This is a genomic window from Streptomyces africanus, assembly GCF_002150735.1.
In the GTDB taxonomy this organism is placed as follows: domain Bacteria; phylum Actinomycetota; class Actinomycetes; order Streptomycetales; family Streptomycetaceae; genus Streptomyces; species Streptomyces africanus.
In genome coordinates this window covers 1-41,863 of record NZ_MUKA01000046.1, presented here as the reverse complement: position 1 = coordinate 41,863, position 41,863 = coordinate 1, and the positions used below count along the sequence as shown (strand labels likewise).

Sequence of the window (41,863 nt, the reverse complement as noted above, 5' to 3'; positions counted from 1 at the left end):
CGTGCCGCCCGGGCGGGTCGTCGACCTGCCGGTGCCCCGGTGGCGGCACGTCCGGCACTGGTGGACGGACGGCCGGGCCCGCACCGAGCCGGTGCCGGAACGGGCGGAAGCTCCCGCCGAGGTGGCGGAGCCCAAGTCGGTCCTGGCCCGGCTGACCCACCACATCGCCGCCGTCACCGGCCATCCGCCGGTCCGCGTCACCCCGGGCACCGCCCTGGCGGACCTCGGCCTGGACTCGCTGATGGCCGTCCGCATCCGCACCGCCGTGGAGCGCGAGTTCGGTGTCGAACTGGCCCTGCGCGACCTGTTCGCCGCCGCCACGGTCGAGGAGGCCGCCGCCCGGATCCGCAACGCCCTCCCCCGCGAGGACACGCCGCTGCGCCCGCTGCGCGCCACCGGTTCCCGGCCCCCGCTGTTCCTCGTCCACGCGGCCGGCGGCCCGGTGACCGTCTACCGGACGCTCGCCGAGCGGCTCGGCGAGGACCGGCCGGTGTACGGGCTGGAGCGGATCGAGGAGGCCCGGACCGTGCCGGAGAAGGCCCGGCGCTACGCCGAGGCGATCGCCGCCGCCCACCCCGACGGGCCCTGTCTGCTGGGTGGTTGGTCCTTCGGCGGGTTCGTCGCCCAGGAGACCGCGCGGCAGCTGAAAGCCGCCGGACGGGACATACCGCTGGTCGTGCTCCTCGACTCCGTACGCCCCCTCCCCCGGCCCGGCGTGACGCGCGCCGACCGGATCCGGACGCATTTCGAGGGCTTCGCCGGCCATGTCGCCGACGCCTACGGGGTGCGGCTGGAGCTGCCGTACGACGAGCTCGTGGCCATGGACGACGACCGGGACCGCATCGACACCGTGCTGCGGGCGCTGCGCGAGGCCGCCGACGTGCCGCCCGCGGCGCTGGAGCACCAGCGCGCCTCCTACCTGGACCTGGGCATCGGGGAGGCGCACCGGCCCGGCGGGTACGACGGGCCGGTCCTCCTCTACCGCGCCACCGAGCCCGCGCCCCACACCGTGCGCGACCCGGCCTACGAGCGGGACGACGAGGCGCTGGGCTGGGACGAGGTGTGCCCGCGCCTGGAGGTCGTGCCGGTGCCCGGTCACCATCTGTCGCTGCTCGATCCGCCGCACGTCGACGAGATCGCCGCCCACCTGAGCCGGGTGCTCGCCGAACGGGCCCCCTGAATCACCGACCGAGGAGCCGCCATGCCCGACCTGCCGCCGAAGCCCGCTGCCGGAGTGTCCCGGCGCACTGTCGCCAGAGCGACGGCCGCCGCCGGCCTCGCCGCCTTGTTCGGGGCCGCGGGCGGCACGGCCCGTGCCGCGGCCGCCACCCGGCTCGGGCCGCGCACGCTGGACGTGTCCGTGCCCTCCGCCGCGCTCGGCCGCAGCGCGCCGGTCCGGCTGATCCTGCCGTCGGACTTCGGTGCGCGGCCCGAGAAGAAGTACCCCGTGCTGTACCTGCTGCACGGCGCCCACGACGACTACACGTCCTGGACCCGGGAGACCGGCATCGAGGCCTTCACCGAGGGCCGCGACCTGATCGTGGCGATGCCGGACGCCGGCCCCACGGGCATCCCCAGCGTCTGGCGCGGCGGCCCCGACTACGAGACGTTCCAGGTCAAGGAGGTGCCGGCGCTGCTCGCCCGGGACTACCGGGCCTCCGGCGTACGCGCGGTGGCCGGGGTCTCCACCGGAGGTTACGGCGCGATGGCCCACGCGGCCCGCCACCCGGGGGCGTTCACGGCCGCTGCGTCCTACAGCGGCATCCTCGACACCACGGCCCCCGGCGTGCCCCCCATCATGGACGCCATCGTGGCCCGCGAGAACCTGCCGGCCGCGTCCCTGTGGGGCCATCCGCTGCTGAACCTCCTGACCTGGCGCGACTTCAACCCGCGGGCCCGCGCCACGGGGCTGCGCGGCACCGCCCTGTACGTCTCGCAGGGCAGCGGAGTGGGCGGCGGCAGCGGCGGCGATCCGCTGCCCGGCGTGCTGGAGAGCGCCCTGTGGCCCTCGGCGCAGGGCTTCGCCGGCACCCTCGTCCGCCTCGGCATCCGGGCCACCACGCACCTCTACTCGGGAGGAGGGCACGACTGGCCCTACTGGAAGCGGGAGTTCACCGCCTCGTGGCCGATGCTCGCCCAAGCGCTGGGCGTGCCGGAGTGACGGGGGTGCCGTCGGGGCACGGAACGGAGCGCAGGGGTCGTCCGTCCAACACAGGACTTCCCACGCGTCACAGCGGCAACAGCCCGCGGGTGAGCCGCTTCCGGCCGAAAGGAGTGCCCGTGATGGCTGTGCCCACCCCACAGGGCGTACCGGATCGCCCCGGTATGCCACCGATGCCGCCCGAGCTGGCGGAGCTGCTGCGCGCCCAGCTCGCGGCCGTCGCCGACCAGGTGGAGGAGGAGGTCCGCCGTCAGGTTCCCGAGTACGCGCGGCCCGTCGACGGGACGTACGGCAGGAACCTGCGGGCCGGGGTGGTGCAGGCGCTGACCTTGTTCGTCGACCACATCGCCGACCCGCGCGACGACGGGGGCGCGATCGCGGCGACGTACTACGAACTGGGGCGCGGCGAGGCCCTGGAGGGCCGCAGCCTGGACGCGTTGCAGTCCGCGCTGCGGGTCGGGGGGCTGCACGCCTGGCGGCTGATGGGGCAGACGGCGGAGGAACTCGGCCTGGACTCCACGGTCGTCGCGGCGCTCGGCGAGCTGGCGTTCCGGACCGTGCACGAGGTCGCCGAGGCGGCCGCGGCCGGCTACGCGGAGGCGCAGCTGCGCAACTCGGACGAGCTGGAGCGGCGCCGCAGACGGCTGCTCGACCTGCTGCTGGAGGACGGGCCGGTGGCGCTGGAGGCCGTGCAGGACCTGGCGCACAGCGCGCGCTGGCCGGTGCCCCGGACGGTCGCCGTGGTGGCGCTCGCGGCGGCTCCGGACCGGCGGGAGGAGGACCGGCCGCTGGCCGCGGCGGGCGCGCTGGTGGACATGGAGTCCCGGCCGCCGCGCATGCTGGTGCCCGACCCGGACAGCTCCGGCCGCTTCGGCGGCCGGGCGTTCGCGCTCGCGCTGCGCGGCCGGCCCGCCGCGATCGGCCCGACCGTCGCGGTCACCGACGCCGCGCAGTCGCTGCGCCTCGCCACCCGGGCGCTCGGGCTGATGGGCCGCGGGATCCTCCCCCGCCAGGGCGTGGTGCGGTGCGCCGACCATCTGTCGACGCTGGTGCTGTACGGCGACGAGCCGCTGCTGGAACGGCTCCAGGCGCGGGTTCTCGCGCCGCTCGACACGGTCTCGGCCGGGCAGCGCGAGCGGCTCGCCGAGACCCTCCTGGCGTGGCTGCTCAGCGGCAGCAACGTGCCGGACGTCGCCACCCGGCTGCACATCCACCCGCAGACGGTCCGCTACCGCCTGCGCCAGCTGGAGAAGCTCTTCGGCGACGCCCTGCACGACCCGGAAACCCGCCTCGACCTGATTCTCGCGCTGCGCGCGGAGTCACTGCGCACAGCACAGAACTGAATGCCGCTGCTCGATCGCGGCGTACTCAATCGGTGATAAAAAACTGCGGCGATTCCATAATCCCGTCCATAACACTCCGGCAGACACAGCGAATACGTTCGGGCCGTCCTTTTTCGCAGGCGCTCCACGCGCCTCACCCGCGGAGGATTCCCCATGCGTATCCGTTTGTGTCTCGCCGCGCTCTCGCTGGTCGGCGGGGCCGGTCTGGCCACCCTCTCGGCTCCCTCGGCCACGGCCGCTGCCTGCTCCGACGTGGAAGTCGTCTCGGCGCGCGGCACCTTCGAGCCGGGCACGCTCGGCTTCATCGTCGGCGACCCGGTGTATTCCGCGCTGCAGAAGAAAGCGGCGGGCAAAAACCTGTCGAGCTACGCGGTGAACTATCCGGCGGACCTTTCCCTGACGTCCGCCGCGCAGGGCAACAGGGACCTGGTGGACCATGTGAAGAGCCAGGCCGCCGCCTGCCCGAATCAGCGGTTCGTGCTCGTCGGCTATTCGCAGGGCGCGAACGTCGTCGACAACTCGATCGGCATCAGCAGCGCGGGCGCGGTGGTCGGCAGCCCCATCGTGGCCACGCTGCCCGCCGCGGTCGAGCCGAAGGTCGCCGCGGTGCTGCTGTTCGGCAACCCGATCCGCGCCCTCGGCAAGAGCGTCACCGGCACGTACCAGAGCCGCACCCTGGACATCTGCGCCAAGGGTGACCCCGTCTGCGAGAGCGGTGGCGGCAACGTCGGGGCGCACCTCGGCTACCGCGACAACGCCGACCAGGCGGCCACGTTCGCCGCGGGCAGGCTCTGACCCCGCCAGCACAGAAGGGCCCGGGAGGATCTCCTCCCGGGCCCCTTGTGTGCGTACGCGGAAGGTCAGCGCGGCGACCGCGCGAACCCGGCGAGACTCGTGGAGACGATCTCGGGCCGGCCGTTGTTCTGGACGGGCGCGGCGGTCAGGACGTCGAGGTGCTGGTAGCCGTCGGCGACCACGGGGTGGAGCTCGGCCGGGACCCGGCCGGCCAGGAGTCCCTCACCGGCGAGGACGGTGAGCACCGGGTTGGCGGTGAGCCCGCCGGGATGCACGACGAGCTTCTTCACCTGGGGCGAGCCGGCCAGCTGGATGTCCGTCACCAGCTTGGTCGGAAAGTACTGCTCGGTGAAGTCCAGCGGCTGCTCGGCCAGGCTGCGGGCCAGTTGCCGCACATCGGTGACCTCCTCGCCGGCGCCGGTGAACGGGGTGCCGTCGGCCGACCGGTGGCCGGGGTCGTCGGGGTCGCCGACGCGGTCGTAGTTGCGCCAGGTGTAGAGCGGGCCCTGCGGCCGGTCCGGGATGGCCTTGTACGCGGTGCCGTACAGCCCCGGCTGCTGCGCACCGCCGTTGGCCACGGGGAAGCTCTTGTCGGCGATCGGCCCGCCGTCGAAGAAGCCGACACTGGTCTGGAGGAACGCCAGTGGTACGGAGTTGTCGTCCAGCAGCGCCCCGAGCACCGCCCCGTTGGTGAGGCGGAAGTCCTTCACGGCGGGCTTGCCGGTGAGGAAGGCGGCGGTGTCCTTGGAGAACAGGAAGCGGTGGGTCGCCTCGATGTTGAGGTTGGCGGGCAGGTACCGGGGCAGGTCGGCCTCGGCGTCCGGGTCCTTCAGGGCGCCCATCCCGGCGATGTCGAGCAGGGTCATGGTCTCGGGGTTGAGCAGCACCGGCGCGGACAGCGTGCGCGGCAGCACCCCGGTGTCGAGGCCGGCCTGCACCACGCCGTAACCGAGGCCGATGTCGGGCAGGTTGGTGTCGTCCGGCAGGCTGCCGCTGAGGTCGGCGAGCGAGGTGGAGACGGTCGTGTCGAGGGCGAAGTAGCCGGCGCACTGGTTGTAGCCGGCGTCCGCCGTGGTGGCCCGGTCGCCGTCGAAGTCGGCGGCGGCGAAGTACCCGGTGATCACACCGCCCAGCGAGTGCCCGCCGCACAGCACCTTCCGCTTGCGCTGCGTGCGGTCGGGCAACTCGGCGGTGAGCAGGTCGTACTGGTCGCGTACGGTCTGCTCGATGCCGAGCTTCGCCATCCATCCCAGTTCCGCGTTGCGGGCGTAACCGCCGAAGGTCCGGCCGTCGACCTGCTTGCCGCGGTAGTAGTAGTCGACTGCGGTGTGCTGGTCGCCGGAGGCGATGCCGGTGCGGTCCTCCAGGCAGTTGGAGCGCCGGTCCAGCGCCCAGAACTCGATGTGCAGGCCCTGTTCGGCGGCCCGCGCCACGGTGTTGCGGGCCACGCTGTCGAACGCCCCGGCCCCTTCCAGGATGCCGGGCTGGGCGACGAGGATCCGGTCCGCGTCGGCCGAGGCGGCCGGACCGCCCGCGGAGCGGTAGCGCAGGTACGACAGCCAGTCGCAGGCGGCCGGACGCGGCCCGGCCGACTCCGGCAGCGGCGCCTTCACCCGCACCACCGACTCCGTCACCCCGGTCACCGGCGACGTCGACGCGACCGGCGTCTCGGTCCGCGCGCCGTCGGCCCGGGCACCCGGAGCGGCGGCCGTGAGCGTTCCGGCGGTGAGCAGCACCGCCAGTGCGGCGCCGCGCCACTTCCCTCTTCTCGAAAGGTTCATGTCCATGCCACGGACGCTAGGGCCGCGGCACGTGGTCCCTCAGGGGGTGCTGATGAGAACTCAGTTTCCGGATCGTGCCTTGTCACCGGCGCACAGGGCCCCCGACGCCCGGCCACGGACCCCTGATGGGCCCGGCCGAGCTGCGAACCTGCGGTTTCGGGAGCATGGTGGGGCTATGGACGGTCAACCCCCCGTGGTCGTGCAGCCGCCCGCGTCGGACGGCGGACGGCTGGTGACCATCCACGGCGAGCGCATGGGCGTCGCCTACAGCCTCTTCGACGTACTGGACCTGCTGCACCGCGAGGGCCTGCCCACCACCGACACGGCCGTCGACGACACCGAGCTGATCGAGTGGCGCGGCGGCGGCCCGTACGACTGGAACAACGGGTCGTCCGAGGAGGCGTGAGCCTTCGTGGGGCCCCTGCCGTGTGCCCCCCTTCCGTCCCGCCCTCTTGGGGGCAAGGCCCCCGCCTCAGCCCTCTCCCGATGCGGTGCCCGCCCCCTCGGCCAGCCGGTCGAGGCGGTCGCGGTGGGCGGGTGTGAGGTCGAGGTCCGCAGCGGCGAGGTTCTCCTCCAGGTGCTCGACGCGGGCTGTGCCGGGGATCGGCAGGACGACCGGCGAGCAGTGCAGGAGCCAGGCGAGCGCCACCTGGGTGGGCGTGACACCGAGGTCGGCCGCCACGGCCGCGATCTCCGCCTCGGCCCCTGCCTTCCCCCAGGCCACGGGCCGCCACGGCAGGAAGGCCATCCCCGCCGCCGCACAGGCGTCGAGTACCGGCTCGTGCTCACGGTCGAGCAGGTTGTAGCGGTTCTGCACGCTCGCGATGTCGACGATCTCCCGGGCCCGGGCCAGCTCGGTGACGGTGACCTCCGACAGCCCGATCCGGCCGACCAGGCCCTCGGCCTGGAGGTCCCGCAGCGTGCCGAGCTGGTCGGCGAGCGGTGTCCCGGGGTCGATGCGGTGCAGCTGGAGCAGCTCGATCCGCTCGACGCGCAGCCTGCGCAGGGCCTGCTCGACCTGGTCACGCAGGGTGCCTGGCCGCCCGTCGAGCCTCCACCCGCCCTCCCTCACGGTCGCCCGGCGGGCCGTGGAGCTGGGCGTCACACTGATCGACACGACGCACCTGTACGGCGGCGGAGCGAACGAGGAGCTCCTCGCCGAGGCCCTGCACCCCTACTCGGAAAGGCTGCTGATCACCACCAAGGTCGGTGTCGCGCGCATCGCGCTGTCCTCCCCCTCTGCCCAAGGGGTCACACCAACAGCGCGGTTGGCGGCGACGCCGGTCGCGGCACGCGCCGTTCCGCCTCCGCACGGTTCCGCTCGACGAGCCGATGCCGGTGCCCGGCGTTACGCTGCGCGCACATGGCCCTCGGCCCCGTCACGGAGGTTCTCATGGTCTCGCGTCTCAACCCGTACCTGTCCTTCAACGGTGACGCCCGGCAGGCGCTGGAGTTCTACCAGGAGGTCTTCGGCGGCACCCTGTCCCTCAACACCTACGGCGACTTCGGCCACGCGGACGCCCCGAACGCCGACAAGATCATGCACGGCCTGCTGGAGACCCCCGGCGGCTTCACCCTGATGGGCGCCGACAACCCGCCGGGCATGGAGTCCGCGCCGGGCCAGCCCTTCTCGGTGAGCCTGAGCGGCGACGACGACGCCGAGCTGCGCGGCTACTGGGAGAAACTGTCCGCGGGCGGCTCGGTGCCGGTGCCGCTGGAGAAGCAGATGTGGGGCGATGTCTTCGGCATGTGCACGGACCGCTTCGGCGTCCCGTGGATGGTCAACATCAGCGCATCGGAGAGCTGAGCAGGACCGAGCGGACGGTCAGGGACCGTACGCCGCGCGGGGCCGCCCGCACACACCGTGCACTGCCGGTGTGTGCGGGCGGCCCCGTTCTGTCGAACGTCCTGGTCGTCGGAACGTCACGTTTGTTGGTACGTCCTGACAAAGCTGTTGACATCCCCCGGGGGCGCCCGCATAGTACCTGCCACTAGAGCGCGCTAGTGACGCGCTCCAGTTGCCTCCCCGGACCGGGCACGGCCCGCTCTCCCCAGCACACCGAGGTGCACCCGACATGCGCAGACACCACAGATCCGCCGCCCTGACCACCGCCGTCCTCGTGGGCGCCCTGCTCGCCGCCGGCTGTTCCAGCGGCTCCGGCGGGAAGAAGTCCGAGACCGGCGGCGACGCCGCCGCCGCGGGCAAGGCCACCACCCCGCGGATGACCGTCGCCATGGTCACGCACGCGGCACCCGGCGACACCTTCTGGGACCTGATCCGCAAGGGCGCCCAGGCGGCGGCCGCGAAGGACAACATCAAGCTCGTCTACTCCAGCGACCCGGTCGCCGGGAACCAGGCCAACCTGGTGCAGAACGCCATCGACCAGAAGGTCGACGGCATCGCGCTCACCGCCGCCAAGCCCGACGCCATGAAGGCGGTCGTGGCCAAGGCCAAGGCGGCCGGCATCCCCGTCGTCGGCTTCAACTCCGGCCTGGACAACTGGCGGGAACTCGGCATGCTCGAGTACTTCGGCCAGGACGAGAACATCGCCGGCCAGGCCTTCGGCGCGCGCCTCAACCAGCAGGGCGCCAAGCACGCCGTCTGCGTGATCCAGGAACAGGGCCAGGTCGCACTGGAGGCACGCTGCGCCGGCCTGAAGAAGGGCTTCAAGGGCACGACGGAGAACCTGTACGTCAACGGCACCGACATGCCCTCCGTGAAGTCGACCCTGACGGCCAAGCTCCAGAAGGACTCCAGCATCGACCAGGTGGTCACGCTGGGCGCCCCGATCGCCATGACCGCCATACAGTCGGTCAAGGACGCCGGCAGCAAGGCCAAGGTCGCCACCTTCGACCTCAACAAGGATCTCGTCGCCGCCATCCAGGGCGGGGACATCGAGTTCGCCGTCGACCAGCAGCCCTACCTCCAGGGCTACCTCGCCGTCGACGGGCTGTGGCTCTACAAGACGAACGGCAACTTCAGCGGCGGCAGCGCCGCTCCCGTGCTCACCGGGCCGGCCTTCGTCACGAAGGACAACGTCGACAGCGTCGCGGAGTTCGCGAAGAAGGGCACGCGCTAGGCGGACACAGCGCGAGAATCGACCGCCTCGATGACCTGCCGCAACGGCTTGAACAGTGGGGCCCCGGGCCGTCCCGGCTCGCGCTTGCGCTTGCGCTTGCGGGCCGGAACCGCCCGGGCGGCGACGAGGTGCGGTCCGGCGGCGCGCTCAGGACCAGGCGCTGCCACGAGCCGACCAGCAGGGGGGCGTCGATTTCGCCGGGCCCGACCTTCTCGCGCCCCATCAGGTCCGGCAGCGATTTCAGCACCCTGAGGCCAGTTCGAACAGCGCGGCGATCTCCGCGGCCCCAGTCGTTCCGACTTCTGCGTCGCGACACCGCACGACGAGCCCGGGCGAGGAAGGGGAGCTACGCGGTGACTCTGTCCGGGGCCGCGGTGTCGTCGTCGAAGGTCATCTCCGGTGCGGGCCGACGGAATCCCTTGGTCAGGACGGCCAGGTAGACGACGCCGATCGCCAGCCAGACGCCGCCGATCTGGAGTGCGACGTCACCGAGCTTCGTGAGCAGATAGAGGGAAACGCCGGCGCCGATGGCCGGCATCACCAGGTACGGGAAGAGGTTGGGGGTGCGGCCATGTCTGCGCTCGCGGACCAGGTGGGCGATCACGCAGACGTTCACCAGGGTGAAGCCGAGGAAGGCCCCGAAGTTGATGAACGAGGTGGCTGTGGTCAGGTCGAGTTTCATGGCGATGACACCGGCGGCCGCGGTCAGCAGCAGGTTCAGGACGGGCGTGCCGGTCTTCTGTGACAGGTTACCGAAGACGGCCTTGGGCAGTGCGCCGTCGCGTCCCATGACGTACATGAGGCGGGCGGCGGAGGCTTGCAGGGCGATACAGGAGGCGATGGATCCGGCGATGGTGACGAAGTTGATGATCTCGGCGTACGTCTCGCCACCGACCTGGACCTTCAGGTGGTAGGCGGCCGCGTCGACGTCGGCGAACTTCGCGCCGGGGTGGACCAGTTGCATCACGAAGGACAGCACGATGAAGATCGCTCCGGCGGCGATGACGCAGCCGATGATGCCGCGGCCGATCGTCCTCGCCCCGCCCCTGGCCTCCTCGCCCAGCGTGGAGACGGCGTCGAAGCCGAGGAAGGAGTATGCGGCGATGGCGGCGGCCGCGGTGACCGCGCTGATCGACGTTCCGGAGTTCCACAGGGCGTCCGTGGCGGGGGCGGAGGAGCCGTGCTTGCCGAGGAAGACGACACACAGGGTGGCGAAGAGGACCAGCGACCCCAGAGCGATGAACATCAGGACCTTGTTGACGCGGTCCGCGAGCTTCATGCCGAAGACGTTGATAGCGGTGGTGATGCCCACCGAGACGATCAGCCAGACCCACTTGGGTATGTCAGGGAACTGGGCGTTGAAGTAGATCGCCGTGATCAGCCAGCCGACCATCGGGATGAAGAAGTAGTCGAGCAGCATCGCCCAGCCGGACAGGAAACCGATGCGGCTGTCGAGCATCTTGCGGGCGTAGGTGTAGACCGACCCCGCGCCGGGCACGGCGCGCGCCATCTTCGCGTAACTCAGCCCGGTGAGCAGCATCGCGAGGGTGGCGACGGCGAACGCGGTCGGGGCCACGCCGCCGCTGGTGGCGGCGACCACGCCGAAGATTGTGACGACGATGCCGGGAGAGATGTAGGCCAGGCCGAACAGGACGACGGAGAAGAGGCTCAGGTCGCCCTTCAGTCTCATGGTGCTCTCTGTGGTCTCGCTGCTCATCGTGGCGGCTCCTCGGCGGTGTGGGCGGGATTCCAGGTGGCGGGGTCGATGCGGCCCCCGTACAGCGGGAGCTCGAGGGCTGGGTCACCGGGGCGGAATTGGTCCCAGATCCGGTTGAGACCGGCGGTGCCGTAGCGGCGGACATTGCTGACCTCGTCGAGGTCGATCACGTCGGTGAGGGTGGAGTCGCCGGCATCGACGGTTTCGGCGCGCACCGTGCCCTGTGGATCGATGACGAGGCTGCGGCCGATCCCGGAGGGGGCGGCGGAGTTGACGCCGGCGACGAAGACCTGATTGGTGATGGCGTTGGCGCGGCTGAGAACGACTTCCTGCGCACGGTCGCTCGTCGGCGTGCGGACCACGTTGACGATCAACTCTGCGCCCATCCAGGCCAGATGGCGGGAGATCTCCGGGAACCAGGTGTCGTAGCAGATGGACAGTCCGATGCGGCCGATCCCGGCGAGGTCGACGACCTCGAACCGGTTGCCGGGTGTGGTCGTCTCGTACGGGCGCCATGGGAAGACTTTGCGGTACGCGGCGAGGCGCTCACCCCGGGGCGAATAGACCGGTGCCGTGTTGTGGACGCGGTCGTCGGTGCCTCGCTCGTAGACGCTGCCGGGTACCAGCCAGATGCCCAGGTCCCCCGCGAGCTCGGCGAAGGCCGCATCGCGTTTGCCGTCGAGCGGCTCGGCGGCCCTCTCCGGGGCGGCCGGGACGCCGGGGGCGCTCTCGCCGAGGTGCAGTTCGGGGTAGACGACGAGGGCGCCGGGTGCGCGCAGTTTCACGCGCCGCTCCACGTCGGCGGCAAAGCCTGCGAGGTCGTCGGCCGGGCGGCCGGGCGCCTGGGCGAGGATCAGGGGCAGGGGGCGGGCCATGCGGGAACACCAGCCAATCGAAAGAACTGTTCGAGGAGAAGTCGACGGAGATTCGGGCGCCGATAACCAGAAATTCCGGTGGGACAAGAATGCGGCTGGTCAGCCATAGCCTCAAATACTTGTGAGGGGTGATTACCATGCCTTTGAGGCATGCAGGTGTCATGCCTCCTCCGTCTCCCGAGGGGCCACCACCATGGAACTCCGAGTGCTGCGCTACTTCCTGACCATCGTGGAGACCGGTTCGGTCACCAAGGCTGCCGAGGTGGTCCGCGTCGCCCAGCCCTCACTGTCGCGCCAGCTGCGCGGCCTGGAAGGGGACTTGGGGATGACGCTCTTCGACCGCGGCGGCAAGCAGATGGTCCTGACGGCGGCCGGCCGGCGCTTCCTTCCCCTGGCCCGCGACCTGGTCGCCCGCGCGGACACCGCCGAGGCCGCGGTCGGTGCGCTGGCTGCCGGTCGTGCCATGCGGATCACCGTGGCGGCGCCGCCCACCACCATCACCGACGTGATCGCGCCGTTCCTGGCCACCTGGGGGCCGGAGGATCCGCTCGTCACCGTGCAGGCGGAGAGTCCGGCACGTGCGTACCAGGCCCTTGCGCGGGGCGCCGACGTAGCCATCTCCTCGGCTCCTCCGAGGCGCCGTTTCGCCGGGCTCCCGGTGGCCCGCCTGCCGCTGTGGGCCTACGTCCGTGCCGACCATGCCTGGGCGGACCGGGACCGCGTCACCATCAGGGAACTTGCCGCGGAGCCCCTCATCATCCTCACCCCGGCGCACGGCACCCGCCGCATCCTGGACCATGCCGTGCAGGATGCGGACGCCTCGTACGACATCGTGCTCGAATGCGACACCCCGCACGTCGCACAGGCCATGGCGGCTTCGGGCCATGGTGTCGCGGTGGTCTCCGACGATCCCCGCTTCGAACTGCACCCGCTGCTGATCCTCGACAGCACGGGCGAACCGCTGCAGATCCACCTGCACGCGGCGTGGGACGCGAGCCACTATGCGCTGCGCAGCCTCGAGGCATTCGCGGCCGGGTTGTCACGTTTTTGTGTCGAGCGGTACGGGCCACAGGTCGCCGCCCGCCTATGAACTGCAGCGACGACGACAGACCACGGCCCTCACCACGACGCGTGATCGCACGCCGACCCGACGGCCGGCAGGCCAAGGAGAGCTGGAGGTATGCCCGGCAGGCAGCCTGGCCAGATCGGGCAGGCATTGGACGGCGGCCCCGGCGCGCCCCACCATGCGGCGATATCCCGCGTCAGCTGCCAGCCCGAGAGGACCTCGGACCATGCCGAGACCGTTCCATGCCCGACGGCTACGCCGTGCCGCCGCCACTGCCACCGTGTTCGCGGGGCTGTTCGCCGTCCCGCTGCCGACGATGGCGGCGCCCGCCGCAACCGCACCCGTACCGGGTGATCCACTCACCGGAAGCGGTGCGGTGAACCGGACCGAACTCACCGCCGGCCAACTCGCCGGAGGCAGCGCTGAGGACACCGTGCCCGACAGCGCCTTCGCCCTGCCGGCGCAAGCGGCGCCACCCACCCACAGCTTCGAAGGCACCCTCGCCCTCAACGGCCTCTCCACCGCCGGCGGTTTCCGCGCACTGAAGGACCCGGACGGATACGGAGACACGGCGGCAACCCGGCACCTGCCACCGGTCGACATCGCGCTCGTGCAGAACGGCAGCCACCTCGTCCCGGCGAAGCGTGGGTTGCAGTACACGGGGAACCCGGCGTGGAACCTGGCGGTGGGACCCGGCCGCGCGTGGAACGAGGACGGCGACGGCCAACGCACCCGTGCCTCCCTGCCGTTCGCGCTCGTCGAGCGCAACGCCAACTGCGTGCACAACGGCGCCCTGACGTTCCTCTTCGACGACACATCGATCTCCGAAGTCCGCTACCAGATCACCACGGAGACCTGCGAGTACTTCCAGTTCGACATGTGGGGCCAGGTACCAGCCGACTACCGGCCCGGCCCCGTCGAGGGCGCCGAGGACCTGCGCCACGCGTACGCCTCCGAGGTCAAGGACCGGCTCCCGACCAAGCCCATCTCGGCGCTGGCCACCGACTACCCGGACAGTGGGGTGGACGTGGCGAAGCTCGGCTCCGGCATCACGCCGTCCGCGCTGAGCACCTTCGGCTTCTACTTCGGGGGAGTGCACTATGTGGGCAACTGTCGGACCCGGCAAGGGCAGTACCCGTTCTGCGGCCAGCTGCTGCTGCCTTCGTACTCGACCGCGAAGTCGGCGTTCGCGGGAACAGCCATGCTGCGTCTGGCCCAGCGATACGGCCCGGCCGTGGCCCAGGAGAAGCTCTCCGACCGAATCCCCGAGACCGCCGGCAAGACTGCCTGGAGCGGCGTCACCCTCGACCACACCCTCGACATGGCCACCGGGAACTACACTCGGCCCGGCTACGAGATCGACGAATCGGGCCGCATCATGGCGGACTTCTTCGCGGCCGAGCCCTACGCCGACAAGATGCGATTCGCCCTGTCCTTCCCGCGTAAGGCCCGTCCGGGCAGTAAGTGGGTCTACCACACCTCGGACACCTTCCTCGCCACCCGAGCGATGAACAACTACTTGGAGGACAAGGCCGGTTCGGGCGCCGATGTCTTCGACATGCTCCGTGGCGACGTGCTCGAACCCATCGGCGTCGGGCCCGACTCCCTCGTCTCCTCCCGCACCGACAACAGCCCCGGCGGGGCTCCCTTCGGCGGCTACGGCATGTTCTGGACGCAGGACTCCGTCGCCAAGTTCGCGAAGTTCCTCAACAACGACCATGGCACCGTCAACGGTTCGCAGATACTCGACCCGAAACTGCTCGCGGCCAGCATGCAACGCACACCGGAAGCCCGTGGCATGACCACCACCGGGACCAAGCCCATGAAGTACCAGAACGGTTTCTGGGGCCGCGAGTTCACCTCCGCCGACAACCCCGCCTACACCACCCCCTTCTACGTGCCATTCATGTCGGGATACGGCGGCATCACCGTCGCGATGATGCCGAACGGCGCCACCTACTATTACTTCAGCGACAACAACGAGTTCAGCTGGAACGCCGCCGTCGCCGAAGCCGACAAGCTAGTGCCGCATCAGGCAACGTTGGCCCCCGTCATGACGCATCGCCCCGGGCGATGATAGGGCTCGTTTGAAATCGACCAGTGATGCTGGTCGTGGTGCGTATGGGAGGCCGCCTGGTCAAGGGCGCCTGCGGCGGCCCTCCGTGCCGGGCCCCGCTTACCCGCAGACGAGGAGGATGGCGACGGCGGGCATGAGGAACGCCGAGGCGTGGTTGCTGATCAGCTTGTAGGCGGGGGCCTTCGTCCTGCCGCAGTTCGCACCGCTGATCGGGGGTGGTCATGGTGGCCCTCGGTGCGAACTGCACGATCGCTTTCAGATGGTGCTGGTCGGTGCCGGGTTCTCGGGGAGTTGCCAGTTGCCGCCGCGGTCTTCCTTCGCAAGGCGCGCGGCGAGGCCGGGGACGCGCAGGAAGCAGGCGACTGCGGCGGTAGCCCGGAAGGCATCGATCGCACGCTGGGTCATCGGCATGGCAAGGCGCAGCAGGCGCGGGTTGACTTCGCCCTGGATCTCGTTGACGAAGGGTCGCAGCACGCGGTCGTAGTTCGCCAGCGCGGTCGGCAGGTCGCCAGGGTGGCGGTTGATCTCGCCGGCCAGGACGTGGGCGCCGACCAGGCCGCCGGAGACTCCCATACCGCTGTAGGGGGAGGCGCAGTGGGCGGCGTCGCCGGCCAGGACCACGCGGCCCTTGGACCAGGTGTCGGTGCGGACCTGGACGACCTCCTGGGAGTAGAAGAACGGGCTGGTCTTCATGCCCTCGATGAAACGGTCGGTCTGCCATCCGGCGTCATGGAACCTGCTCGCCCAGAACTCCTGCTGGCGCTCGACGGGCGCCCGGTGGATCGCCGAGGCTTCCTCAGATTCTTCCCGTAGGACGAAGTACGCCTGGGTCTCGTTCGGCGCCCACTGCGTGCCCGGACGACTTCGGGGCCGTTGGCAGGGATTGACCCTCAACATGCCGCCGCAATCCTCTGACCTGATATGAAGCAGCTGTGCCGCGTCAGTGCTCCTCGGCCGCCGGCTCCAGAACGAAGACCGGGATCTCCCGGTCCGTCTTCTTCTGGTAGTCGGCATAGTCCGGGAACGCCTCGACGGCGCGAGCCCACCAGACGGCCTTCTCGTCCCCGGTCACCTCGCGTGCCACCATGTCCTGGCGCACCGGGCCGTCCTGAAGCTCCACCCGGGGGTCGGCCACCAGGTTGTGGTACCAGACCGGGTGCTTGGGGGCTCCTCCCATGGAGGCGACGGCGACGTAGCAGCCGTCGTGCTCCACCCGCATGACCGGGGACTTGCGGATCTTGCCGCTCTTCGCGCCCAGGGTGGTCAGGATGACGACAGGCAGGTCCCGCCCCGCATCCGGACCCATCAGCTCGTTCAGCGTCGTTCCTTCCGTACCACCGGAGCTTTCGTACAGCTCCACCTGGTCACGTACCAACTGCATCGCACTCGGCTCATACTCGCCTTTAAGTGGCATGTCGCCTATCTCCATACTGTCGAAGAGTCTTCGTTTGCGCTTCGGGTACCGAGCTCACGTCGCCGGGCAGCTAGCAGGCGGGACAGGAACCGAAAAGTCGAGCTGGACAGATGCAGCCCCGATGGGCAGGCAGGCACATGAAGCTCCGGGCGGACCGGTTGCTCTTGGTCGACAACCCATCTACCAGGAGCTTCACCTCTTCCCGCACTCGGCCCCCACACCAACTCACGCCACCGTCAGCCAGGTTGGCAAAGGCTCATTGGTGCGGAGTGATCCCTTATCCGTGTCACTAGCGTATCGAATATATCTAGTGTTGCAACATTAGAGAATCAGTTAATGAGGTACCCGTAGCGTTCACGTATCCTCTACAAGGGAGCCGGGTAGCGAACCAGACAGGAGACAGACATGGGCCGAGCACTGCGGGCAGATGCCGAGCGCAGTGTGCGCGCGATTCTGGAGGCGGCCGAGCGGGTCCTCGCCCAGGACGCCAGCGCTTCCATGGAGCAGATCGCCGAGGCGGCGGGGCTGACGAGGATCACCGTTCACCGCCGGTTCGCGAACCGGCAGGCGCTGCTGGAGGCGCTCGCCGTCTCCGCGAAGCAGCAGATCATCGACGCGATCGAGGAAGCCCGGCCCGACTCCGCACCCGCGCTCGTGGCGCTGTACCGAGTGACCGCGAACGTACTGCGGGTCAAGAACACCTGGCGCTTCACCCTCAGCCACGCCACTGCCCACACCCCCGCCGCGGTCGCCCTCTGGGCCGAGATCGACGCGCACACCGTGGAACTCCTGACCCGTGCGCAGGGAGAGGGACTGCTCGCGCCGGACGCGGACCTGGAGTGGACGCGGCAGGTGTACTACGCCCTCCTCAGCGAAGCCCTCGACAGGCCCGGCGCCGATCAGGATCCAGCAGCGCAGGACCCGGACGCGCTGGCCGCGCTCGTCATCGACACCCTGCTGCATGGCGCAGGACCGCGAGGCTGAGTCACGGCTGCTCGGCGCATGCCAGGTCCCCTGTCGGCCACCAGCTCACCCTGGTGGAGTGCGCCGTCGATCGAGTTCCTGTGCGCAGGCTCAGGGCCTGCGGCAACGGACGCGGAGGCTCCGCCCCGAGTGCCGGGGCGGAGCCTCTGGGCGTGGGAAGGTCACTGCTCCGCGCAGGCCGGGTTGTTGGTGTCCAACGGCCGATTCGGGACGCGTTCGGGACGCGAAGCGTGCCGCGCCAGCACCGCGCCGAGCGTCAGCTCCCCGCTGGTCATGCGGTGCGCCAGGCCGGCGCGGTCGCCCCGGTCAGCCGGCGCAGTATCACTGCGGTCATCGCCCAGTACACCCGCGACTCCGAACTGCGGGGCCGGTGTTCGTAGTCGCGCACCAGCCTGCGGGACAACACCAAGACTCCAAAGGCGCGCTCCCCGACCCACCGCTTGGCCTGGGGAACGAACCCGGTCTGCGCAGGGTTGCGCTCCACGACCTCCACCGCGATGCCCACCTTCTACCCGTGCGCGACAACCGCGTTCTTGAAGCCCTGGTCGACCAGGGCCTTCTGCACGGCGTCGGTGTCGGCGGCGACCTTGTCCAGCAGCGCGATCCCGACGGCGTTCTCGTGCGCCGACGCGGCCGCCACGACCACCGCGATCACCAGCCCCAGCACGTCAACGGCCAGGCCGCGCTTGCGGCCCGGTACTTTTTTGCCGCATCACGTCCCGTCGACTGCGCGGGCACTCCGGCCGCGGCGTGCACGCTCTGGGTGTCGAGCACCACCAGGCTCGGATCCGCCTTCCGGCCCATCTTCTCCCGCACCTGCCAGCGCAGCAGGTCGTGGATGGTCTGGTCGGTGCCGTCGTCGCGCCAGGTGTAGAAGTAGTACTTCACCGCGCCGGGCGGCGGGACGTCGTGTGGGAGCAGGTCCCACTGACAGCCTGAACGGCCCTGGTAGAGCAGCGCGTTGACGATCTCCCGCGTCGCGTACCGGCCCTGATGCTGACCGAGGGATGCGCGGCCGGCCTCTCCCATGAGGCCGACGACTGACAGCTTCGCCAAAGCCGGAGTGCATCGAAGCCGACATGGCCGAACGTCTGGGTGATGGGTCATGGCGCCCAGGGCGCGGGCGACGTCCAGCAGCCGGTGCGCCTGCGCGCGGGAGATCCCGAACTCCGCCGCGCCGTACGCCGCCGAGCGGTGTCCACACACGGGCGGCATGGGCGTCGCGGCAACGGTCCGATGGACACTCAGCAGGTCCGTTGGTAGGGAAAGCCCGGTATGTAGGCCCTCCAGTCTCGGCCGGACAATCCGCTTCCTGCCCGGGCGCACACGGCTTTGGCTACCAGGTCGGGCGCTACAGGGTAGGTGTGCGAGGGGGTGTGGGCGCCGCGGACTATGAGTGTGGCTCCGTTGCGGCTGAAAGCGAGGGAGCCTACCTGGTCCCCGGAAGTAAGCAGAGCGTCCCCGAGAGGCCTTGTCGTCGTCGGATCCCACAGCCGCACGGTGCTGCCGCCCGCAACGGCCAAGATACGGCCGTCGGATGAGTAGGCGAGTGCTGAGACCTCCTGGGGGGCTTCGTTCTTGCCTGCAGAGAGAGCATCGAACATGGCGAAGCGGTGCTTGAGCGCGCGGTCCCAGATGGTCACCCACCCGTACTCGTCACCGACCGCCATCCGATCGCCGTGCACCGGGTCAGCAGCGACGGAGGTCAGGCGGGTAGTGACTTGGCCTCCGGGTTCGACGGGTGACGATGCATCCTCCGAGGCGTGGGCTCTCCAACCAGGATCCACGGCGTTACCCAGGTACAGGGAGCGCACGACGGGCGTTGAGGCGGGCTGCTGCTCTATGTACCGGATCACTTTGTGGCGCGGTTCCAGCCGCACGTCCGAGACGATTCGGCCGTGCAGCGGGTAGCGGTAGACCGGCTTGCCGGGGTTGCTGAGCCGCCATACCAGGATGGCCCCGCTGTCTGCGTGGGTAAGGAAATCTCCATCGGCTGTCACGGTGACGGAAGAGTGTGGGGATGTGCGGACGGACGGCCCCTCTTTACCGGTTCGCACGTCCCAGGTACGTATCCGGGAGCCGGTGACGACGATCAGGCGTTCCTTGCCCGGATACAGGGGGTACGGCCAGACGACGTCGGGGGGACGCGGGCCACAGGACAGGCGAGCTGCGAGGGCCAAGGGGCCCGCGCTGTTGAACCGACGCGCAGTGCCGCCATCCCAGAGTTGGAGTTCACCGGAAGGCGTGCACTCTGCCTGATGCTTCCGGCCCCCGCGCGAGTTGCCCGAGGTCTGCGCGGATCCGTGCGGCGGCAGTCTGCGGTGACGTCGCAGATCCCACAACCCCGTCAAGCGGCCGTTGTCGTCATGCAGAAAGAGCATGTCGTCTGTGGGCCCGAAGCTCACCGTGCCGTCGGTCAACGTAAACGGAAGCTGGGTCGCCGCGCCGGACGTAGCGTCTCTCAGCTGCCATCTGCCCGCGGCGAGAAGCAGCAGCCGCCGCCCGTCGGGAGAGATGCGGAACAAGTCGTCGTCTTTCCCGACGTGCACCGAACGGGTTAGCCGGTGCGTGCTCAGGTTCCACAGCCGTACCCGTCCGGCGCCACCGGCGACCAGCCTGTCGCCGTCGCTGCTCAAGAAAGGGCCCAGGACAGGGTCATTGACCGCCGTGCCGGGCTCAGTGAAGGCGTCCTGCTCGGGCTGGGTCAAGGCGCTCATCAGGGCAGCCCGGGCTTCCAGGGTGGGGCTGATACGCCAGGCTGCGACGCTCAGCCGCAGCGCGGTCTGCGGGTCGGCATAGCGCAAGCTCTCCGCGACGGACGCGACCCGCCGGGATGTCGCCTCAGCCAGCCGCCGCTCGCCGAGGCGGTTCCACTGCCAGGCCACCAGACCTGCGATCAGCGCTAGTGCAGCAGCTATGCACAGGGCCGTCCTCAGTCGACGAAGCCGCCTCGCCGCCCGGCGAGTCGCCCACTGCTCGTGGTCGCGGGCGTCAAGGCCGGCTGTGAGAAAGGCGTGCTCCAGACCTGTCAGCTCCCGGCGCTCCAGATGCTCGTCGGCGGCGGTCAGACGGCTGCCCCGGTATAAAGCGCCTGGATCTCGGCCCAGTTCCTCCCAATTCTGGGCTGCTTCGGTCAGTCGCCGATGCAGACGCAGGCGTTCGCGGTTCTCGTCGATCCATCCGCGCAAGCGCGGCCAGGCCGCGATGAGGGCTTCGTGCGCGAGGCTGAGCGTCTGCCCGTCGAGTGTCACGAGGCGGGCCTTGACCAGCCGCTCCAGAACCTCACCAGTGGCGGCGAAGCCGTCTGCGTTGGCCAGGTCCAGTTCCTTGAGCGACACGGGCCGGCAGGTGTTCTGCGCGCCTTCTCCTGGAGTGACCAGCCGGAGAAGGATGCGCCGGGCTGATCGGGCCTCGTGGATGGACAGACGAGCGTAGAGCTGCTCCGCGGTCTGGGCGAGAGCGCCCGCGACGCCTCCGGCGGCGTCGTAGGCCGTCAGGGTGAGGGTGCGTCCTCTGCGTCGGCGCCAGGTCTCCAGCAGGGCGTGGGACATCAACGGCAGCCCGCCGGGTTTCTCGGTGACGTCCTTGATGATCTGTGCGGTCAGGTCCCGCTCGACGATCAGACCGGCGGCAGCTGCGGGCCTGACGATCGCCTGCCGTAGTTCGGTGGGACTCATGGGTCCGACGAGCAGAGTGGCGCGGCGCAGTACCGCTGCCCATGCATGGTGCTCGGCGCAGTGGCCGAAGAAGTCCGCACGTACCGCGATAACGGCCCGTACGTTGTTCTCCGGGTCCGTCGCGGTCAGCAGCAGGTCCAGGCAGGCCCGTCGTTCAGCGGGGTCGGCGCAGAGGGTGAACAGCTCTTCGAACTGGTCGACTACGACGACCGTGTCCCCGCGCTCATCGCTTGCCTTCATCACGGCGGCGAGGGCGGACAGGGGCCGGGGACCGGGAGTGAGGATGCGGATCGCCGCCGGCCGCCTGTCCGTGGCTGCCTCGCTCCGCAACAGAGGAATCAGTCCCGCACGCAGCAGAGAGGACTTGCCGCTCCCAGAAGCCCCGACGACAGCGACCAGACGATGGGCATGCACCCACTCGGCAAGCTGAGCCGAAAGCTGGTCCCGGCCGAAGAACATGTCAGCGTCGGCAGGTTCGAAGCGGGCCAACCCACGGTAGGGCGCAGCCTGTGCATCCTCCCCGTACTGCGGTTCGGCGGCCACCGCCCGGGCCGCCGCGTGCCAGCGTTCTTCCCACTCCGAGACATCCGCACCGCACGCTTGCACAAAGGCCAGTACCACCGCGAGGGACGGCAACCGCTCCCCCGATGCCGCCCGTGACAGCGTGGCCGCCGAATACGACGTGCGCTGCGCCAAAACCCGGTAGGTGAGAGCCCCGCCTTCCCGACGCAGTTTGCGCAACTCGAAAGCGAACGCCTGAACCGGGCCTGCCGCCGGGTCCAGCTCGCGTTCGCTACGGCCCATCCCCTCCCCCGCCCATCCGTCGGTACAACGTCGAGCCTCACGCCCGCGGGCGTCTCATCCCAGCACGCGCCCCACGACCGCGAAAGACACCATCTCGCCAACCCGGGCTTGTGACCTGCTTTGTTTCACGCCCGGGAGACGGCTGTGCAACAACCCTCAGTCCTATGAACTCGATGCCGAACCAACCGAACGGCACGCACCAGGATCCGACGGCGTGCCGCCTACCGTTGAAAGGTGATTTCCCATGCGGACATCGCACAAGTTCGGCCTGGCAGCGTCGGCCGTGGTGCTCGGCTTGGCCGGCACCCTCACCGCCACCGCCTCGGCGCAGCCTCAGGTGGCGGCGGCGCCGTCCGACTGCCCGAAGTACTACTTCTGTGGCTACAAGAAGGCGAACTTCAAGGAGCTGGCCTTCAAGTTCAAGGACTGCTACCTCCAGGAGATCCCCGACGGCCTGAACGGCGGCGGCTCCTGGTACAACAACCAGTCGGCCGGGACGAAGGCCCGCATGTACGACAAGAACAAGAGGCTCATCTACACGACCCCGGGCGCTCCTTCTTGGGATGCGCAAGCCGACTGGCGTCCCGTGTGGTACGTCGACGCTTGCTGAAGCGTCTCGTCCAGACCATCTGATGGTCTCATGGCAGGTGCCGGACCGGAGATCTGGGACCTCCATGACGACGGCCTGCGCGACCCCGTAGGGGTTGTGCAGGCCATCGTCGTCCGCGTGGCCCTCGACCAGCTCCATCGTGTACTCAGGCGCTGGTCCAGCGTTGCCGTACTCGGCATCTGGCCACAGATGGTGGGCATATGACGAGCCGCGACGCGGAGTCCACGAGAACCTCCAGACGGCGCGGGACGCTAGGCCGTCGGGGTGATGGCGCCGAACGGTTCATAAGCAAGAACGTCCGAGTGAGTCGAGTCGGACCATTCTTTGATGACGATGGCCTCGATCGGATTTCCGTCCTGGTCGCGGCCGATTCCGAGTGTGGCGCGGACCAGACCCGGCGTTTGTTCGCCGCGCAGCCGGGCTGTCTGCTGTTTCACCAGCGCTTGGACGCCCCCGCCGTCCGTGACGGGGAGCCGCCGTGTTGTCCACTTCTCGGCGACCGTGTCGACGTGCGCAACCACAGCGACAATCTCGGTCAGCGACCGGTCCCGCTCGACATCGGGGACCCGGCGGTCGATCGCCGCGCCAGGGATCGACGCGACGTGGTGGACGTAGTGGTCGCGTGCGGTTGCGCTGGTCCACAGCGACTGGAGGAACAGCGTCGGTTCTGCCGGCGAGCGCAGCACCGAGAACTGGATCAGCCCGTCGGACCAGGGCATCACCTCCAATGCGCCGCGAGCCGCTTTGTCCGCCTCGGCCGCCGTGGGCAACCGCCACCAGCTGTCAATTCGGGCCTTGGCATCGTCATGGTGAGTGGCAACGTGTGTTGGCCGCATCGCTCGGGTCTGGGACTGCTGATCGGTCATGCTGCCACTCTGGGTGTTGAACATTTGTTGAAGGCAAGGTCTCGGTGCTGGGAGAGTGATGTCATGGCAGACACCAGGAATCTGACTGATGCGCCGCCGACCGTGGGGCCACGCGATGCCGGCTTGACCGTTGGTGACGTCGCCCGGGCATCAGGGGTCGCCACTTCGGCCGTCCGCTTCTACGAGCGGTACGGCGTGATCGAGGCGGAACGAACCAGCGTGAACCACCGGGTTTTTGATCAGTCGACGACGTGTCGGATCAAGGTGGCCAAGTTGGCCCAGGGTGTCGGCTTGACCGTTCGCGAGATCGCGGAGCTGCTTGCGAACCTGCCCCCTGACCCCCAGCCTGACGACTGGGCCAAGATCGCTCGCCAGCTGATGGACGAGGCTGAGCGGCGAGTGGCCGCACTGAGTGGCTACCTGACGGAGATCGCCTCTGCCGGCGAACTCTGCGAGGTCGCCGACCGGATGAGGTAGTGTCCTGCGCCGGAAATTCGATCAAGATGTGAGGCGAGGCGTTCGAGGCAGACACCCCTACTTGTTGAACGAATTTCCGGCGCAGACCACTAGGAACCCACCGCCGGGGCAGGCCCGCTCGTCCCCCGTACCACCAGCTTGGGGTCCAGCACCGCCTCCCTCGGCGGCAGTTCACGGTTCTCCAGCCGTTCGACGGCGAAGCGGACCGCGTGCTCGGCCATGAGGGACGCGTCCTGGCGGACGGTGGTCAGGCCGATCGGCATCAGGTGGGAGAGGTGGCTGTCGTCGTAGCCGACGACGGACAGGTCGCGCGGGACCTCGACGCCCGCCCGGGTCAGGGCCATCAGCAGCCCCATGGCACAGCGGTCGTTGCCGGCGAGGACCGCCGTCGGCAGCGGCTGCCCGCTGTCGCGTTCGGCCAGCAGCAGCCGGCCGGTCTCGATACCGGACTCCTCGGTGTGCTCGCCGGGGATCACCCGCGCCCGGTCCGCCAGTCCGTGGCGCCGCATAGCGGCCCGGTAGGCACGCCGCCGCTCCGCCGAACCGGGACCGCGTCCGCCGTCGATGTGCACGATCCGGCGGTGCCCCAGCTCCACCAGGTGGTCCATGGCCTGCCGGACGCCCTTGCCCTCGGCGGAGTGCACGAAGTCGACATGGGCCTGGGGCACCCGGCGGCTGATCGAGACGGTGACCGTGCGCTGTCCGAGCTCGGCGAGGTAGGCGGGGTCGGCGTCCGGGCCGAGCAGGATCACCGCCTCGCAGCGGTGGCTGAGCAGCGCCTCGACCGCCTTGGCCTCGCTGCGGCCGTGGGTGGCGCCGGAGAGCAGGACGTCGTACCCGAGGCGCTCGGCCTCGGGGTAGATGCCGGTGATGAGGTCCGTGTGGAAGGTCTGGTGCACGGTGAACATCACGCCGAGCGTGCGACTGCGGCCACGGGCCAGCAGCCGGGCCGCGCTGTCGGGCCGGTAACCGATCTCGTCGGCGACGCGCAGGACCCGTTCCCGGGTCTCCTGGCTGGCCCCCGCCTGGTTGCGGAAGATGATCGAGACGAGGGCGCGGGACACGCCCGCCTTCTCGGCGACATCCGCCATCGTGGGCCGCTGCCTGCCCGATGCATCCACGTGTGAACCCACCCTCCGACGCCGACCACCTTACGGGGGTCCCGCCCGGGGCCCGCACCAGGACTCGGCAATCTCCCGGCAACAACCTATTGACATGACATTTGGACAGGGGTCATCGTACTCGAACTAGAGCGCGCTAGTAGAGCGCATCAGTTTTACGCTGCCCCCCTTCCTCTCCCCGAAGGACTCTCACCATGGCAACGGTGCCAGCCCCGCTGCGTACGACCGTCGGCAACCTGTGCCTCGGCTCCGCCCCCGACTCCTGGGGGGTCTGGTTCCCCGAGGACGAGCACCAGGTGTCGTACACCCGTTTCCTCGACGAGCTGGCCCGGGCCGGGTACGAGTGGCTGGAGCTCGGCCCGTACGGCTATCTCCCCACCGACCCGCGGCGGCTGAAGGCCGAACTGGACGCCCGGGGGCTGAAGGTCTCCGGCGGCACCGCGTTCGGCGCGCTGCACCGGCCCGGGGCCTGGGACGAGATGCTCGCCCATGTCCGGCAGGTCGCCGCGCTGACCGCCGCCGCAGGGGCGCACCATCTCGTCTTCATCCCGCCGATGTACCGGGACGAGAAGACGGGTGCGTTCACCGAGTCGCCCGAGCTGACCGCCGAGCAGTGGGCCGGATTCGGCCGGGCCGCCGACCGGCTGGGCAAACTGCTGCTGGAGGAGTACGACGTACGGCTCGTCGTCCATCCGCACGCCGACAGCCACATCCAGACCCAGGCCGAGATCGAACGGCTGCTCAACGAGTCCGACAGCCGTTACACCAACCTCTGCCTGGACACGGGCCATGTCGCCTACGGCGGCGGGGACAACCTCGATCTGATCCGCCGTTTCGGCGAGCGGATCGGTTACGTGCACATCAAGCAGATGGACCCGGAGATCCTGGCGCAGGTCGCGGCCGAGGACCTGTCGTTCGGCGAGGCCGTGAAGCGCGGGGTGTGCGTGTCACCGCCGGCCGGGGTGCCGAAGCCGGCCGAGGTGGTGGCCGAACTCGCGGGGCTCGACGCCGAGTTGTTCGTGATCGTCGAGCAGGACCTGTACCCGTGTGCTCCCGAGGTGCCGCTGCCGATCGCGGTCAGCACCCGTGAACACCTGGCCGGCTGCGGCCTGTCGGGTACCCGGCGCCCGAACATCGACAGGTAAGGAGCGGCCATGGACGTCAGGGACGACACGACACCGGCCCCCATCCCGCCCCCCGCCACCGCCGTCGCGGACGACGCTCCCCCGGCGGTCAGGCGGCGGCTGAGGCTGATCACGATCATCGCCACGTTCGGTGGTCTGCTCTTCGGCTACGACACCGGCGTCATCAACGGCGCCCTGCCCTACATGACCGAGGACCTCGGCCTGACCCCGGTCACCGAGGGCATGGTCACCAGCTCGCTGCTGCTGGGTGCCGCGCTGGGCGCGGTGACCGGCGGCCGGTTGTCGGACGCGCGCGGCAGGCGGCGCAACATCCTGCTGCTGGCCGTGCTGTTCTTCGTCGGCGCGCTCGGCTGCACGCTCGCGCCCACGACCGAGGTGATGATCGTGGCGCGGTTCGTGCTCGGTCTCGCGGTCGGCGGCGCGTCGGTGACGGTGCCGGTGTATCTCGCGGAGGTGTCGCCCGCCGAGCGGCGCGGTGCCCTCGTCACGCGCAACGAGCTGATGATCGTCAGCGGTCAGCTGCTGGCCTTCACGTCCAACGCGATCATCGCCCAGGTCGGCGGCGAGTCCGGTGGCGTGTGGCGCTGGATGCTGGTCATCGCGACGGTGCCGGCCGTGGTGCTCTGGTTCGGCATGCTCGTGATGCCGGAGAGCCCGCGCTGGCTGGCCTCCCGGAGCCGCTTCGGGGAGGCACTCGAGGTCCTCAAGCAGGTGCGCTCCCAGGCCCGGGCCGAGGCCGAGCTGAAGGAGGTGTCCGCGCTCGCCGTCAAGGACGAGCAGGCCAAGCTCGGCGGCTGGCAGGACATGAGGAGCACGCCGTGGGTGCGCAAGCTGATGTTCGTCGGGTTCGGCATCGCGATCGTGCAGCAGATCACCGGCGTCAACACGATCATGTACTACGGCACGCAGATCCTCACCGACGCCGGTTTCGCCGCCGACAGCGCGCTGACGGCGAACATCGCCAACGGTGTGATCTCGGTGCTGGCCACCTTCGTCGGCATCTGGCTGCTGGGCCGGGTACCGCGCCGCCCGATGCTGATGACCGGCCAGGCCGGCACGACCGCCGCGCTGTTGCTGATCGGCGTGTTCTCCCTGGCCCTGCCCTCGGGTGACGCGCGGGCGTTCGCGGTGCTCGCCATGACGGTCACGTTCCTCGCCTTCCAGCAGGGCGCGATCTCCCCGGTGACCTGGCTGATGCTGTCGGAGATCTTCCCGATGCGGATGCGCGGCTTCGGCATGGGCATCGCGGCCGTGGTGCTGTGGCTGACCAACTTCGTGATCGGGCTGGTCTTCCCGTCCCTGGTCTCCGGGATCGGGATCTCCAACACCTTCTTCCTGTTCGTGGCGGCGGGCCTGCTGTCGCTCGCCTTCGTCAAGCGCTACGTCCCCGAGACCAAGGGCCGCACCCTCGAAACCCTCGAAGCCGAACTCCGCACCCGCTTCTCCTGACCCTCCCTTCGAAGGAACGACCATGACCGTACGTGTAGGCGTCATCGGCGCCGGAATGATCGGCCAGGACCACATCCGGCGGCTCACCGAGGTCGTCACCGGGGCCGCCGTCACGGCCGTGACCGACATCGACGCCGAGCGCGCCGCCGAGGTGGCGGCCCGGGTGGGGGCCACCGCGCTGCCCACGGGCGCGGAGCTGATCGCCTCTCCCGACGTGGACGCCGTCCTCGTCACCTCCTGGGGACCCACCCACGCCGAGCACGTCCTGGACGCGATCGCGGCCGGCAAGCCGGTGTTCTGCGAGAAACCGCTGGCCACGACCGCCGAGGACTGTCTGCGGATCGTCGAGGCCGAGCGGGCGCACGGCCGCCGCCTGGTGCAGGTCGGCTTCATGCGCCGCTTCGACGCCGGCTACCGCCAGATGAAGGAGGTTTTGTCGACCGGCTCGCTCGGGGCCCCGCTGATCGTGCACTGCGCCCACCGCAACCCGACGGTGCCCGAGTCGTACCACTCCGCCATGGCCGCCCAGGACACGGCCGTGCACGAGATCGACGTGCTGCGCTGGCTGCTCGACGACGAGATCGTCTCCGCGCAGGTGGTCACCCCGCGTCCGACGAGCAAGCGGTTCGCGCACCTGAAGGACCCGCAGATCATGGTCTTCGAGACCGCCGAGGGCGTCCGTATCGACCTGGAGGTCTTCGTCAACTGCCAGTACGGCTACGACATCCAGTGCGAGGTCGTCGGCGAGGACGGCCTGGTCCGGCTGCCCGACCCGGCGGCCGTCGGGATCCGCACCGCGGCCCGGCACGGCACGGGTGTGCTCCAGGACTGGAAGGACCGGTTCGCGGAGGCCTTCGACACCGAGTTCCGCGAGTGGGTCGCCTCGGTGGCCGCCGGTACCGAGCCCACCGGCCCGTCCTCCTGGGACGGCTATGCCGCCACCGTCATCACCGACGCCGCCGTCCGGTCCCTGGAGACCGGCGGCGAGAGCGTCACCACCGACATGAAGCCCCGCCCCGCGTTCTACGGAGGGACCGCGTGAAGATCGCCCTCGACCCCTATATGTTCCGTGCGCTGCCGATCGACGACATGGTGCGCACGGTGGCCGAACTCGGCTACGAGTACATCGAGTTGTCGCCGCGCGCGGACTTCATGCCGTTCTTCCTGCACCCGCGTGCGGACGAGGCGCGGGTGGCGGAGCTGAAGCAGGCGCTGCGCCGGCACGGCGTGCGGCTGTCCTCGGTGCTGCCGCTGTACAAGTGGTCCTCGCCGGACGAGACCGAGCGGCAGGCGGCCGTCCGCTACTGGAAGCGGATGATCGAGATCACCGTCGAGCTCGAATGCCCGCTGATGAACTCGGAGTTCAACGGGCGCCCCGAGCGCGCCGCCGAGAGCGAGGCCGCCTTCTGGCGCTCGCTGGAGGAGCTGCTGCCGGTGTTCGAGCGCGAAGGCATCGCTCTGAACCTGGAGGCGCACCCGGACGACTTCTGCGAGGAGAACACACCCGCCGTCGATCTCGTCCGCGCGATCGACAAGCCGTGGGTGAACTACCTGTACTGCGCCCCGCACTCCTTCCACCTCTCCGGGCCTGACGAGGTCGGGGCGGACATCGCGGCGATGATGCGCTACGCCCGTGACAAGCTCCAGCACGTGCACATCGCGGACTCCTTCAACCACAAGGGCTCGTCCGGCCTGCGCTACATCCTCAACCCGCCGGGCACCCCGGCCCGTATCCACCAGCACCTGGACATCGGCCAGGGCGAGGTCGACTGGGACGCCTTCTTCGGCACGCTGCGCGAGGTGGGCTTCGACGGTGTCGCCACGTCCTGTGTCTTCGCCTGGGAGGAGCGGGCCCGGGAGTCGTCGGCGTTCATGCTGGACCGCATCCGCAAGGAGCTCGCCGCGTAGGCGGCGTCCTTGAACCTCCGGCCGGGGCCCCCACTGCGGGAGGGCCCCGGCCGGAGCCCGCGTCAGGAGCTCGTGAGGACGACGAGCTGCTGGGTCGCCCGGGTCATCGCCACATAGTGGTCGACCGCCCCTTCGATGCCCGTACCGAAGTCCTGCGGGTCGACGAGGACGACGAGGTCGAACTCCAGCCCCTTCGACAGCTCCGGGGTCAGCGAACGGACGCGGGAGGACGCCGGGCGGAACGCGGGATCGCCGATGACACAGGCGATCCCGTCGGCATGGGCGGCGAGCCAGGTGTCGAGGACCGAGCTCAGCTCCGAGACCGGCCCGTACTCGACCGGAACGCCGCCGCTGCGGATCGACGTCGGCACGTTGGCGTCCGGCAGCGCGGCCCGGATGACCGGCTCGGCCTCCGCCATGATCTCCGCCGGCGTCCGGTAGTTGATGCTCAGCGAGGCCAGGTCGACCCGGTCGAACCCGACCCGCTCCAGCCGTTCCCGCCACGACTCCGTGAACCCGTGCCGGGCCTGGGCACGGTCCCCGACGATGGTGAAGCTGCGGGACGGGCAGCGCTGCAGCAGCATCTGCCACTCCGCGTCGGTCAGTTCCTGCGCCTCGTCCACGACGATGTGCACGAACGGCCCGGCGAGCCGGTCCGGGTCGGCGGTGGGCAGGGCGCTCTCGTCGACCAGGGAGTTGCGCATGTCCTGCCCGTGCAGCATGACCAGCACGCCCTCGCCGTCGTCGTAGCTGTGCGCCTCCAGCAGGTCGTCGATGACGTCGGCCATCCGCTCGCGCTGGGCGGAGACGGCGGCCTCCCTCCGGCGCTCGCGCCGGGAGGCCTCCGGGTCGCCGAGCCGCTGCCGGGCCGCGTCCAGCAGCGGCAGGTCGGACACCGTCCAGGCCTGGGGCCGCGCGCGTTGCAGCGTGCGCACCTCGTCGCGGCTGAGCCAGGGAGCGCACATCCGAAGGTAGGCCGGCACCGACCAGAGGTCCCCGACGAGGTCGGTCGCCTCCAGGATGGGCCAGGCCCGGTTGAATGCCGTGAGCAACTCCCGGTCCTGTGCCAGCGACTTGCGCAGCAGGGCCTCCGGGACCTCGCCCTCGTGCTTGTCCACCAGGATCGTGAGCAGTTCCTCCCAGACCTGGTCGCGGGCCTCGTTGTGCGGCGTGCCGGGTTCCGCCGCCGAGAACGCCACGGCCCAGTCGGCGGCGCTCAGGCGGATGTCGGACCAGTGGGTCGTGACCGTCATGGCCTCGGTGGGCGGTTCCTCGTAGAACCGGACGGCCTTCTCGATCGCGCGCACCATGTCCGCGGACGACTTCAGCCGGGCCCCCTCCGGGTCGGTCTCTTCCCCGGCCGTGGCTCCCTCGTCGACGAGGTCCCGCAGGACGCAGGTCTGCACGCCCTCCTCGCCGAGGCTGGGCAGGACGTCGGAGACGTAGGACAGGTAGGGCCGGTGCGGGCCGACGAACAGCACGCCGCCCCGGCGGTGCTGCCCGAGGCGCGGGTCGGAGTAGAGGAGGTAGGCGGAGCGGTGCAGGGCGACGACGGTCTTGCCGGTGCCCGGGCCGCCGTCGACGACGAGGGCACCGCGCGAACCGGCGCGGATGATGGCGTCCTGGTCGGCCTGGATGGTGCCGAGCACGTCCCGCATCCGGGGCGAGCGGTTGGTGCCCAGGCTGGCGATGAAGGCGGACTGGTCGTCGAGCGCGGCGTGCCCGTCGAAGGCGTCGGCGGTGAACACCTCGTCCCAGTAGTCGCTGACCCGGCCGCCGGTCCAGCGGTACCGGCGACGGCTGGCGAGCCCCATCGGGTTGGCATGGGTGGCCCCGAAGAACGGCTCGGCCGCGGGGGATCGCCAGTCGACCAGCAGACGGCGTCCCTCACGGTCCGTGAGGCCGAGCCGTCCCACGTACACGGGCTCGGAGCCGTCGGTGGCGACCATGTGCCCGAGGCACAGGTCGAGTCCGAAGCGGCGCAGTGCGCGCAGGCGGGCGGTGAGCCGGTGGATCTCGGCGTCCCGGTCCATGGCCTGCCGCCCCTTGCCGCCGGGGGCCTTGCGCTCGGCTTCGAGACGCCCGGACAGTTCGGCGATCGACTGCTCCAGGCAGTCGGCGACGGCGGCGAAGTGCCGCTCGTCCCCGGCGATCAGCGCCGGGTCGGCTTTGTGCGAGAGGCGGTCGGGAAGGTCGAACGCGCTCGTGGTCAGGGGGGTCACGTCATGCTCCCGTTTCCGCAGGTCCTTGGCCTAGGCGGGACAGTGTGCGGGAGACATGGGGCCTTGCCGCAAGACCCCCCGTGTGTTATAGCTTGAGAGTGGCAAGGAGAGGACTCCTTGCCTTTCTTGTTGTGTCACACCGGTCCGGGTGCCGTCATCCAGCGCCACTGGGTGAACTCCTCCAGGCTGGCCGTGCCGCCGATGCGGGAGCCGTTGCCGGAGATGCCCATGCCTCCGAAGGGGGCGTTCGCGGCGTCCTTGGCGGAGACGTCGTTGATGTGGACCATGCCGGTGCGCAGTCGCTCGGCGACAGCGGTCGCCCTGGGTACGGAGCCGGAGTGCACCGCGGCCGTCAGGCCGTACGCGGTGTCGTTGGCGATCTCGACGGCCTCCGCCTCGCTGTGAAAGGGAACGACAGGGGCCACGGGACCGAAGATCTCCTCGGTGAACGCGGGCATGGCCCGGTCGACGCGGTCCAGGACGGTGGGCGGGTAGAAGAGTCCGTCGCGTCGCCCGCCCGTGAGCACTCGCGCCCCGCCGGCCACGCTCTCGTCGACGATGCGCTCGATCCTGGTGGCCAGCCGCTCGCTGATGATCGGGCCGAGGCTGACGCCCTCCACGCGGGGGTCACCGACGCGCAGGGCCCGCGCGTGCCCGATCAGGGCGTCGGTGTACGCCTCGACCAGATCGGCATGGACCAGGTGACGGCCGGCGGCGACGCACGCCTGGCCCTGGTATCCGAAGCTGCTCACGGCCCCGGCCAAGGCGGCCGCGTCCACATCGGCGTCCTCCAGCACGACGAGCGCGTTCTTGCCGCCGAGCTCCAGGACGACCCGTTTCAGCCCCTCCCCCGCCACGCGGGCCACGACGCGTCCGACCTCGGCGGAACCGGTGAACGCGACCATGGCGACATGAGGATCCGCCGCGACCGCCTGCCCGGTCTGCGCGCCGCCCGGCAGGACGTGCAGCACCCCGTCGGGCAGTCCGGCGTCCTCGAAGAGCCGCGCGACGAGGACTCCCCCGGACACCGGAGTCAGGGGGTCGGGCTTGAGCAGCACGGTGTTGCCCAGCGCCAGTGCGGGCGCCAGCGCGCGCACCGCGAACAGGAGCGGCGCGTTCCATGGGTTGATGACGCCGACGACGCCCAGGGGCACCCGCCACGCCAGACTCGTTCCACCGGGGGTCTGCGGGGCCAGGACCTCGCCCCTGGGCAGGGACGCGAGTCCCACGGCGTGCGTCAGCTGGGCGAGGGCGGCGGTGATCTCGTAGTCGCCCTTGGCGGGGACGCCGGCCGACTCGCGGACGATCCAGTCGCGGAACGTGGAGCTGTGTTCACGCAGCGCGGAGGATGCGCGCAGCAGGACCTCGACACGGTCGGACGGAGCTGCCGCAGCCCAGTCTCCGGCGGCCTCGGCGGCCCGTGCGCCGGCCCGGGCGACGTCCGCAGACGAGGCGACGCCGACCTCGGCCAGCGCATGCCCCGTGGCCGGCTCGATCACCTGGCGTGTGCCGCCCTCGGATGCGCGCCAGCCCGAGCTGTAGATCTTCCCGGACCACTCGGCCGGGTCCGGCCACCTCTTGCCGTTGCCCGTCATGGGTGCCGCCCTCCGTCCGGGGGCGGTGCCGCCGCCCTGACATGAGGACCGATACACGCCCGTCTGTCACTCTTGTTGTCTAGTGTCGTAATAGTGAAGGTGCGACGCACCTCGGGTTCAGGGCGCTCCTGGGCAGAAGGCCACCAAGGCGGGATCGAGGGCAGATGACGTCATGATCGGATCCGCGTCCGCCTCGGACGACGGCCCGAGCGCTTGGTCGCAGGAACGCGTCGACGGTGCGGCCACCGCCAGGGTCGTCGTCAATGACCTCGGAATCGTGACCGCGTGGAACGAAGGGGCGCGGCGGCTGCTCGGTTACCGTGCCGCCGAGGTGGTCGGCCGGAAGGCGGCCGTGCTTCTCGGTGACGCCGCTCCGAGCCACGCGCTGCCCTCGCTGACCGGCCTGCGCAGGTGGAGCGGGACGGCCACGCTGCTGCACCGGGACGGCCACCGCGTCACCGTCGGGCTGCTGGCCCATCACGGGGGGATCGACGGGGTCGACTGGCTGCTGGTGTCACCCGTGGCCAGGCCGGGACCGACGCCTGAGGACGATGCGTTCCTGCGGCGTAGTTTCGCCCAGGCGCCCTACGCCATGGCGCTGTACGACACCGGGCTGCGGCTGCGGTGGGCGAACGCGGACATGGAACGTGTGATGGGCCTGTCAGAGCAGGAGATGCGCGGCCTGCGGGTGACGGAGATCGTCGTCGACCCGGAGAGCGAACGGGCCGAGGAGGGCATGCGAACCGCGCTGGAGACCGGTCGTCTCCAGGAGCTCGGAGCCGCGCTGCACCTGGCCGGCCATGAGCGGGAGAGCGTGTGGTCGGTGTCCCTCGTCCCTGTGCGGGGCTCCGACGGCCGGCTCGAAGGTGTCCTGCTGTCGGCACACGACGTGACGGAGCAACACCTCGCACGGCAGCGACTGGTTCTGGTCAACGACGCCAGCCTGCGGATCGGCAGCACTCTCGACCTGCCCCGTACCGCTCAGGAACTCGCCGACGTGGCCGTCCCGCGGTTGGCGGACTTCGTCACGGTCGATCTCCTGCCGTCGATCGAGGGGGGCGAGGATCCGCCGCAGGGTTCTCCGCACGGTCCGGTGATGCTGCGCCGGGTCGCCTGTCAGTCGGTGCTGGAGGGCTGCCCCGAAGCCGTGGTGTCGCTCGGGACGGTGGCGGCCTACCCGGAGGGCTCCACCGCGGCGGAGTGCCTGACCGCCGAGCGGCCGCTCATCGAGCACATCACGCCCGCCGCCCTGGAGGATCTGGACCGGACGGCCCCGGAGCGGGCCGAACGCATGCGGCGGTACGGGTTCCACTCGGTGCTGGCGGTACCCATGCGGGCGCGTGGCCTCACCCTGGGCGTGGCCACGTTCTCCCGCCATCGCCGGCCCGAGCGCTTCCAGCAGGACGACCTGCTGCTGGCCCAGGAGATCACCGCTCGCGCCGCCGTGTGCATCGACAACGCCCGGCGGTACACCCGCGAGCGCGACACCTCCCTCACCTTGCAGAGCAGCCTGCTGCCGCGGCGTCTCCCCGAGCAGGCGGCTCTCGATGTCGCCTCCCGTTATCTGCCCGCCAGTACCCGGGCCGGTGTCGGCGGCGACTGGTTCGACGTCATTCCGCTCTCCGGCGCCCGGGTCGCTCTGGTCGTCGGTGACGTCGTGGGGCACGGCATCCAGGCCTCGGCGACCATGGGGCGGCTGCGCACCGCCGTGCGCACGCTGGCCGATGTCGACCTTCGCCCCGACGAGTTGCTGACCCACCTCGACGACCTGGTCAACCATGGTGCCGGCGGCGACACCACGGCCCCGCTCGACGGCGACATCGGCGCCACCTGTCTGTACGCCGTCTACGATCCCGTCTCGCGCCACTGCACGGTCGCCCGCGCGGGCCACCCCGGGCCGGCCCTCGTGGCACCTGACGGCACGGTCGAGTTCCTCGATGTTCCGGCGGGCCCTCCCCTCGGCCTGGGCGGCCTGCCCTTCGAGTCGACCGAGCTGGAGCTGGCCGAGGGCAGCCTCCTCGTCCTCTTCACGGACGGGCTCGTCGAGGTTCGCGGCCGTGACATCGACCAGGGGATCGCCGCCATGCGCGAGGTGCTGCGGCGACCGGCCCAGGATCTGGAGGCCATGTGCGATGCCCTGCTGCGCACCCTGCTCGGGGATCGCCCCTCCGATGACGTGGCGCTCCTCGTGGCCCGCACCCGCGCCCTCGACGCCTCGCACGTGGCGACCTGGCAGGTGCCGCCGGACCCCGCCGCGGTCGCCGAAGTGCGCAAGGCCGCTTGCCTGCAACTGTCCGACTGGGGCTTGGACGACGCCGTGATCGTCACCGAGCTGGTCGTCAGCGAGCTGGTCACCAACGCCATCCGGTACGGCCGGCCTCCGATCGAGCTCAGACTGATCTACGACCGCACCCTCATCTGTGAGGTGTCCGACGGCAGCAGTACCGCGCCCCATCTGCGCCGGGCCCATACCTTCGACGAAGGCGGACGCGGGTTGCTGCTCGTCGCTCAGCTCACCCAGGGCTGGGGATCCCGCCAGATGGCCGACGGCAAGACCATCTGGGCTGAGCAGTCACTTCCCGGCGACTGAGGTCCGCAGGGCACCTGTACTCCCCCGCGTCCGGTTCCGTATGACACGCTCTTCGGCGAGCGGGCGGCCGGGGTACGGCCGTCGGCTGTCACGGCACCGTGGAGAGGCGGCGGCATGCGCATAGGACTGCTCGGCACCGGCCCATGGGCGCAGCTGGCCCACGCACCGGCCCTCAGCGGGCACGACGGGCTCGACTTCGCCGGGGTGTGGGGGCGCCGTCCCGAGGCGGCGAAGGAGCTGGCGGAGCGGCACGGCGTCCGGGCCTACGACGACGTGGACGCGATGTTCGCCGACGTGGACGCGGTCGCCGTGGCCCTGCCTCCCGAGGTGCAGGCCCAGCTCGCCGCGCGGGCGGCGCGGGCCGGGTGTCATCTGCTGCTCGACAAGCCGCTGGCGGTCTCGGTGGAGCAGGGCCGGGCGGTGGTCGAGGCCGTCGAGGAGGCGGGGGTCGCCTCCGTCGTGTTCTTCACGACCCGTTTCCAGCCCGAGCCGGCGGCGTGGATCACCGAGCAGGCGGCGGTGCCGGGCTGGTTCACGGGGCGGGCGCAGTGGCTCGGGGCGGTGTTCAGCAGCGAGAGCCCCTTCGCGACGCCGTGGCGGCGGGAGAAGGGCGCCCTGTGGGACGTCGGGCCGCACGCCCTGTCCGTCCTGCTGCCGGTGCTCGGCGACGTGCGACGCGTGACGGCGGCGGCGTACGGCCCCGGCGACACGGTCCATGTCGTCCTCGACCACACCGGCGGCGCGTCGAGCACGCTCACCCTGAGCCTGACAGCACCGCCCGCCGCGTCCTGTGCCGCCGTGGAACTCCTCGGGGAGGCCGGGGTCGCGGTCCTGCCGGACAGCTCCGACGGAGCGGTCCCTCCGTTGATGCGGGCCGCGGACGCCCTGCGCGCCGCCGCCCGGACCGGCCGCCCGCACGCGTGCGACGCGGCGTTCGGCCTGCGGGTCACGGAGATCCTCACGGCGGCCGACGACCTGCTGAACGGCGGGGCACGTTAGCCCTGCGCCGGTTCGAAGTTGAGGCGTTCCTTGACCACCGGGAAACCGGCCTTGGTGAAGTTCGCGGCCATGGGGAAGTTGCCCTGGTCCGTGGCGGCCGCGATGAACTCGGCGCCGCGCTCGGCCAGGAAGTGGGTGCACTCGGCCAGCAGGTCGTAGGCGTAGCCGTGGCCCCGATGTTCGGGCAGGACTCCGATGAAGCCGATGCACGGGCCCGACGGATTGTGGGCCGGGATGTGGATGCCGACCGGTTCGCCCTGTGGTGTGTGCGCGACCTGCCACCACTCGCGGGGCGAGGGGCACCAGTGGAAGAAGTCGAGTTCCTCCCGGGCCGCCCGGTCGAGTCCGCCCTGCTCGATGGCCTTCAGCGCGTGGGCGTCCAGCGTGGCGGAGTGGATGCGGCGCAGCGCGTCGAAGAACACGGCGTCGTCCGGTTCGGCGCGGAACACCAGACGCCCGGGCCGCTCGGGCAGGCCGCGGTCCGGGGTCCAGCGGTACAACAGGCGTTCCACCAGGAGGTCGTAGCCGGCCTTCCGCGCGGCGGTGACACGGGTCTCGGCCGCGCTGCGCAGGGCCGGGTCGTCGCGCCAGCCCGCGGGCAGGTTCAGTTCCAGTTCCACCTGCCAGGGGGCGGAGCGCAGGAGGGCGGCGCCCGCTTCCTCCTCGCCGTCCGCCATGTCGAACCAGTTGAGGTTGACGGGCTCGGTGTCGTCGGGGCCGCCCCACCAGGCGCCGCGGGCCACGACCCTGCCGTCGCGCAGGGCCACCCGCTTCCAGTCGGGACGGTGCCGGGTCAGCCGGTGGGCCTCACGGGCGCCCAGCGGATCGGGCAGGGCGTCGAAGAGATCGGCGTCGGTCGCGTCGAGCGCGCGGATGACCGCATCGGTCACGCAATTCCTCCGGGATACGTGGTGGGCGAGGCACCGTCCAACGCGCTTTCCGACGCGCCCTCAAGTGGCCCTCGAGAGCCAGCCAAGCGATCAATGATGTCCCCGAGTGGCGGCTTCAGCAAGGGATTTCGGGATGATCGCCGACCTCGCACGCCGAGCCGCCCCCTCGGAGCGCGGACGCCTGGTGGATCTGGCGTGCGGCACCGGCCAACTCGCCCACGTCAGCTCCCGCGTGACTGCCGGGACATGCGTGGGTCAACACGCTCAGGCGCTGCCCGGGACAACGCCGGCAGAGCCTGCCAGCCGGGCTTTCCAGATCTCCTCGCTGGGCCATCGCCGGGCCCAGTCGGCGGAGACTTCCGTGTAGTCCCGCGCAGTCCGGGGTGCCTGGACCTCGATCAGGTCTTCAACGACGAAGCCGCAGTCCCGCAACAGACGGAGCATCTCACCGTGCGGCAGGACGAACTCCACGGGCGGTACACACAGGTCGCACCACAGCTGTCCTCGTAGGGCACTTTCTCGGCATCGCCCAGGACAAGAGGGACACCTGCGACTCAGGGGTGGCCCACAATGCCCAGGACGGTTCCGCCTGCGCCCAGTGATCACGGGCGAGCGGCCCGTGCCACGCGGCCGCCTCGTCATCCCAGAAGCGCCGGTTCCGCTCCACATGGTCCGCCGGGCCGTCATGAGTCATGGAGGCAAATTTCCTCCTGTGTGGTCAGAGCAGCAGCCGGCGCGGGCCCGGAGTGCGGTGCCGGGTGGGGCGTAGCAGCGTGGTGGTGTGAGTGGTGCACGCGCCCGGCTGCCGCGCCGGGACAGGGGCCGTGGCCGGGATCGGGACCTGGACCGGGACATCGGCCCGGACCGGCGGGGCTGGCTGCGCGGCGCACCCCCGCCGGTCTGGGCGCGGCTGCTGCCGTCCGTACTGCTGGCGGGCGTCTGCGCGGCTGAGCTGATCAGTCCGGAGCCGCTCGACATCGGCTTCCTGCTGGGTGCGATCCCGCCGCTGGCCGTGCTGGCGCACGGGCCGATCGTGACGGCCGTGCTCGGCGCGCTGGCGGTGGCCGTGCTGACGGTTCCCTTCTTCCATCTGAACGACCCGGGCAGCACCGATCTGCTGACCGTGTGCTTCGTCGCGGTGCTGAGCGTGCTGCTGTCGTACGTGCGCGGCAGGCGTGACGCGCAACTGGTGACCGAGCGGGCCGTCGCCGAGGCGGCGCAGCGGGCCGTGGTGCCGCCGCTGCCGGAGCGGGTCGGGCCGGTGCGGTGCGCGGGGCTGTACCGGGCCGCGCAGAGCGGGACGCTGGTCGGGGGTGACTTCTTCGACGTACGCGCGGGCCCCTACGGCGTACGGGCGGTCATGGGCGATGTGCAGGGGCACGGGCTGTCCGCGGTGGCGACGGTCGCTTCCCTGCTGGGGGCGTTCCGGGAGGCGGTGCTGGACCAGCCGGATCCGGAGGCGGTGGCGGCCCGGCTCGACCGGAGACTGGTGGTGGACTCCGCGGGCGAGCCGCATGCCGAGCTGTTCGCGACGGCGGTGCTCTTGGACTTCTCCGCCGACGCGCGGGTGGTGCGGATCGTGGCGTGCGGGCAGTCCGGGCCGTTGCTGCTGCGGGAGGGGCGGGTCGTCGAGCTGGACGTCGAGCCGTGCACGCCGCTGGGGCTGGGCCTCGCCGAGGCCACTGGACCGAAGGTCGTCTCGGTGCGGCTGCGGGCCGGTGACCGGCTGTTCCTCGCGTCCGACGGTGTCACCGAGGCCAGGGACGCGGGCGGGGTCTTCTATCCCCTCGCCGAGCGGCTGCCGGGCTTCGCCGACAGGGATCCGGCGGCCCTGGCGGAGCGGGTGTGGGCCGACCTCGTCCGGTACTGCCCGGATGTGCGGGACGACGTCACGATGCTCGTGCTCGCGCCCCGTCCGCGGGGCGGCCCCTGACGGCGGCCGGCGGGGCTCGCGCCGCATGGTCGGCGGGGTTCCGGTGCCCGGGGGCGGGGCTCTCCGGATGCACGCCGGGCTCTCGCGGTGAATGGTGATAGCGGACCCGTTTTTCAGCACCGGGGCCGCACCAGCGATCCGGACCCTAGGAGCAGAGAACATGTCGACTTCACAGCCCGCCGCGTCCCGGCCGCCCGAGGACCGCACCACCCCGGACCGTCTGCTCCACGCCCGCACCGGCACCGACGTGTCGCCGGAGGACCTCGTCCTGGCCTCGGGCAAGGACCTCACCCCGCACACCCTGGAATGGGCCAGGCGCAAGCTGGCGGCGGAGGGCCCGGCCGCGCTGGAGAAGCTGCTGCCGTAGCCCCCGGCAGAGCGTCACGCCCTGTCGTCGTCCTCCGGCAGGGCGCTGTCGTCCTCCACGACGTGGACCGCCGCCTCCTCCGCGCCGGCCGCACCCCCGTCGATGCCGATGTCCGTGGCGACGGTCTCCTTCGTCGTGTCGGGGTGGGCGCCCTCGTCCGGGGCGACCAGGCGGCCCGCACGGGCGGTGCCCGCCTCGGGGTCGACCGGCTCGCCGTCGCTGTCGGGGGTGTCCCCCACGCCGTCCCCGACGGGCTCGGCGGACACGTCGGGGACCTCCTGGGCGAGCCGGTCGTCGAGCGTCTCGCCCTCGTGCTGCTCGGCGGCGGTGGTGCCGCGCTTGGTGACGCCGAGCGGCTTCTCCGGCGGGGAGTAGCCCTCGTCGAGGGTGTCGTCGTAGGTCCGTTCGTCGACGGCGTCCTGGAGGTCCAGAGGCGCGGCGTCCTCCTGCTCCTCGTTGCTCCCGGTGGGCTGGTACGCGTCGTCCGCCATCGGCTCGGGGCGCATCGGTTCCGTGCCCATCACTTCTGCCTCCCTGTCGCGCTGCGTCGACTCGTGCGTCTCGTTCGTCTGTCTCATGTGCCCGTTCCGCGTTTCCCGTTACGCGGGCTCTAACCTTCCCGCCCCGGCCGGGCCGGGCCGGCCGTCCACTTCTCCTCGAGGCGTCCCAGCCTCCACACCAGCAGCGCGACGACCCACGTGGCGACGAACAGCGCTACGACGACGTACCCGAGGACGTTGAGGTCGAGGCCGGAGATCCAGTCCCAGAAGGGGCCGTGCAGGCCGAGCCGCGTCACGAGCAGACCGAGGAGTTCGACGGTCCCGATGAGCAGGGCCACGGCGACGGACAGGCCGGTGATCGTGAGGTTGTAGTAGACCTTGCGGACCGGCTCGGAGAAGGCCCAGCCGTAGGCGAAGTTCATGAACGAGCCGTCGACGGTGTCGAGGAGGCACATCCCGGCGGCGAACAGGACGGGCAGGCACAGGATCGCGTACCAGGGCAGACCGGACGCGGCGCCGGAGCCGGCCAGGACGAGCAGGGCGATCTCGGTGGCGGTGTCGAAGCCGAGGCCGAACAGGAGGCCCAGCGGGTACATCTGCCCGGGCTTGGTGACCGACTGCATGACACGGCCCAGGAGCCGGTTCATGAAGCCGCGGTTGTTCAGTTGTTCCTCCAGGGCTGCCTCGTCGTAGTGGCCCGAGCGCATCCGGCGGAAGAGCTTCCAGATGCCGGCGAGGACGACGAGGTTGACGGCCGCGATGAGGTAGAGGAACGTCCCGGAGACGGTCGTGCCGATCAGGCCGGTGACGTCGTGCAGCGAGGAGCCGCCGTCGCGGACCGGCCCGGCCAGGGTCTTCACGCCGAGGGTGAGCAGGAAGGCCAGGACGAAGACGACGCTGGAGTGACCGAGGGAGAACCAGAAGCCGACGGACAGCGGCCGCTGCCCCTCGCCCATGAGTGTGCGGGTGGTGTTGTCGATGGCGGCGATGTGGTCGGCGTCGAAGGCGTGCCGCATGCCGAGCGTGTACGCGGTGACGCCGATGCCGACGCCGAAGGTCTGCGTGCCGATGGCGTGGTGCTCGGGGGCGACGATCACGACGAGGGTGAACCAGCCGATCACGTGCAGGGCCACGATGACGGCGGCCATCCCCCCGACCCTGGTCCACTCCTGCCGCGTCATGGAGGTGCGGACGCGGTGCCGGGCCGTGCGCTGGTCCGCAGCCGGGGCGGGGAGGGGCGGAGTGGACTCAGGGGCGGCCGTCATCGGGGGGGAGGTCTTTCTGTCGGACGGACGGCTGCGGGAAACAGCGTCGCGCCATCCTCCAGTACCTGCAATCCATGTGCAGTAAAGCCCTCGACAGGTCTTGTCCATGGATCCGAAAACTCCACGGAGCCGGGCGCCCCCGGCCGGGTGTC

Annotated in this window: 34 protein-coding genes and 3 pseudogenes; 22 read left to right on the top strand and 15 right to left on the bottom strand. The window is 70.6% G+C overall.

Features of this window, described 5'->3' with window-relative positions; all coding sequences use genetic code 11:
- The 4 genes from CCL05_RS07220 to CCL05_RS07205 form a co-directional block, all read left to right on the top strand.
- Positions 1-1,180, top strand: a 1,180-nt coding sequence (locus tag CCL05_RS07220) for a thioesterase domain-containing protein (RefSeq protein ID WP_244204201.1), incomplete at its 5' end; no start/stop codon positions are given.
- Positions 1,181-1,201: 21 nt separating this feature from the next.
- Positions 1,202-2,161: an alpha/beta hydrolase gene (locus CCL05_RS07215; protein ID WP_086559643.1), complete on the top strand. Its 960-nt coding sequence runs from the start codon at positions 1,202-1,204 to the stop codon at positions 2,159-2,161.
- A gap of 122 nt (positions 2,162-2,283) precedes the next feature.
- On the top strand, positions 2,284-3,504 hold the full coding sequence (locus CCL05_RS07210; RefSeq protein ID WP_086559642.1) for a PucR family transcriptional regulator: 1,221 nt from the start codon (positions 2,284-2,286) through the stop codon (positions 3,502-3,504).
- Positions 3,505-3,657: 153 nt separating this feature from the next.
- The gene (locus CCL05_RS07205) at positions 3,658-4,299 is read left to right on the top strand and encodes a cutinase family protein (protein WP_086559641.1); all 642 of its coding nucleotides are present in this window, start codon (positions 3,658-3,660) and stop codon (positions 4,297-4,299) included.
- 65 nt (positions 4,300-4,364) lie between these two features.
- Here the strand turns inward: CCL05_RS07205 and CCL05_RS07200 are convergent, their stop codons facing one another.
- A complete protein-coding gene (locus tag CCL05_RS07200; RefSeq protein ID WP_208641403.1) occupies positions 4,365-6,080 on the bottom strand; it encodes a hypothetical protein in 1,716 nt (571 codons plus the stop codon).
- Between the two features lie 175 nt (positions 6,081-6,255).
- Here CCL05_RS07200 and CCL05_RS07195 point away from each other — a divergent pair, with 175 nt between their 5' ends.
- The gene (locus tag CCL05_RS07195) at positions 6,256-6,486 is read left to right on the top strand and encodes a hypothetical protein (protein WP_086559639.1); all 231 of its coding nucleotides are present in this window, start codon (positions 6,256-6,258) and stop codon (positions 6,484-6,486) included.
- A gap of 66 nt (positions 6,487-6,552) precedes the next feature.
- On the opposite strand, the pseudogene CCL05_RS07190 reads toward CCL05_RS07195, so the two are convergent.
- Positions 6,553-7,143, bottom strand: a pseudogene (locus CCL05_RS07190) (aldo/keto reductase); the annotation flags it as partial.
- Here CCL05_RS07190 and CCL05_RS07185 point away from each other — a divergent pair.
- The 3 genes and pseudogenes from CCL05_RS07185 to CCL05_RS07175 form a co-directional block, all read left to right on the top strand.
- Positions 7,112-7,306, top strand: a pseudogene (locus tag CCL05_RS07185) (aldo/keto reductase); the annotation flags it as partial. The pseudogenes CCL05_RS07190 and CCL05_RS07185 sit on opposite strands and share 32 nt — an antisense overlap.
- Positions 7,307-7,473: 167 nt before the next feature.
- Entirely contained in the window at positions 7,474-7,887 is a 414-nt protein-coding gene (locus tag CCL05_RS07180) for a VOC family protein (protein ID WP_086559647.1), read from the top strand.
- Between the two features lie 268 nt (positions 7,888-8,155).
- A complete protein-coding gene (locus CCL05_RS07175; RefSeq protein WP_086559638.1) occupies positions 8,156-9,160 on the top strand; it encodes a substrate-binding domain-containing protein in 1,005 nt (334 codons plus the stop codon).
- Positions 9,161-9,506: 346 nt separating this feature from the next.
- Here the strand turns inward: CCL05_RS07175 and CCL05_RS07170 are convergent, their stop codons facing one another.
- Both CCL05_RS07170 and CCL05_RS07165 read right to left on the bottom strand, forming a co-directional pair.
- On the bottom strand, positions 9,507-10,877 hold the full coding sequence (locus CCL05_RS07170; protein ID WP_086559637.1) for an APC family permease: 1,371 nt from the start codon (positions 10,875-10,877) through the stop codon (positions 9,507-9,509).
- Positions 10,874-11,752: a carbon-nitrogen hydrolase family protein gene (locus CCL05_RS07165; RefSeq protein ID WP_208641402.1), complete on the bottom strand. Its 879-nt coding sequence runs from the start codon at positions 11,750-11,752 to the stop codon at positions 10,874-10,876. Before CCL05_RS07165 ends, CCL05_RS07170 begins: the two co-directional genes overlap by 4 nt.
- A 193-nt stretch (positions 11,753-11,945) precedes the next feature.
- Here CCL05_RS07165 and CCL05_RS07160 point away from each other — a divergent pair, with 193 nt between their 5' ends.
- Positions 11,946-12,842: a LysR family transcriptional regulator gene (locus CCL05_RS07160; RefSeq protein ID WP_086559636.1), complete on the top strand. Its 897-nt coding sequence runs from the start codon at positions 11,946-11,948 to the stop codon at positions 12,840-12,842.
- 202 nt (positions 12,843-13,044) lie between these two features.
- A complete protein-coding gene (locus CCL05_RS07155; protein WP_143589823.1) occupies positions 13,045-14,895 on the top strand; it encodes a serine hydrolase domain-containing protein in 1,851 nt (616 codons plus the stop codon).
- A gap of 255 nt (positions 14,896-15,150) precedes the next feature.
- Here CCL05_RS07155 and CCL05_RS07150 read toward each other — a convergent pair whose 3' ends face one another.
- Both CCL05_RS07150 and CCL05_RS07145 read right to left on the bottom strand, forming a co-directional pair.
- Positions 15,151-15,792 (bottom strand): FAD-dependent monooxygenase, encoded by a 642-nt coding sequence (locus CCL05_RS07150; protein ID WP_244204199.1) that lies wholly within the window; start codon positions 15,790-15,792, stop codon positions 15,151-15,153.
- 43 nt (positions 15,793-15,835) lie between these two features.
- Entirely contained in the window at positions 15,836-16,309 is a 474-nt protein-coding gene (locus tag CCL05_RS07145) for a nitroreductase family deazaflavin-dependent oxidoreductase (RefSeq protein ID WP_086559634.1), read from the bottom strand.
- 405 nt (positions 16,310-16,714) lie between these two features.
- On the opposite strand from CCL05_RS07145, the gene CCL05_RS07140 reads away from it, so the two are divergent.
- The gene (locus tag CCL05_RS07140) at positions 16,715-17,293 is read left to right on the top strand and encodes a TetR/AcrR family transcriptional regulator (RefSeq protein WP_086559633.1); all 579 of its coding nucleotides are present in this window, start codon (positions 16,715-16,717) and stop codon (positions 17,291-17,293) included.
- Positions 17,294-17,564: 271 nt separating this feature from the next.
- On the opposite strand, the pseudogene CCL05_RS43860 reads toward CCL05_RS07140, so the two are convergent.
- Both CCL05_RS43860 and CCL05_RS07125 read right to left on the bottom strand, forming a co-directional pair.
- A pseudogene (locus CCL05_RS43860) lies at positions 17,565-18,301 on the bottom strand (IS5 family transposase); the annotation flags it as partial.
- A 236-nt stretch (positions 18,302-18,537) separates the two neighbouring features.
- Positions 18,538-21,774 (bottom strand): nSTAND1 domain-containing NTPase, encoded by a 3,237-nt coding sequence (locus tag CCL05_RS07125; protein ID WP_086559631.1) that lies wholly within the window; start codon positions 21,772-21,774, stop codon positions 18,538-18,540.
- A 244-nt stretch (positions 21,775-22,018) separates the two neighbouring features.
- On the opposite strand from CCL05_RS07125, the gene CCL05_RS07120 reads away from it, so the two are divergent.
- Positions 22,019-22,384 carry a hypothetical protein gene (locus tag CCL05_RS07120; protein WP_086559630.1) on the top strand — a complete coding sequence of 122 codons (366 nt, stop codon included), beginning with the start codon at positions 22,019-22,021 and terminating at the stop codon, positions 22,382-22,384.
- Positions 22,385-22,414: 30 nt separating this feature from the next.
- Complete coding sequence (locus CCL05_RS44735) at positions 22,415-22,588, top strand: hypothetical protein (RefSeq protein ID WP_158102425.1); 174 nt, start codon at positions 22,415-22,417, stop codon at positions 22,586-22,588.
- A 47-nt stretch (positions 22,589-22,635) separates the two neighbouring features.
- On the opposite strand, the gene CCL05_RS07115 is transcribed toward CCL05_RS44735, so the two are convergent.
- Positions 22,636-23,250, bottom strand: coding sequence for a hypothetical protein (locus CCL05_RS07115; protein ID WP_143589822.1), 615 nt, complete (start codon positions 23,248-23,250; stop codon positions 22,636-22,638).
- Positions 23,251-23,313: 63 nt separating this feature from the next.
- On the opposite strand from CCL05_RS07115, the gene CCL05_RS07110 reads away from it, so the two are divergent.
- The gene (locus tag CCL05_RS07110) at positions 23,314-23,727 is read left to right on the top strand and encodes a MerR family transcriptional regulator (RefSeq protein WP_086559628.1); all 414 of its coding nucleotides are present in this window, start codon (positions 23,314-23,316) and stop codon (positions 23,725-23,727) included.
- An 89-nt stretch (positions 23,728-23,816) separates the two neighbouring features.
- Here the strand turns inward: CCL05_RS07110 and CCL05_RS07105 are convergent, their stop codons facing one another.
- The gene (locus CCL05_RS07105; RefSeq protein ID WP_086559627.1) at positions 23,817-24,818 is read right to left on the bottom strand and encodes a LacI family DNA-binding transcriptional regulator; all 1,002 of its coding nucleotides are present in this window, start codon (positions 24,816-24,818) and stop codon (positions 23,817-23,819) included.
- A 224-nt stretch (positions 24,819-25,042) separates the two neighbouring features.
- Between CCL05_RS07105 and CCL05_RS07100 the strand changes: the two genes are divergently transcribed.
- Genes CCL05_RS07100 through CCL05_RS07085 form a run of 4 tightly spaced genes read left to right on the top strand, consistent with a single transcriptional unit; the run spans position 25,043 to position 29,350 of the window.
- Positions 25,043-25,993, top strand: coding sequence for a TIM barrel protein (locus CCL05_RS07100; protein WP_086559626.1), 951 nt, complete (start codon positions 25,043-25,045; stop codon positions 25,991-25,993).
- 9 nt (positions 25,994-26,002) lie between these two features.
- Positions 26,003-27,442, top strand: a complete 1,440-nt coding sequence (locus tag CCL05_RS07095) for a sugar porter family MFS transporter (protein WP_086559625.1) — start codon at positions 26,003-26,005, stop codon at positions 27,440-27,442.
- Positions 27,443-27,464: 22 nt separating this feature from the next.
- A complete protein-coding gene (locus tag CCL05_RS07090) occupies positions 27,465-28,484 on the top strand; it encodes a Gfo/Idh/MocA family protein (RefSeq protein ID WP_086559624.1) in 1,020 nt (339 codons plus the stop codon).
- Positions 28,481-29,350: a sugar phosphate isomerase/epimerase family protein gene (locus CCL05_RS07085; protein WP_086559623.1), complete on the top strand. Its 870-nt coding sequence runs from the start codon at positions 28,481-28,483 to the stop codon at positions 29,348-29,350. Before CCL05_RS07090 ends, CCL05_RS07085 begins: the two co-directional genes overlap by 4 nt.
- Positions 29,351-29,412: 62 nt before the next feature.
- Here CCL05_RS07085 and helR read toward each other — a convergent pair whose 3' ends face one another.
- Together helR and CCL05_RS07075 are read right to left on the bottom strand one after the other, a co-directional pair.
- Entirely contained in the window at positions 29,413-31,572 is a 2,160-nt protein-coding gene (helR, locus tag CCL05_RS07080; RefSeq protein ID WP_086559622.1) for an RNA polymerase recycling motor ATPase HelR, read from the bottom strand.
- Between the two features lie 134 nt (positions 31,573-31,706).
- Positions 31,707-33,167 (bottom strand): aldehyde dehydrogenase family protein, encoded by a 1,461-nt coding sequence (locus CCL05_RS07075; protein WP_086559621.1) that lies wholly within the window; start codon positions 33,165-33,167, stop codon positions 31,707-31,709.
- A gap of 172 nt (positions 33,168-33,339) precedes the next feature.
- Between CCL05_RS07075 and CCL05_RS07070 the strand changes: the two genes are divergently transcribed.
- Positions 33,340-35,757 (top strand): SpoIIE family protein phosphatase, encoded by a 2,418-nt coding sequence (locus CCL05_RS07070; protein WP_086559620.1) that lies wholly within the window; start codon positions 33,340-33,342, stop codon positions 35,755-35,757.
- Positions 35,758-35,871: 114 nt separating this feature from the next.
- Positions 35,872-36,756 carry a Gfo/Idh/MocA family protein gene (locus CCL05_RS07065; protein WP_086559619.1) on the top strand — a complete coding sequence of 295 codons (885 nt, stop codon included), beginning with the start codon at positions 35,872-35,874 and terminating at the stop codon, positions 36,754-36,756.
- Here CCL05_RS07065 and CCL05_RS07060 read toward each other — a convergent pair.
- Positions 36,753-37,646: a GNAT family N-acetyltransferase gene (locus CCL05_RS07060; RefSeq protein WP_086559618.1), complete on the bottom strand. Its 894-nt coding sequence runs from the start codon at positions 37,644-37,646 to the stop codon at positions 36,753-36,755. The two genes, CCL05_RS07065 and CCL05_RS07060, sit on opposite strands and share 4 nt — an antisense overlap.
- Positions 37,647-38,487: 841 nt before the next feature.
- On the opposite strand from CCL05_RS07060, the gene CCL05_RS07050 reads away from it, so the two are divergent.
- Positions 38,488-39,579 carry a PP2C family protein-serine/threonine phosphatase gene (locus CCL05_RS07050; protein WP_086559645.1) on the top strand — a complete coding sequence of 364 codons (1,092 nt, stop codon included), beginning with the start codon at positions 38,488-38,490 and terminating at the stop codon, positions 39,577-39,579.
- A gap of 160 nt (positions 39,580-39,739) precedes the next feature.
- The gene (locus tag CCL05_RS07045; protein ID WP_086559617.1) at positions 39,740-39,946 is read left to right on the top strand and encodes a hypothetical protein; all 207 of its coding nucleotides are present in this window, start codon (positions 39,740-39,742) and stop codon (positions 39,944-39,946) included.
- A 14-nt stretch (positions 39,947-39,960) separates the two neighbouring features.
- On the opposite strand, the gene CCL05_RS07040 is transcribed toward CCL05_RS07045, so the two are convergent.
- The gene (locus CCL05_RS07040) at positions 39,961-40,452 is read right to left on the bottom strand and encodes a DUF5709 domain-containing protein (RefSeq protein ID WP_086559644.1); all 492 of its coding nucleotides are present in this window, start codon (positions 40,450-40,452) and stop codon (positions 39,961-39,963) included.
- A gap of 104 nt (positions 40,453-40,556) precedes the next feature.
- On the bottom strand, positions 40,557-41,711 hold the full coding sequence (gene nicT / locus CCL05_RS07035) for a Nickel transporter NicT (RefSeq protein WP_086559616.1): 1,155 nt from the start codon (positions 41,709-41,711) through the stop codon (positions 40,557-40,559).
- Positions 41,712-41,863: the final 152 nt, after the last annotated feature.

What these genes read in the sequence shown, in the direction of transcription:
- CCL05_RS07110 (WP_086559628.1), top strand. Translation starts at nt 23,314, where the DNA reads ATGGCAGACACCAGGAATCTGACTGATGCGCCGCCGACCGTGGGGCCA.
- CCL05_RS07195 (WP_086559639.1), top strand. Translation starts at nt 6,256, where the DNA reads ATGGACGGTCAACCCCCCGTGGTCGTGCAGCCGCCCGCGTCGGACGGC.
- CCL05_RS07100 (WP_086559626.1), top strand. Translation starts at nt 25,043, where the DNA reads ATGGCAACGGTGCCAGCCCCGCTGCGTACGACCGTCGGCAACCTGTGC.
- CCL05_RS07065 (WP_086559619.1), top strand. Translation starts at nt 35,872, where the DNA reads ATGCGCATAGGACTGCTCGGCACCGGCCCATGGGCGCAGCTGGCCCAC.
- CCL05_RS07210 (WP_086559642.1), top strand. Translation starts at nt 2,284, where the DNA reads ATGGCTGTGCCCACCCCACAGGGCGTACCGGATCGCCCCGGTATGCCA.
- CCL05_RS07125 (WP_086559631.1), bottom strand. Translation starts at nt 21,774, where the DNA reads ATGGGCCGTAGCGAACGCGAGCTGGACCCGGCGGCAGGCCCGGTTCAG.
- CCL05_RS07140 (WP_086559633.1), top strand. Translation starts at nt 16,715, where the DNA reads ATGGGCCGAGCACTGCGGGCAGATGCCGAGCGCAGTGTGCGCGCGATT.
- CCL05_RS07040 (WP_086559644.1), bottom strand. Translation starts at nt 40,452, where the DNA reads ATGCGCCCCGAGCCGATGGCGGACGACGCGTACCAGCCCACCGGGAGC.
- CCL05_RS07160 (WP_086559636.1), top strand. Translation starts at nt 11,946, where the DNA reads ATGGAACTCCGAGTGCTGCGCTACTTCCTGACCATCGTGGAGACCGGT.
- CCL05_RS07215 (WP_086559643.1), top strand. Translation starts at nt 1,202, where the DNA reads ATGCCCGACCTGCCGCCGAAGCCCGCTGCCGGAGTGTCCCGGCGCACT.
- CCL05_RS44735 (WP_158102425.1), top strand. Translation starts at nt 22,415, where the DNA reads ATGGCAGGTGCCGGACCGGAGATCTGGGACCTCCATGACGACGGCCTG.
- CCL05_RS07170 (WP_086559637.1), bottom strand. Translation starts at nt 10,877, where the DNA reads ATGAGCAGCGAGACCACAGAGAGCACCATGAGACTGAAGGGCGACCTG.
- CCL05_RS07045 (WP_086559617.1), top strand. Translation starts at nt 39,740, where the DNA reads ATGTCGACTTCACAGCCCGCCGCGTCCCGGCCGCCCGAGGACCGCACC.
- CCL05_RS07120 (WP_086559630.1), top strand. Translation starts at nt 22,019, where the DNA reads ATGCGGACATCGCACAAGTTCGGCCTGGCAGCGTCGGCCGTGGTGCTC.
- CCL05_RS07205 (WP_086559641.1), top strand. Translation starts at nt 3,658, where the DNA reads ATGCGTATCCGTTTGTGTCTCGCCGCGCTCTCGCTGGTCGGCGGGGCC.
- CCL05_RS07155 (WP_143589823.1), top strand. Translation starts at nt 13,045, where the DNA reads ATGCCGAGACCGTTCCATGCCCGACGGCTACGCCGTGCCGCCGCCACT.
- CCL05_RS07075 (WP_086559621.1), bottom strand. Translation starts at nt 33,167, where the DNA reads ATGACGGGCAACGGCAAGAGGTGGCCGGACCCGGCCGAGTGGTCCGGG.
- CCL05_RS07165 (WP_208641402.1), bottom strand. Translation starts at nt 11,752, where the DNA reads ATGGCCCGCCCCCTGCCCCTGATCCTCGCCCAGGCGCCCGGCCGCCCG.
- CCL05_RS07115 (WP_143589822.1), bottom strand. Translation starts at nt 23,250, where the DNA reads ATGACCGATCAGCAGTCCCAGACCCGAGCGATGCGGCCAACACACGTT.
- CCL05_RS07175 (WP_086559638.1), top strand. Translation starts at nt 8,156, where the DNA reads ATGCGCAGACACCACAGATCCGCCGCCCTGACCACCGCCGTCCTCGTG.
- nicT (WP_086559616.1), bottom strand. Translation starts at nt 41,711, where the DNA reads ATGACGGCCGCCCCTGAGTCCACTCCGCCCCTCCCCGCCCCGGCTGCG.
- CCL05_RS07180 (WP_086559647.1), top strand. Translation starts at nt 7,474, where the DNA reads ATGGTCTCGCGTCTCAACCCGTACCTGTCCTTCAACGGTGACGCCCGG.
- CCL05_RS07145 (WP_086559634.1), bottom strand. Translation starts at nt 16,309, where the DNA reads ATGCCACTTAAAGGCGAGTATGAGCCGAGTGCGATGCAGTTGGTACGT.
- CCL05_RS07105 (WP_086559627.1), bottom strand. Translation starts at nt 24,818, where the DNA reads ATGGCGGATGTCGCCGAGAAGGCGGGCGTGTCCCGCGCCCTCGTCTCG.
- CCL05_RS07150 (WP_244204199.1), bottom strand. Translation starts at nt 15,792, where the DNA reads ATGTTGAGGGTCAATCCCTGCCAACGGCCCCGAAGTCGTCCGGGCACG.
- CCL05_RS07095 (WP_086559625.1), top strand. Translation starts at nt 26,003, where the DNA reads ATGGACGTCAGGGACGACACGACACCGGCCCCCATCCCGCCCCCCGCC.
- CCL05_RS07070 (WP_086559620.1), top strand. Translation starts at nt 33,340, where the DNA reads ATGATCGGATCCGCGTCCGCCTCGGACGACGGCCCGAGCGCTTGGTCG.
- CCL05_RS07200 (WP_208641403.1), bottom strand. Translation starts at nt 6,080, where the DNA reads ATGAACCTTTCGAGAAGAGGGAAGTGGCGCGGCGCCGCACTGGCGGTG.
- CCL05_RS07090 (WP_086559624.1), top strand. Translation starts at nt 27,465, where the DNA reads ATGACCGTACGTGTAGGCGTCATCGGCGCCGGAATGATCGGCCAGGAC.